At 57.3% G+C, this 47,575-nt stretch carries 36 protein-coding genes, 1 tRNA gene and 1 pseudogene (1 of these 38 running past the window's edge); 24 read left to right on the top strand and 14 right to left on the bottom strand.

The genetic code is table 11. From position 1 onward, the window contains the following. The 3 genes and pseudogenes from H7K56_RS22255 to H7K56_RS22245 form a co-directional block, all read left to right on the top strand. A pseudogene (locus H7K56_RS22255) lies at positions 1-520 on the top strand (flagellin); the annotation flags it as partial. Between the two features lie 170 nt (positions 521-690). After that, on the top strand, positions 691-4,200 hold the full coding sequence (locus tag H7K56_RS22250; RefSeq protein WP_150361551.1) for a glycosyltransferase: 3,510 nt from the start codon (positions 691-693) through the stop codon (positions 4,198-4,200). A gap of 180 nt (positions 4,201-4,380) precedes the next feature. Next, complete coding sequence (locus tag H7K56_RS22245; protein WP_021509895.1) at positions 4,381-5,532, top strand: DegT/DnrJ/EryC1/StrS family aminotransferase; 1,152 nt, start codon at positions 4,381-4,383, stop codon at positions 5,530-5,532. Between the two features lie 32 nt (positions 5,533-5,564). Here the strand turns inward: H7K56_RS22245 and rfbD are convergent, their stop codons facing one another. The 3 genes from rfbD to rfbA are packed head-to-tail and all read right to left on the bottom strand — an operon-like array spanning position 5,565 to position 7,847. Then, complete coding sequence (gene rfbD, locus H7K56_RS22240; protein ID WP_150361549.1) at positions 5,565-6,446, bottom strand: dTDP-4-dehydrorhamnose reductase; 882 nt, start codon at positions 6,444-6,446, stop codon at positions 5,565-5,567. Beyond that, complete coding sequence (gene rfbC, locus H7K56_RS22235) at positions 6,431-6,979, bottom strand: dTDP-4-dehydrorhamnose 3,5-epimerase (protein WP_021509897.1); 549 nt, start codon at positions 6,977-6,979, stop codon at positions 6,431-6,433. Before rfbC ends, rfbD begins: the two co-directional genes overlap by 16 nt. 1 nt (position 6,980) lies before the next feature. Continuing rightward, a complete protein-coding gene (rfbA, locus tag H7K56_RS22230) occupies positions 6,981-7,847 on the bottom strand; it encodes a glucose-1-phosphate thymidylyltransferase RfbA (protein WP_150361562.1) in 867 nt (288 codons plus the stop codon). 320 nt (positions 7,848-8,167) lie between these two features. On the opposite strand from rfbA, the gene H7K56_RS22225 reads away from it, so the two are divergent. The 8 genes from H7K56_RS22225 (at position 8,168) to H7K56_RS22190 (ending at position 15,536) form a co-directional block, all read left to right on the top strand. Then, the gene (locus H7K56_RS22225) at positions 8,168-9,136 is read left to right on the top strand and encodes an HNH endonuclease signature motif containing protein (RefSeq protein ID WP_150057836.1); all 969 of its coding nucleotides are present in this window, start codon (positions 8,168-8,170) and stop codon (positions 9,134-9,136) included. 143 nt (positions 9,137-9,279) lie between these two features. Continuing rightward, positions 9,280-10,002 (top strand): RNA polymerase sigma factor FliA, encoded by a 723-nt coding sequence (locus tag H7K56_RS22220; RefSeq protein ID WP_021509900.1) that lies wholly within the window; start codon positions 9,280-9,282, stop codon positions 10,000-10,002. A gap of 49 nt (positions 10,003-10,051) precedes the next feature. Continuing rightward, positions 10,052-10,555 carry a flagella biosynthesis regulatory protein FliZ gene (gene fliZ / locus H7K56_RS22215; protein ID WP_031280184.1) on the top strand — a complete coding sequence of 168 codons (504 nt, stop codon included), beginning with the start codon at positions 10,052-10,054 and terminating at the stop codon, positions 10,553-10,555. Positions 10,556-10,686: 131 nt separating this feature from the next. Beyond that, positions 10,687-11,673, top strand: a complete 987-nt coding sequence (locus H7K56_RS22210; protein WP_150361548.1) for a D-cysteine desulfhydrase — start codon at positions 10,687-10,689, stop codon at positions 11,671-11,673. Between the two features lie 150 nt (positions 11,674-11,823). After that, on the top strand, positions 11,824-12,624 hold the full coding sequence (gene tcyJ, locus H7K56_RS22205) for a cystine ABC transporter substrate-binding protein (RefSeq protein ID WP_021509903.1): 801 nt from the start codon (positions 11,824-11,826) through the stop codon (positions 12,622-12,624). Further along, complete coding sequence (tcyL, locus tag H7K56_RS22200) at positions 12,624-13,292, top strand: cystine ABC transporter permease (protein WP_058757420.1); 669 nt, start codon at positions 12,624-12,626, stop codon at positions 13,290-13,292. The genes tcyJ and tcyL overlap by 1 nt, the downstream gene beginning before the upstream one ends. Beyond that, entirely contained in the window at positions 13,289-14,041 is a 753-nt protein-coding gene (gene tcyN / locus H7K56_RS22195) for an L-cystine ABC transporter ATP-binding protein TcyN (protein WP_058780700.1), read from the top strand. Before tcyL ends, tcyN begins: the two co-directional genes overlap by 4 nt. Positions 14,042-14,453: 412 nt before the next feature. Continuing rightward, entirely contained in the window at positions 14,454-15,536 is a 1,083-nt protein-coding gene (locus tag H7K56_RS22190) for an acyltransferase family protein (RefSeq protein WP_058774543.1), read from the top strand. A 155-nt stretch (positions 15,537-15,691) separates the two neighbouring features. On the opposite strand, the gene putA is transcribed toward H7K56_RS22190, so the two are convergent. Beyond that, complete coding sequence (gene putA, locus H7K56_RS22185) at positions 15,692-19,636, bottom strand: trifunctional transcriptional regulator/proline dehydrogenase/L-glutamate gamma-semialdehyde dehydrogenase (RefSeq protein ID WP_150361560.1); 3,945 nt, start codon at positions 19,634-19,636, stop codon at positions 15,692-15,694. Positions 19,637-20,081: 445 nt separating this feature from the next. On the opposite strand from putA, the gene putP reads away from it, so the two are divergent. The 7 genes from putP (at position 20,082) to H7K56_RS22150 (ending at position 27,909) form a co-directional block, all read left to right on the top strand. Next, positions 20,082-21,566, top strand: a complete 1,485-nt coding sequence (putP, locus tag H7K56_RS22180) for a sodium/proline symporter PutP (RefSeq protein WP_150361546.1) — start codon at positions 20,082-20,084, stop codon at positions 21,564-21,566. A gap of 254 nt (positions 21,567-21,820) precedes the next feature. Continuing rightward, entirely contained in the window at positions 21,821-22,654 is an 834-nt protein-coding gene (gene efeU / locus H7K56_RS22175) for an iron uptake transporter permease EfeU (RefSeq protein ID WP_021509909.1), read from the top strand. A gap of 51 nt (positions 22,655-22,705) precedes the next feature. Next, positions 22,706-23,824, top strand: a complete 1,119-nt coding sequence (efeO, locus tag H7K56_RS22170) for an iron uptake system protein EfeO (protein WP_150361545.1) — start codon at positions 22,706-22,708, stop codon at positions 23,822-23,824. Between the two features lie 2 nt (positions 23,825-23,826). Next, positions 23,827-25,107 (top strand): iron uptake transporter deferrochelatase/peroxidase subunit, encoded by a 1,281-nt coding sequence (gene efeB, locus H7K56_RS22165; RefSeq protein ID WP_150361543.1) that lies wholly within the window; start codon positions 23,827-23,829, stop codon positions 25,105-25,107. 574 nt (positions 25,108-25,681) lie between these two features. Next, the gene (gene phoH, locus H7K56_RS22160) at positions 25,682-26,470 is read left to right on the top strand and encodes a phosphate starvation-inducible protein PhoH (protein ID WP_150361542.1); all 789 of its coding nucleotides are present in this window, start codon (positions 25,682-25,684) and stop codon (positions 26,468-26,470) included. Positions 26,471-26,567: 97 nt separating this feature from the next. Continuing rightward, positions 26,568-27,572, top strand: a complete 1,005-nt coding sequence (locus tag H7K56_RS22155; RefSeq protein ID WP_170264767.1) for an XdhC family protein — start codon at positions 26,568-26,570, stop codon at positions 27,570-27,572. A gap of 199 nt (positions 27,573-27,771) precedes the next feature. Next, entirely contained in the window at positions 27,772-27,909 is a 138-nt protein-coding gene (locus H7K56_RS22150; RefSeq protein ID WP_021509915.1) for a hypothetical protein, read from the top strand. 161 nt (positions 27,910-28,070) lie between these two features. Here the strand turns inward: H7K56_RS22150 and hxlB are convergent, their stop codons facing one another. Together hxlB and H7K56_RS22140 are read right to left on the bottom strand one after the other, a co-directional pair. Next, the gene (hxlB, locus tag H7K56_RS22145; protein WP_150361540.1) at positions 28,071-28,631 is read right to left on the bottom strand and encodes a 6-phospho-3-hexuloisomerase; all 561 of its coding nucleotides are present in this window, start codon (positions 28,629-28,631) and stop codon (positions 28,071-28,073) included. A gap of 802 nt (positions 28,632-29,433) precedes the next feature. Further along, a tRNA-Ser gene (locus H7K56_RS22140) sits at positions 29,434-29,521 on the bottom strand. Between the two features lie 245 nt (positions 29,522-29,766). Here H7K56_RS22140 and phoA point away from each other — a divergent pair. After that, positions 29,767-31,173: an alkaline phosphatase gene (phoA, locus tag H7K56_RS22135; RefSeq protein WP_150361538.1), complete on the top strand. Its 1,407-nt coding sequence runs from the start codon at positions 29,767-29,769 to the stop codon at positions 31,171-31,173. 5 nt (positions 31,174-31,178) lie between these two features. Here the strand turns inward: phoA and H7K56_RS22130 are convergent, their stop codons facing one another. Continuing rightward, positions 31,179-32,303 (bottom strand): YbfB/YjiJ family MFS transporter, encoded by a 1,125-nt coding sequence (locus H7K56_RS22130; RefSeq protein ID WP_233210693.1) that lies wholly within the window; start codon positions 32,301-32,303, stop codon positions 31,179-31,181. Between the two features lie 137 nt (positions 32,304-32,440). Between H7K56_RS22130 and H7K56_RS22125 the strand changes: the two genes are divergently transcribed. Further along, entirely contained in the window at positions 32,441-33,235 is a 795-nt protein-coding gene (locus H7K56_RS22125; RefSeq protein WP_104093200.1) for a helix-turn-helix transcriptional regulator, read from the top strand. A gap of 38 nt (positions 33,236-33,273) precedes the next feature. On the opposite strand, the gene gap is transcribed toward H7K56_RS22125, so the two are convergent. The 5 genes from gap to H7K56_RS22100 all read right to left on the bottom strand — a co-directional run bounded on the left by gap (position 33,274) and on the right by H7K56_RS22100 (position 39,896). Next, complete coding sequence (gap, locus tag H7K56_RS22120; protein WP_150361536.1) at positions 33,274-34,284, bottom strand: type I glyceraldehyde-3-phosphate dehydrogenase; 1,011 nt, start codon at positions 34,282-34,284, stop codon at positions 33,274-33,276. 77 nt (positions 34,285-34,361) lie between these two features. Next, positions 34,362-35,342: a GlxA family transcriptional regulator gene (locus H7K56_RS22115; RefSeq protein WP_150361535.1), complete on the bottom strand. Its 981-nt coding sequence runs from the start codon at positions 35,340-35,342 to the stop codon at positions 34,362-34,364. A 348-nt stretch (positions 35,343-35,690) separates the two neighbouring features. After that, positions 35,691-35,942, bottom strand: a complete 252-nt coding sequence (locus tag H7K56_RS22110) for a YmdA family protein (RefSeq protein ID WP_150361533.1) — start codon at positions 35,940-35,942, stop codon at positions 35,691-35,693. Between the two features lie 247 nt (positions 35,943-36,189). After that, the gene (locus tag H7K56_RS22105; protein ID WP_150361531.1) at positions 36,190-38,583 is read right to left on the bottom strand and encodes a glycoside hydrolase family 31 protein; all 2,394 of its coding nucleotides are present in this window, start codon (positions 38,581-38,583) and stop codon (positions 36,190-36,192) included. Positions 38,584-38,594: 11 nt separating this feature from the next. Beyond that, entirely contained in the window at positions 38,595-39,896 is a 1,302-nt protein-coding gene (locus tag H7K56_RS22100; protein WP_150361529.1) for an MFS transporter, read from the bottom strand. Between the two features lie 364 nt (positions 39,897-40,260). Here H7K56_RS22100 and uxuA point away from each other — a divergent pair, with 364 nt between their 5' ends. The 4 genes from uxuA to uxuR all read left to right on the top strand — a co-directional run bounded on the left by uxuA (position 40,261) and on the right by uxuR (position 45,251). Further along, positions 40,261-41,439: a mannonate dehydratase gene (uxuA, locus tag H7K56_RS22095; protein WP_150361527.1), complete on the top strand. Its 1,179-nt coding sequence runs from the start codon at positions 40,261-40,263 to the stop codon at positions 41,437-41,439. Between the two features lie 64 nt (positions 41,440-41,503). After that, the gene (locus H7K56_RS22090) at positions 41,504-42,985 is read left to right on the top strand and encodes a fructuronate reductase (protein ID WP_150361525.1); all 1,482 of its coding nucleotides are present in this window, start codon (positions 41,504-41,506) and stop codon (positions 42,983-42,985) included. Continuing rightward, positions 42,982-44,400, top strand: coding sequence for a glucuronate isomerase (uxaC, locus tag H7K56_RS22085; protein WP_150361523.1), 1,419 nt, complete (start codon positions 42,982-42,984; stop codon positions 44,398-44,400). The genes H7K56_RS22090 and uxaC overlap by 4 nt, the downstream gene beginning before the upstream one ends. Before the next feature lie 74 nt (positions 44,401-44,474). Further along, entirely contained in the window at positions 44,475-45,251 is a 777-nt protein-coding gene (gene uxuR, locus H7K56_RS22080) for a Uxu operon transcriptional regulator (RefSeq protein WP_031280188.1), read from the top strand. Between the two features lie 427 nt (positions 45,252-45,678). On the opposite strand, the gene H7K56_RS22075 is transcribed toward uxuR, so the two are convergent. Together H7K56_RS22075 and ychF are read right to left on the bottom strand one after the other, a co-directional pair. Then, positions 45,679-46,293 (bottom strand): Fic/DOC family protein, encoded by a 615-nt coding sequence (locus tag H7K56_RS22075; RefSeq protein ID WP_150361522.1) that lies wholly within the window; start codon positions 46,291-46,293, stop codon positions 45,679-45,681. A gap of 398 nt (positions 46,294-46,691) precedes the next feature. Further along, positions 46,692-47,575 carry the 3' portion of a redox-regulated ATPase YchF gene (gene ychF, locus H7K56_RS22070; RefSeq protein ID WP_150361520.1) on the bottom strand. Its footprint extends 208 nt past the window's final position, so the window shows 884 of its 1,092 coding nt (coding positions 209-1,092); its start codon lies beyond the right edge, outside the window — the gene reads right to left on this strand; the stop codon is at positions 46,692-46,694.

Raw genomic sequence — 47,575 nt, 5'->3', positions numbered from 1 at the left:
CACCGGTTCCGGCTCTACCGACTACAGCTTCCAGGTGGGTTCAAAAGATGGCGAAACCATCGCCATCACCATCAGCGCCAGCGATGGTTACAACCTGGCGAAAGCGGGCACCAGCGGCACCGCACTGAATACCCGTGCGATGGCTTCCGGCGATACCGTTAACGGTACCGCGCGCTCTACTGAAGCAGTGGGCTTTGACGTGCTGAAAGGCGCAGTCACCGGCGGCGCGTCTGGCGCAGCGTCCGGCACCACGCCACTGGCAGACATCGATGCGGCCATCAAATCTGTTGACTCACAGCGCAGCCTGCTGGGTGCGTCTCAGAACCGTTTTGAGTCTACCATCACCAACCTGAACAACACCGTGAACAACCTGTCAGCTGCGCGCAGCCGTATTCAGGATTCTGACTACGCGACAGAAGTGTAGAACATGTCGCGCGCGCAGATCCTGCAGCAGGCAGGTTCTTCTGTGCTGGCGCAGGCCAACCAGGTGCCACAGACCATGCTGTCTCTGCTGCGTTAATTCTTTCTTACGCAGATCAGGCCCCCAACTGGGGGCCTTTTTTATGGGCGGGATTAACCGCTTTTTTACTGGATAATGGCGCGATTGTTTCCGGGCACGCCGCGTATTCTGAGCTGAAAGAGACGTCACACAGACGTGAGTTATCGCCGAGGCTGAGGATACAACCGACAATGAACGCGAACGCACTGGTAAGCATAATCATCCCTGCTTATAAAGCCACCTGGTTTGAACTGGCGCTGAAAAGTGCATTAGCACAGGATTACCCTCATTGTGAAATCATCATTGGCGATGATTGTCCTGATGCAAAAATCGAGGATATTGTCAGTGCGTATCAGGTAAACAGTAAATTTCCCATCTATTACCAGCATCATCATCCCGCATTAGGCGAAATCGCCAACCTCAGTCAGGCAATACGTCGCGCCAAAGGCGAATACGTAAAATTCCTTTATGATGATGTACTTCTGCCGCAGGCCGTGTCGCAATTAGTCGCGGCGCTGTCGCAGGTGCCGCAAGCGGTGATGGCGACAGCCAGACGTAATCGCATTGATTCCGTCGGTAAAGCGATGGCAGACGAGATTTACAGCGTATCGCCGGTATTAGAAGACACGATTTTTCATGGTCAGGATATGGCCCGCTGGCAGGCTGATTTCCTGAACAACTTTATCGGTGAACCCAGTGCCGTTTTAGTGCGCAGCGCGGCGCTGCGCAAGCTGGTGGACGAACCGCGCGAGCTGCATGCGTTGATCGATGAAGGGCTACCGTTCATTGCCGATCTGGTGATTTACCTGCGCTTGCTACGTCATGGTCATCTGGTCTATTTACCGCAGGTGCTGGCGCAGATTCGTATCTCGCGTGAGCAAACCAGTCAGGAAGCGCGCCTCGATGGCAATATAGCCAGTCAGTCTCACCAGCGCTTTCCGGAAGAGATCAAAAAACTGGGCTGGTATGATGAGCAGCTGCCGCAGGGCTGGATCCGTCACGCCACGCTGCGCAGCCAGCAGGACTTCCAGCCGTTTGACCTGACAACGGCGCTGCAGAATGCGCGGGTAGAGAGCCATTTTGCCGAGTGGTTCCGTCAACGCACACTGCGGCCCATCGAACAACAGCTGATTGCACAGCATCTTGCCAGTCAGCCGGTCGCACGTATTGCCGTGGTGATTGATGTGCGCGACGCGACTGAGACCGAGTGGCTGCTGACACAGGCCAGCCTGGATGTCGCTGTGGCCGGCCTGAGCCTGCAGCCGGTGGTGCTGGCGGCACCGTATCAATCGTTTATTCCGGCCTCTGTGCAGCGTATTGATGTGCGCGACAATCAGGTAGTTGCTGCGCTCAACACGCTGACCGAAGAGGGACATTTCGACTGGCTGATAGTATTACGGGCCGGCAGTCAGCTGTATACCTCAGGTTTGCAGGCGCTGGGAACGGTGCTGCCGGAGGTCGGTCATTGCCAGTTGATTTATGCCGATGAGGTGTATCCGGTCAATGGCCGTCCGGTTGGCGCATCCTTCCGCCCTGACTTTAATCTTGACCTGCTGCTCAGTAACCCATCGAGAATGGCCTGCCACTGGCTGTTCCGCCGCGAATTTTTGCAACAGACTGGCGGGTTTGCCACGCACTGGCCGGGCTGTTTTGAACTGGACGTGATTCTGCGCACCATCGAAAGCCAGCCTTTTAACGTGATTGGGCATCTGGCTGAGCCGTTAGTGCAGACCGCCTCATTACGACAGCCGGTGGATGAAGAGCGCGCCCTCATCCGCACCCACCTGCAGCACCGCGGCTACGCACAGGCCGATGTCAGCCTGAGTCCACACAATGTGTATCAGCTGCATTATGGTCACCCGCAGTCGGCCCCGGTTTCCATCATCGTCCTGGTGAGTAATCACCTGGCGAATCTGGTGAGTTGCGTCACCTCGCTGATGGAAAAAACCGCCTCACAGAATTATGAATTGCTCCTGGTTTCTGCTCAGGGCGGAAGTGCCGCCCAGGACGAATGGCTGCGCGGTATCGCTGAGATCGACCCGGCACGCATTCGCACATTGCAGATTGAGGGCGGTTTTCATCGCGCCAGAATGGTCAATGCCGCCGCCGCTGTGGCCAGAGGCGATTACCTGCTGCTGCTGAGTAGCGATTTAGCCATGCTTGATAACAGCTGGCTGGAAAACCTGCTTAACCATGCACAACGTCCGGAAGTCGCTATTGTTGGCGCCCGGCAAATCTACGCAAATGGTCAGGTACGCCACGCCGGTTATGTGCTGGGGATTAACGGCCTGGTAGGTGAGCCGTTCTATGGTGAGAGCCATGAAACCGCGGGACACATGGCGCGTTTGCAAGCCGACCAGAACTACAGCGCGGTGTCAGGCGATCTGATGATGGTGCGTACCGAGGTGTTCCGCGCCGTTGAGGGTCTGGATGAGACGCTGCAGCATTTCGACGATGTCGACTTCTGTCTGCGCGTGCGCGAAGCCGGGTTGATGACGGTCTGGACACCGTACGTGCGTATGCTGCGGCAGGTTAATCCTGAACTGACGGTCGACACGCAGAGTCGAAGCCAGGAGGAAGATCGTCAGCTGCAGAAATGGCAGGCCATCGTGACCCAGGATCCGGCGTATAACCCCAACCTGACGCTCAATAACATCAACTTTAGCGTGTCCTCCGACAGCGAACTGACATGGCGTCCGCTTTCGTGGCGGCCATTGCCGGTGGTTATGCCTTTCATGGCTGATTTTGCCGGTTGTGGTTACTATCGCATCATCAAGCCCTATGAGGCGATGCGTGATGCCGGCCTGGTGGATGGCAAACTCTCCTCTACGCTGATTAACGTTGCCGAGCTCAATCGCTTCGCGCCCGATAGCCTGATTTTCCAGCGCCGGATTGACGCGGAGTTTCATGAATGGCTGGAGAAAGTCAGTAAGCATACGCAGGCGTTTAAAATTTACGAGCTCGACGACTACCTGCCGAATATTCCGCTCAAAAACCATCATCGCTCACAGTTTGGCAACGATGTTAAAAAACTGATGCGGCGCAGCCTGAGTTATATGGATCGCTTTGTCGTATCCACCGAACCCTTAGCCGAAGCGTTCGCGGATATGCACCACGATATTGTGGTGCGTAAAAACCGTCTTTCGCATGACTGGTGGGGCAAGCTGCAGTCGCTGCGCAATCAGGGGAAAAAACCACGCGTTGGCTGGGCCGGGGGCTCCAGTCATACCGGCGATCTGGAAATGATTGTCGATGTGGTGCGCCATTTTGCTAATGACGTGGAATGGGTTTTTTTTGGCATGTGCCCGCCAAAGCTGCGGCCTTTTATTCATGAATATCACCACGGCGTAGAAATTGAGCGTTATCCGGCCAAACTGGCTTCGCTTAATCTCGACCTCGCGTTAGCGCCTGTCGAAGATAACTTTTTCAACACCTGTAAAAGTAATCTGCGCCTGATGGAATATGGTGCCTGCGGCATTCCGGTGATTTGCAGTGATGTGGCGTGTTATCGCGGTGATTTAACCGTTACGCGCGTGAAGAACCGCCACAAAGACTGGGTGGACGCCATCAATATGCATCTGCTGGACCCCGCGGCGAGTGCCCAAATGGGCGCCAGGCTGCAACAGGAAATTCGCCAGGACTGGATGCTGGAAGGCGAGAACCTGCAAAGCTGGTCACAAGCCTGGACGCTGAAGCGTTAATTTTTGACCTGCTGCACTGCAGCAGGTCAATGCAGTTTCAATCTGGATAACACCACACTCTGCGGTCATTCACCGCCTCATCGCTGGCTGAGGCGGAAACCTGTTCTGCAGGGAATGACCCGGCTGATAACCTTCAAGGGTGGGTTGGTGTGAAAAGGCACTCTGCTGAGGTGAACGATTATGAATAATAAACCTGTGTATGTAACCAGCCCACTTATGCCACCGCTGGAAGAGTTCATGCCTTACCTTGAACAGATCTGGCAGAATAAAGTCCTGACCAACGGCGGGCCCTTCCATCAGCAACTTGAACAGGAGCTGGCACGCTATTTAGGTGTTGAGCATCTCTGCTTATTTACCAACGGCACGCTGGCGTTGCTGACTGCGCTGCAGGCGCTGCGTATTACCGGTGAAGTCATCACTACACCTTATTCTTTTGTCGCCACCTCGCATTCTCTGTTGTGGAATGGGTTAACCCCGGTGTTTGTCGATATCGACCCGATAAGCTGTAATATCGATGCCTCCAAAATAGAGCAGGCCATTACACCGCAAACCACAGCCATTATGCCGGTGCACTGCTACGGCAATCCGTGCGACGTGGAGAATATTCAGCGCATCGCTGACCTGTACGGGCTGAAAGTCATTTACGATGCGGCTCACGCCTTTGGCGTCCGTAAAAACGGCAACAGCATATTGAATTATGGTGACTTGTCGATTTTAAGTTTTCACGCAACGAAGGTTTTCAATACCATTGAAGGTGGCGCAATTATTTGCCCGGATGCTAAAACCAAAAAGCGCATCGATTACCTGAAGAATTTTGGCTTTGCAGATGAAACCACCATTGTGGCGACCGGCATTAACGGCAAGATGAACGAGGTGCAATCGGCCTTTGGCCTGCTGCAGTTAAAGCACATCGACCAGGCATTAGCGGAGCGGGCGCGTATTCAGGCGCACTATTATGATTTGCTCGCGGAAATCGATGGCATTACGCTGCCACATATTCCGGCTGATGTTGAATGGAACTACTCTTATCTGCCGGTGATGGTAACGGAAGATTTTCCGCTGAGTCGTGATGAGCTTTATGCTCATCTGCGTGAGCACAACATTATTGCCCGTCGTTATTTCTATCCGCTGATCACCAGTTTCCCGATGTATCGTGGATTACCTAGCGCTGATGAAGCGGCCTTACCGATTGCACAACAAATGTCTCAGCGCGTGTTATGTTTGCCGGTCTATCCTGGCTTAGCATTGGCCGAAGTTGACAATATTGTGCAAATCATTCACCGCCTGGCTGAGCAAAAGCTAACGAGCCGCGCGTTACCTCTGGTGGGATAATAACAAGGCGTCTGAGACGCCTTGTTTTATATTTATTGCAGGGCGGTGATGTCAGGAACAGGCTGAACGGTGGCTGAATCACCGGTTAAGCAGGCGGATTGCACGCGGTTTTGCCAGTCCGATGCCTCAACCCCCAGCGCCGCTATCCGCACGGTATTCAGTACGCTGTTTGCCGGCCTTGCCGCAGCCATCGGATATTGCGCGCTGCCAATCCCTTTCACCAGCACATCCCGCTGCGCGGCCACAAAAATCGCCTGGGCGAATTCGCACCAGCTTACCGCCACATCGCCACAGTAGTGATAAACACCAGCGGCTTCCGCGCAGGATGCCAGGGTGATAATCGCCTGTGCCAGATCGCCGGCATAGGTCGGGCAGCCGGACTGATCGTTCACCACGCTAATTTCGCTGCGGGTTTCTGCCAGCCGCAGCATGGTTTTAACAAAGTTTGCACCGTACTCACTGAACACCCACGAGGTGCGAATCACTACGACGTCCGGCAGCACGGAGAATACGCGTTTCTCACCCTCCCATTTGCTCAGGCCGTAGAAATTAATCGGGCAGGGCAGATCGCTTTCGGTATAAGGCGTTTTTTTACTGCCATCAAACACGTAATCGGTGGAGAGATGAATCAAGCGGGCGCCCTGCTGGTGAGCGGCGATGGCGAGATTTTCCGGGCCGATGGCGTTGACCTTCATGGCGCGGATACGGTCGGTTTCAGCCTTATCGACCGCGGTATATGCGGCGGCATTGATGATCACATCGGGACGGAATTTCTTCACCACCCGTTCCACCGCCGGGCGGTCGGTAATATCTAACTCGGCAGAGCCACAGGCCAGCAGGATCCACTCTGCCGGCACCCGATCCAGTAAACAACGGCCAAGCTGGCCATAAGCACCGGTTAACAAAACGCGCATTGCACTAACTCCTGCAGGGAGAGTCCTTGTTGATCTTTTACCGATAGCAGAGGCGTCGCTACCGGCCATTGCACCGCAATTTCAGCGTCATTCCACATCAGGCAGGCTTCATCCTGTGGGTTGTAGTAATCAGTACATTTGTATTCGAAGTCAGCGACCTCGGAGAGCACCACAAAACCGTGTGCCAGACCCGGTGGGATCCACAGCTGGGTTTTGTTCTCTTCAGACAGCTCCAGCCCGGTCCATTGGCCAAAGGTGGGCGAATCCGCACGGATATCGACGGCAACGTCAAACACCGCGCCGCGTACCACGCGCACCAGTTTGCCTTGCGGCTGGGTTTTCTGAAAATGCAGCCCGCGCAGCACGTTACGCGCCGAACGGGAGTAGTTGTCCTGCACAAAATCCAGGTCGATATCCAGCAGTTGCTGATAACGCCGCTTCTCAAAGGTTTCGAGGAAGAAGCCGCGGGCATCGCCAAACACTTTAGGCTGGATAATTTTTACATCAGCAATTTTCGTGGTGATGACCTCCATCTCACTCCTCCACCAGCATCTTCAGATAGTGACCATACTGCGTTTTGCCGAGATAGGCGGCGCGCTTCAGCAGCGATTCGCTGCCGATCCAGCGCTTGCGCCAGGCGATCTCTTCCAGACAGGCAATTTTGAAGCCCTGGCGCTTTTCAATGGTATGAATGAAGTGTGACGCTTCGAGTAAGCTCTCGTGGGTACCGGTGTCGAGCCAGGCAAAGCCACGTCCCAGCACTTCGACGTTGAGCAACCCATCGTCGAGATACATCTGATTGAGGGTGGTAATTTCCAGCTCGCCGCGGGGAGAAGGGCGAACTTCCCGCGCCATGGCGCAGACGTTTTTATCGTAAAAATAGAGGCCGGTGACGGCATAGTTCGATTTTGGCTGTGGCGGTTTTTCTTCAATGGACAGCGCGCGGAATTGCTTATCAAACTCCACCACGCCGAAGCGCTCGGGATCCATCACCTGATAGCCAAATACCGTAGCGCCCTGCGGCCGCGCGACCACGTCTTCGAGCTTTTTACCAAAGCTTTGCCCAAAGAAAATGTTATCGCCCAGCACTAATGCGCAGCGCTCACCGGCAATAAAAGACTCACCGATGATAAACGCCTGCGCCAGGCCATCGGGCGATGGCTGCACCGCGAACTGCAGATTGACGCCGAAATGGCTGCCGTCGCCCAGCAAACGCTGGAATCCCGCCAGATCTTCAGCGGTAGTAATCAGCAGGATGTCACGAATGCCTGCCAGCATCAGCACCGAAAGTGGATAGTAAATCATCGGTTTGTCATAAACCGGTAACAGCTGCTTCGATACGCCGCAGGTTACAGGATGCAGGCGGGAACCTGTCCCGCCCGCCAGCACTATACCTTTCATCATTGCCTTCCTTATTACGCGTCTCTGCTCTCCACAGAGTCATGCTGTGAGCATACGAGCGCGCAGGAATAATTGATGGCGCGAATAACCGATAAAAAAGCGGGCATTGCCGGGGATAAGCGGAAGGAGAGAAAAGCAGCGCGTGGGCATTCCTGCTGAGCTAAATCAAATTGGGCTCTTGTGCGGCAGACGATTTCCCCTTGCGCATCATAACCTCAAAAAAGTAACCATCCTGTTACAGCCTGGGTCAGAACTGCCGATAACCCTCTTCAGAATCATTCCAATTTTTACGCTCTATTTTTCCTGTTTCTGGGGTGTCTATGCGCTTCAATTATGACTTGTTACCGGGTGAGCAACTGACCTTCGATGAGATCGCGCTGCGCTATGCGCAGCAGCATCCTGATGAGAAGGAGCTCACCGCCCGCGGGTTGCTCAGCCCGTCAACCAGCTACCGCAATCTGGTGATCCGCGCGCTGTTTGCGCAGGAGGAGCTGAACAGTCCGCTGGAGGATCTGCTGTTCGTCTCCGACGATAACGAGCGCAAAAACTACCTGCGCCGCTTCGAGCATTACCTTAAAAACCAGCAGGCGTTTCTCTATTTTCGTCGTAATGATGAAGCGCGTAAAAGCGGACGCTGGAAAGTGATCGGCGAAACCCGGGTCTACGCGATGCTCGATCCCCGCTCGGCGGAAGCGCAAAACCTGCTCAACAGCCGCGGTTTCAAGCTGGTGCTGATGCGTCAGACCGAAGAGGATGAGTACTGGCAGCTGTTTGATCCGCAGGCGCATCCCTGTTTCCCGCTGTCGCGCAAGATCCAGTTTTTAGTGGTGCTCAGCACGCCACAGCAGAAAATGCCCAGCGCGGTAATGCCGGGTACTGAAGTGGGGCGGCGCGTCAAGGCGAAAGTGTTCCAGCGCGCCAGCCAGGCGGAGTTCAGCGCGGCGGTGAAGGCGCGCTATGGTGGCTGCATTATTACCGGCACGCGCTTAACCGAGCGCCACAGCTGGCCGTGGGTGGAAGCCTGCCATATCGACACCCAGGAGAATGAAGAGGGCTTCCTGGCGGATAACAGCGTCGACAACGGCCTGTTCCTGCGCAGCGACCTGCAGCGGCTGTTTATCAACAAAATGATTAGCATTGACGCAGAAACCGGTCAGGTGCTGTTTAATTCCGCGCTGGAATGCGACGAGTCCATTAGCCCTTTTTATCAGGCGCTTGAGGGCAAAACCTGTGCGCTGTGGGATGCCGTCCCGCCTGGCACAAGGCAGCGGCTGCGTAATCTGCGCTGAACCTGCGCACAATGGCGGTGCGATCCACCGCCATCCATAACAAATTTGAAATAACCTCGCTTTTGCCTGCCTATTCTGCCAATCGAAACCGCTACAGAATTGGATAATCATGCCGATAACTTTATTAACGCAGGGTAGTCAACGTGAACGATCTCTATACCGCCGATGGCGTGATGGATAAACATTCGCTCTGGCAGCGCTACGTTCCTCTGGTGCGGCATGAAGCGCTGCGCCTGCAGGTGCGTTTGCCAGCCAGCGTTGAGCTTGACGATCTGCTGCAGGCCGGTGGTATTGGCTTACTGAATGCCGTGGAGCGCTATGACGCGCTGCAGGGCACCGCCTTTACCACCTACGCCGTGCAGCGTATCCGGGGCGCAATGCTGGATGAGCTGCGCAGCCGCGACTGGGCACCACGCAGCGTACGTCGTAATGCGCGCGAGGTGGCCGGCGCCATGCATCAGGTAGAGCAAGCGTTGGGGCGCGCGGCTACCGAGCAGGAAGTGGCTGAGCGGTTGAATGTTTCGCTGGAAGAGTACCGGCAGATTCTGCTGGATACCAATAACAGCCAGCTTTTCTCGTACGACGAGTATCGGGAAGAACACGGCGACAGTGCGGAACTGGTCACGGAGGGGCATGAGGAAGCCAACCCGTTGCATCAGTTAATGGAAGGAAACCTGCGTGAACGCGTGATTGAAGCGATTGAGGCGTTGCCTGAACGCGAAAAATTGGTGCTCACACTGTACTACCAGGAAGAACTGAACCTGAAAGAGATTGGCGCGGTGCTGGAAGTGGGGGAATCCCGCGTCAGCCAGTTGCACAGTCAGGCGATCAAACGCCTGCGGGCCCGTTTGACGGGAGCGCGCTAACAGACTCAGTTCCTGGGGAACCAAAAATAAAAAAACCGGGGACTCAGCAATGGGAGCCAAAGTTAAAGCCAGACCGTTAAGTCGCTACCTTAAAGACTACAAACACAGCCAAAGCAACTGTTCACACTGTGGCAAAGTTTTAGACCGTATGGCGTTAGTGTTCCGCGGCCAGATCATCAATAAAGAGGCCATCGCACGCATGGACCAGATGATTGACGATCAGGTATGGATGAAACTCCAGCCGGAACTGACGGCGCTGTGCCGTTTCTGCAGCGATATTTTTTGTAATACCCATCCGAATTACTTCGATATCATGGCGTTCAAACAATATCTGTTTGAGCAGACCGAGATGAGTCACAGTACCATTCGTGAATATGTGGTGCGTCTGCGTCGTCTTGATGACATGCTGAAAGCGAAAAATTTCCCGGCAGAAAGGTTACGGGGCAACAGCTGGCATGAGTGTCTGCAAAACGATCTGCCCGATGCGGGCAACAATAACTACCGTATTGCACTGCGCAAATATGACCAGTTCTTAGGCTGGCAGCGCGGCTAAGGGTGATTCAACCCCGGTTACTGGTGAGCATGCCAGCAACCGGGGCGCGTCGCGATCAATTCCGGATGCGACTTTTCTCATCTTCTGCAACACTGTAGGGATAACTGCACATTGCCCGAATGGAGGCTGCATTGTCCTTACATCTTCTGCACCAGTTTCCCCGTCTTGAACTGCTTGGCGCACCGACGCCATTAGAGCATTTGCCACGCCTGTCTGATTACCTCGGACGCGATATCTTTATTAAACGTGATGACGTCACGCCGGTGGCGCTGGGCGGTAACAAGCTGCGTAAACTGGAGTTTCTCGCTGCCGATGCGCTGCGGGAAGGCGCCGATGTGCTGCTGACCGCTGGTGCGATCCAGTCCAACCACGTGCGCCAGACGGCAGCCGTGGCGGCGCGTCTGGGCCTGAAGTGCGTGGCGCTGCTGGAGAACCCGATTGGCACCGACGCCGCCAACTACCTGAGCAACGGCAACCGCCTGCTGCTGGACCTGATGGATGTCGAGGTCGTGATGGTTGATGCGCTGCACAATCCGCCGCAGCAGCTGGCAGAGCAGGCAGAACGGCTGGAAGCGCAGGGCTTCCGGCCTTACATTGTGCCGGTGGGCGGCTCGAATGCGCTTGGCGCGCTCGGCTACGTCGAATGCGCGCAGGAGATCGCCCATCAAAGCGAAGACGTGGTGGATTTCGCTGCGGTGGTGGTGGCGTCGGGCAGTGCCGGGACGCATGCCGGGCTGGCGGTCGGTCTGGAACAGCTGCTGCCGAATAGCGAGCTGGTGGGCGTGACGGTGTCGCGCAAGGTCGAGGCGCAGCTGCCGGTGGTGGAGCGCATTCGCAGCGCGCTGGCACAGCAGCTGGAGCTGGAAGTGCGTGCGCCGGTAACCCTGTGGGATGACTATTTTGCGCCGCGCTACGGCGAACCCAATGACGAAGGCATGGAAGCAGTGCGCCTGCTGGCGCGGCTGGAGGGCATTATGCTCGACCCGGTCTACACCGGCAAAGCGATGGCGGGTCTGATCGATGGCATCAGCCAGAACCGTTTCCGCCGGGAAGGGCCGCTGCTGTTTGTGCATACCGGCGGCGCACCGGCGTTATTTGCTTATCATCCTTCGGTATGAGACAGCAGCAAAAAAAGGTTTATAATCCAGCGGTTATTACAAAGAGCACATGCCGGAGCGGCACCCTTTATTGCGAGATAAAGCGCGCCGCGCCCAAAATGTGCGTTAATCAACCATAAGCACACAACACATCACAATAATGGGGTAAACATGGCTTTCTCTCCGATTCGTCGCCAGCTGGTGATGGGAATGATGGCGGTCGCACTGGTGGCGGGCGTGAACGTAAAAAGCTTTGCGGCAGAAGATTTGCTGGCGCAGGTCAAGAGCAAAGGTGAGCTGCGCGTCGGGCTGGAAGGCACCTATCCGCCGTTCAGCTTCCAGGATGAAAACGGCAAGCTGACCGGTTTTGAAGTCGAGTTTGCCCAGGAACTGGCAAAACACCTCGGCGTGAAAGCGGATCTCAAACCGACCAAATGGGACGGTATGCTGGCCTCGCTGGATTCCAAACGTATTGACGTGGTGATCAACCAGGTGACCATCTCCGACGAGCGCAAGAAGAAGTATGACTTCTCCACGCCGTACACTATCTCCGGCGTGCAGGCGCTGACGCTGAAGAAGAACGCGGGCTCCATCACCAAACCGGAAGATCTGTCCGGCAAGAAAGTCGGCGTGGGTCTCGGTTCTAACTATGAGCAGTGGCTGCGCGACAACGTCAAAGGCGTCGATATCCGTACCTATGACGATGACCCAACCAAATATCAGGATCTGCGTTCAGGCCGCGTTGATGCCATTCTGGTTGACCGCTTAGCCGCGCTGGATCTGGTGAAAAAAACCGGCAATACCATGGCGGTGGCGGGCCCGGCGTTCTCCCGTCTGGAAGCGGGCGTGGCGCTGCGCAAAGGCAATGAATCGCTGCTGAAAGCGATTGATGGTGCCATCGCCGACATGCAGAAAGATGGCTCGCTGAGCAAGCTGTCTGAGAAGTGGTTCGGCGCGGACGTCACGAAATAATGCAGGAAAGTTTACAGCTGGTGCTGGATTCAGCACCTTTTCTGCTGAAGGGCGCGCTGTTCACGCTGCAGCTGAGTATCGGCGGGATGTTCTTCGGCCTGATACTCGGCTTCGTGCTGGCGCTGATGCGCCTGTCACGCTTCTGGCCGGTCAACTGGCTGGCGCGTTTCTATGTGTCGATCTTTCGCGGCACGCCGCTGATCGCCCAGCTGTTTATGATCTACTACGGTCTACCGCAGTTTGGCATTGAGCTCGACCCGATTCCGTCGGCGATGATTGGTTTGTCGCTCAACACCGCGGCCTATGCCTCGGAATCGCTGCGTGGCGCGATTGCGGCTATTGAGCGCGGTCAGTGGGAAGCGGCCGCCAGCATCGGCATGACGCCGTGGCAGACGCTGCGTCGCGTTATTCTGCCGCAGGCGGCGCGCACCGCGCTGCCGCCGCTCGGTAACAGCTTTATCAGCCTGGTGAAAGATACCTCGCTGGCGGCCACCATTCAGGTGCCGGAGCTGTTCCGGCAGGCGCAGCTGATCACCTCGCGCACGCTGGAAGTGTTCACCATGTATCTGGCGGCTTCGCTGATTTACTGGGTGATGGCTACGGTGCTGTCGGCGCTGCAAAACCGGCTGGAAGCGCACGTCAATCGTCAGGATCGGGAGGCAAGATGAGTGCAATTGAAGTCCGTCAGCTGGTGAAACAGTTTCACGGCCAGACGGTGCTGCACGGTATCGATCTCGATGTCGCGCCCGGCGAAGTGGTGGCGATCATCGGTCCGAGCGGTTCGGGCAAAACCACGCTGCTGCGCAGTATTAATCTGCTGGAAGTGCCGGAAAGCGGCCTGGTCAAAGTCGGTGACATCAGCATCGACGCCAGCCTCGGCCTGCACAAGCAGAAGGATAAAGTGCGGCAACTGCGCCAGCAGGTCGGCTTTGTGTTCCAGAACTTCAATCTGTTCCCGCACCGTTCGGTGCTGGAGAACATCATTGAAGGGCCGGTGATCGTCAAAGGCGAAGCGAAGGCGGAAGCCATTGCGCGCGCACGCACGCTGCTGGAGAAGGTCGGTCTGCACGGTAAGGAAGAGAGTTTCCCGCGCCGGCTTTCCGGCGGTCAGCAGCAGCGCGTCGCAATTGCCCGGGCGCTGGCGATGCGTCCGCAGGTGATTCTGTTCGATGAGCCAACCTCGGCGCTGGATCCTGAACTGGTGGGCGAGGTGCTTAGCACCATCCGCGCGCTGGCGCAGGAGAAACGCACTATGGTGATCGTTACGCATGAGATGAGCTTCGCGCGTGACGTCGCCGATCGCGCCATCTTTATGGATCAGGGGCGTATTGTGGAGCAGGGCCCGGCGAAAGCGCTGTTCAGTAATCCGCAGCAGGCACGCACCCGGCAATTTCTCGACAAGTTTCTCAATCAATAATCTCTCCGGGCCGGTTCGCTGGCCCGAATTATTTCCCCGCTAGCAAAATATTAAATGCCGCGCTTACCTTTTTGACGCATTATTAAATTTATTTTCCGGCGATATAATTAATGCTGGTTTACTCCGCTGCGGAATGTTCTTAATTTCCGTGCGGCAATACGTGCGCGGCGCACCGTCAAATTATGTCATGAATGCTTAAATAACAGTCGTTCACGGGCGAAAATCCGGGCGGTCAGTTTATCTCTGGTACTGTAAAGTATTGTTATATCAGGACCAGCGAAAAAGTTTTAGGAGTTTCGCTAGAGTCAGTCCCTGCTGCTTGTTGAATAATCGTTGAATAACCATAAAGGGTTCACTGCCTGATTCTTCATTCTTCTCCTTTAAGACCTACACCGCAGCAGGAGTCAAAAATATGAATAACGCCAGGAAAGAAGATATTGCATGGGTGAATACCCTGAAAGGGGTGTGCATATTGCTGGTGGTGCTGTATCACACCGTATTACCGGGCTTTGAAGGCACGGTTAAATATCTCAGCGCCGGCTGGATCCCGGCGGAAATATGGGTGCAGTTTAATACGGTGTTATCACCGCTGCGTATGCCCGCCTTTTTCTTCGTCTCCGGCCTGCTTGCCACCAACGGCATTCTCAACCGGCCGTGGAAACAGGTATTTACCAGCCGCATTACCAATCTGTTCTATCTCTACGTGCTGTGGGGCTTTATTCAGTGGTGGTCGATTGTCGGCATTTCGACTGAAATCACCGGCCAGCGTATCTCGCAGAATCTCAACGCGGCTTACGCCGGTTCGCTGCTGGAGTTCCTTAAGCTGACCTTCCTGGCGATGAGCACCTCGTGGTACCTGTACGGTCTGGCGATCTACTTCCTGTGCGCCAAAATCTTCCGTCAGCACAAAGTGGCGCTGCTGGTGGCGGCGGTGGTGCTGAATTATCTGGCGGTGGAGAAGATCATTCCCTACTGGGGACCGCAGAGCGTGGCACAGTATTTCCTGTTCTTCCTGCTGGGCGCGTTCTGGAGCCCGCTGATGTTGCGCCTGAGTCAGCTGCGCCGCGAGAACCTTCTGCCGTGGGCCGCGCTGGCCGCGCTGTCCGGCCTGCACGTGATTTTTGGTCTCGATAAGAGCCTGTTCATGTGCATCATCGCGGTGCTGGTGAGCGTGGCGGCATGCCGCTGGCTCAACGCGCACTTCAGCATGCGTTACTTCAACTGGATTGGCCGCAACACGCTGCAGATCTACGTTATCCACCGCATTTTTATTGAGTTCTTCGGCATGTCGGCGATTCTGTTTGCGCAGCGCCATCATCTGTTTGAGCAGGCGTGGTTTGCGCTGCTGTGGGCGTGCTTCTATCCGCTGGCAATTGTCGGCATCTGTTCGCTGTGTTCGGTGGCGGTGTGGTCGCTGACCAACCGCGGGCTGGGGCAGTCGCTGTTTGTGTTCCCGACGCTGATTGGTTTGAAACGCAGTAAGTCGGTGGCGTGATGTTCGCTGGTAAGTTTTAAAGTGGTACAAAAACGAGGGCACGTTTCGTAGCAGCGCGATTCATCGCACAATGAATGGCGCCGCTACGGCCTTGTTGCAACTTGCGGTGTCCTTCACCGATCTCCATTACGCCATCCATGGCGATTCTGCTTTACTTAACCAATGGTCATCAGGCTGGCGTTGCCGCCGGCGGCCGCGGTATTGACGCTCAGCGAGCGCTCAATCAGCAGACGTTCCAGTAGCAGATTGGTCTCGCCGCGGGCAAAGCCCTGCACTGACACAATCGCGCCTTCGCGGGCGGCAATCTGTTCGCACAGGCTGCGCAGTTGATCGGCATCGCCGTGATAGATCACCGCATCAAACTCCGCCGCCAGCACATCTTTCGCCAGCGTGATGCGCGCCTGCACCGCGGCCGGCAGCGACTGGCGCAGCGTCCGGTGCAGCTCGTCATCCTGCCACAGTGCCTGGCTACCGACGCTGGTGACCGCCGCCAGCTGAATCAGCGCATCCTGCTGGTTATCTGCGATACACAGCACCCGATCGCGCGGCAGCAGCGTAAAGGTGTTGCGCTCACCGGTCGGGCCCGGCAGCAGTCGCACGGTCCCGGCCTGGCTCAGCGCATCGTAACGCTGACACAGCGCCAGCAGCTCCGGCTTATCCTGTGCCCAGCTCTGCAATGCCTGATGCGCGCTCAGCAGCGAGGTGCGCACGCTGCTGTCCACCGGACGTTCGGCATCCTGACGATCAAAGGTGATGCGCAGGGCGCCGTCCGGACGATGGGCCAGCAGGCGGTAAAGATAGAGCGGACCGCCGGCTTTCGGACCGGTGCCCGACAGGCCTTCGCCGCCGAACGGCTGTACGCCGACCACCGCGCCGACCATGTTACGGTTAACGTACAGGTTGCCGACTTTCGCCCCGGCCGTCACCTGCGCAATGGTTTCATCGATACGGGTATGCACGCCAAGCGTCAGGCCATAGCCCGAGGCGTTGATCTGCTCAATCAGCTGCGGCAGGTTGTTGCGCGCAAAGCGCACCACGTGCAGCACCGGACCGAACACCTCTTTATCCAGATCGCTGACATGATCGAGCTCTATCAGCGTCGGTTTGATAAAGGTGCCGCTGTGCCACTCTTTGCTATCCTGCGGATGCTCCTGCACCGCCTGATACACGGTAAAGCCTTTATTGCGCATCGCCTGGATATGACGCTCGATGTTGGCTTTGGCTTCAGCGTCGATCACCGGACCGACGTCGGTCGACAGACGCTCCGGATTGCCCATGCGGCATTCGGCCATGGCACCACGCAGCATCTTCAGCGTGTGGTCAGCCACATCGTCCTGGATGCACAGCAGACGCAGCGCCGAGCAGCGCTGACCGGCGCTGTCAAACGCGGATGCCACGATATCCACCACCACCTGTTCGGTGAGCGCTGAAGAGTCGACGATCATGGCGTTCATGCCGCCGGTCTCGGCGATCAGTGGCGTCGGGCGACCCTGCGGATCGAGGCGGCCAGCCAGGTTGCGCTGGAGCAGGGTGGCGACTGCGGTTGAGCCGGTGAACATCACGCCGCGCACCCGCTCGTCGCCGGTCAGCTGCGCACCCACCGTTTCGCCCTGACCGGGCAGCAGTTGCAGCACGCCGGCCGGTACGCCGGCATCCAGCATGATCTGCACCGCCTGCGCGGCAATCAGCGGCGTCTGCTCGGCGGGTTTTGCCAGCACGCTGTTGCCGGCCGCCAGGGCGGCGGCAATCTGGCCGGTGAAGATCGCCAGCGGGAAGTTCCACGGGCTGATGCACACTACCGGACCGAGCGGGCGATGGGTTTCGTTATCGAAATCGTCGCGCACCATACCGGCGTAGTAGTAGAGGAAGTCGACCGCTTCACGCACTTCGGCGATGGCGTTGTTGTAGGTTTTACCTGCCTCACGCACCAGCAAACCAATCAGCTGCTGCATCTGATCTTCCATCGTCTGGGCGGCACGTTCGAGGATCGCGGCGCGCTCCTGCGGCGGCGTGGCGAACCAGATCGGTCCGGCATTCACCGCGGCATCCAGCGCACAGGAGACCTCTTCAGGGGTGGCTTCCCGCACGCTACCGACGATATCCGCCGGCGTGGCCGGGTTGATCACCGCGCGGCTGCTGCCGCTACCCAGCTCGCCATCAATGATCGGCTGAGCCTGCCACGGCTGGCTGGCGCTGGAGAGCAGGGCGCTGGAGAGCGACGCCAGGCGGTGTTCGTTGGCCAGATCCAGACCGGCAGAGTTAACACGCTTGTCGCCATACAGATCGCGCGGCAGCGGAATCTTCGGATGCGGCAGGCCAATTGCGCCCTCTGCGACGCCCATTTTCTCCACCGCAGCCACCGGGTCGGCCACCAGCTCGTCAATCGGCAGCGTGTTATCAGCGATGCGGTTGACGAACGAGGTATTGGCGCCGTTTTCCAGCAGGCGACGCACCAGGTAGGCCAGCAGCGTTTCGTGGGTACCGACCGGCGCATAAATCCGGCACGGCCGGTTCAGCTTGCCATCGGCCACTTTGCCCACTACCTGCTCGTACAGCGGTTCGCCCATGCCGTGCAGGCACTGGAACTCGTACTGGCCAGGATAGTAGTTGTTGCCCGCCAGCTGGTAGATCGCCGCCAGCGTGTGGGCGTTGTGGGTGGCGAACTGCGGATAAATCAGGTTAGGCACCGCCAGCAGCTTGCGTGCGCAGGCGAGGTAGGAGATGTCGGTGTACACCTTGCGGGTGTAAACCGGATAGCCTTCAAGGCCTTCCATCTGCGCGCGCTTGATTTCACTATCCCAGTAAGCGCCTTTCACCAGACGGATCATCAGACGACGGCGGCTGCGCTGCGCCAGATCCACCAGCGCGTCAATCACAAACGGACAGCGCTTCTGATAAGCCTGAATCACGAAACCGATGCCGTTCCAGCCTTCCAGCTCCGGCTCAAAACAGAGTTTTTCCAGCAGATCGAGCGACAGCTCCAGGCGATCGGCTTCTTCGGCATCGATGTTGATGCCGATGTCATACGAGCGCGCCAGCAGCGTCAGTGATTTCAGGATCGGGTAAAGCTCTTCCATCACCCGCTCATACTGCGCGCGGCTGTAGCGCGGATGCAGCGCCGACAGCTTGATAGAAATGCCCGGACCTTCATAAATGCCGCGCCCGTTGGAGGCTTTACCAATGGCGTGGATCGCCTGCTGATAGGAGATCAGATAGGCTTTGGCATCGCTGGCGGTGAGTGCCGCTTCGCCCAGCATGTCATACGAGTAGCGGAAGCCTTTCTCTTCCAGCTTGCGCGCGTTGGCCAGCGCCTCGGCGATGGTTTCGCCGGTGACAAACTGTTCGCCCATCAGGCGCATCGCCATATCCACGCCTTTGCGGATCAGCGGTTCGCCGCTCTTGCCGATGATGCGGTTCAGCGATTTAGACAGGTTGGCTTCATTGTGCGTGGAGACCAGACGACCGGTAAACAGCAGGCCCCAGGTGGCGGCGTTGACGAACATCGACGGGCTGCGGCCCAGATGGGACTGCCAGTTGCCGTTGCTGATTTTATCGCGGATCAGCGCATCGCGGGTGGGCTTGTCAGGAATACGCAGCAGCGCTTCCGCCAGACACATCAGCGCCACGCCTTCCTGAGACGAGAGCGAGAACTCCTGCAGCAGGCTTTGCACCATGCCGGCGCGTCCGGTTGCCCCTTTTTGGTGCCGTAGCTTGTCCGCCAGGCTGTATGCCAGCTGGTGGGTTTTCTCTGCCAGCGGGGCAGGGAGACGCGCCTGCTCCAGCAGCATCGGCACCGCATCGGTCTCCGGACGACGCCACGCGGCGGTGATGGCCGAGCGGCTGACCGACTGCGGCAAAATGTGTTCGGCGAAGTCGAGGAAAGGCTGGAAGCTCTCTTCCGGCACACGCTCATCGTCTGCGGCATCATTCAGCTGCAGCGGGATCTCCGCCAGCGTTTCTCCCGCTTCCAGCTGGCCGAGATAGTTAAAAATTGCCTGCTTGATCAGCCAGTGCGGCGTGCGGTCAATCTTTTGCGCCGCCAGTTTAATGCGATCGCGGGTGGCTTCATCCAGCTTCACCCCCATGGTGGTGGTTCCCATGATTTCCTCGTCCTCAAAGTGTGAATCAACTTCAGCGTGGGCTGCACTATCACTCATGTTGCAACTTTGTGCAACCGTGTTAAATGTGACCTCGGTTGCACGTTTTTAACCGGCTTTTTTGTTAACGCAGCAAAAGCGGCACAGAACTTGCTGCAAGAATCTCGCCAGAGTTGCAACCCACCGCAACGGGACGCATCCTGGCTGACATCAGGTGCAACTTAAAATGTGAACAGGCGCAACCTGTGAGCATGAAAAATGCAAAGTCAGGTGAAACCCAGGTAACAGCTGTGTTAAATGCATTGTGCGCGTCGCACCTTTGCGGCAGGATACCGCGCCTTATGAGAAATCGCTTTCTCTGGATGCGGTAAAGCCCTGACGTTATCCCGTTCCGGTAACGCAGGAAAAAGATTTCTCTTAAGAGATCAAATAATAAGTGGAGAGACAGATGACAGTAAGTACACCGATGCTGGTGACATTTATCATTTACATCCTCGGGATGGTGTTGATTGGTTTTATCGCGTACCGCTCAACCAAAAACTTTGACGACTATATTCTGGGCGGTCGCAGCCTGGGCAGCGTGGTGACCGCGCTGTCGGCCGGGGCCTCGGACATGAGCGGCTGGCTGCTGATGGGACTGCCGGGCGCGATTTTTCTCTTCGGGATCTCTGAGAGCTGGATTGCCATCGGCCTGACGATTGGCGCGTGGCTGAACTGGAAAATTGTTGCGGGTCGCCTGCGTGTGCAGACCGAGCATCACAATAACGCCTTAACCCTGCCAGACTTTTTCACCAGCCGCTTCGAAGACCACAGCAAAATTTTGCGCGTCATCTCGGCACTGGTCATCCTGATCTTCTTCACCATTTACTGTGCCTCGGGCGTGGTGGCGGGTGCGCGCCTGTTTGAAAGCACCTTCGGCATGAGTTATGAAACCGCACTGTGGGCTGGCGCGGCAGCAACCATTCTATATACGCTGGTGGGCGGTTTCCTGGCGGTGAGCTGGACCGATACCGTGCAGGCCAGCCTGATGATTTTTGCCCTGATCCTGACGCCGGTGATTGTGATTATCGCCGTCGGTGGCCTGGATGATTCGCTGGCCGTGATTGAAGCGAAAAGCCTGGAAAACCTCGATATGCTGAAGGGCCTGAACTTCGTGGCGGTGATTTCACTGCTCGGCTGGGGCCTTGGCTACTTCGGCCAGCCGCATATTCTGGCGCGCTTCATGGCGGCAGACTCGCACCGTTCTATTCGTACCGCACGCCGCATCGGCATGGCCTGGATGATCCTGTGCCTGGCCGGTGCCGTCGCGGTGGGCTTCTTCGGCATCGCCTATTTCCAGAACCATCCGGATCAGGCGGCGGGCGTGAGCGAAAACGGCGAGCGCGTGTTTATCGAGCTGGCGCGCATTCTGTTCAACCCGTGGATCGCCGGTATTCTGCTGTCGGCCATTCTGGCGGCGGTGATGTCGACCCTGAGCTGTCAGCTGCTGGTGTGCTCGAGCGCGCTGACCGAAGACCTGTATAAAGGTTTCCTGCGTAAAAATGCCAGCCAGAAAGAGCTGGTGTGGGTTGGCCGTTTGATGGTGCTGGTGATTGCGCTGGTGTCGATTGCGCTGGCCTCCAACCCGGAGAACCGCGTGCTCGGCCTGGTGAGCTACGCCTGGGCAGGCTTTGGTGCTGCATTCGGTCCGGTGGTGCTGTTCGGCGTGTGCTGGAAGCGCATGACGCGCAACGGCGCGCTGGCCGGCATGATTATCGGTGCCGCCACGGTGCTGATCTGGAAGCAGTACGCCTGGCTCAATCTGTATGAAATCATCCCGGGCTTCCTGTTCGCCAGCATCGCGATTGTCGTGGTGAGCCTGGCCGGTCGCGAACCGTCGGCTGAAGCGCAGCAGCGTTTTATTGCTGCCGAAGCGGAATACAACACCAAATAACGGTGTTGGCCTGAGTAAAGCGGGGAGCGCGAGTGCCGTGCTCCCCGCACTGTTAGTGTCATGTTCTCTGCGCGCTTTATCGCCTAATCTGTCACTCCGCCCTGACTTTTCCGCATCGCTACCTGACCCGCAAAAGCAAAATTAATTTCGCGCGGTGACTTGTATTTTCATCCGCGATAATGATAATCGATATCGTTCGCACTTTACGTATTTTTACCTAAGGTTTACCCTCCTTAACATTCAAGAGGTTGGTGATGTTCGTCCCTTTTCTCATTATGCTGCGCGAAGGTCTTGAGGCAGCGCTCATCGTCAGCCTGATTGCCAGCTATCTCAAACGCACCCAGCGCAGCCAGTGGTTCCCCGCGATGTGGGCCGGCGTGTTTATCGCTGCGGCGCTGTGCCTCGCGCTCGGTATTTTCATCAACGAAACCACCGGTGAGTTCCCGCAGAAACAGCAGGAACTGTTTGAGGGCATCGTGGCGGTAATTGCCGTGGTGATCCTCACCTCAATGGTGTTCTGGATGCGCAAGGTGTCGCGCAATATCAAAGCTACGCTGGAAAAATCCGTCGATCAGGCGCTGCAGAAGCCGGGCGGCAGCGGGTTGCCGCTGGTGCTGATGGTGTTTCTCGCCGTGGCGCGGGAAGGGCTGGAGTCGGTGTTCTTTCTGCTGGCGGCCTTCACCCAGGATGTCGGTTATGCGCCGCCGATTGGCGCGGTGCTGGGTCTGGCGACCGCCATCGTGCTGGGCATGCTGATTTACTACGGCGGCGTGCGTCTTAACATGGCGCACTTCTTCCGCTGGACCAGCCTGTTCATCCTGCTGGTGGCGGCCGGACTGGCAGCGGGGGCGATCCGCGCCTTCCACGAGGCGGGACTGTGGAACCACTTCCAGGCCACCGCGTTTGACTTCAGCAACACGCTCTCTACCCATTCGATCTTCGGCACGCTGCTGGAAGGCATTCTGGGTTATCAGGAAGCGCCGAGCGTCAGCGAAGTCGCGGTATGGCTGATTTACCTGATCCCGGCGCTGCTGCTGTTTTTCTTCCCGGCGCGTCCGGCACCCAGCGCCGCACGGTCGGTGCGCTAAATTTTCGCAGGCGCGCGTGCGCCTGTACCTTCATGTAACAGGGATATGACTATGACGATTCGCTTCCGCCGTAAGGCGCTGTTGCTCTCCATGCTGGCGCTGTCCGGTGCCGCTTCTGCCGCTGCCGTACCGCAGGTCACGGTGACGGTCACTGACAAGCAGTGCGAGCCGATGTCGCTCAACGTGCAGGCCGGTAAAACCCAGTTCATCATCAAAAACAACAGCCAGAAAGCGCTGGAGTGGGAAATCCTCAAAGGCGTGATGGTGGTGGAAGAGCGCGAAAACATCGCGCCCGGCTTCAGCCAGAAGCTCACCGCCAACCTGGAAGCGGGTGAATATGACATGACCTGCGGTCTGCTCACCAATCCGAAAGGCAAGCTGGTGGTCAGCGGTGACAGCCAAACCGCCAGCAGCGGCAAGCCAGATGTGCTGCAGCTGGTCGGGCCGATTGCTGATTACAAAGTCTACGTGATGGCAGAAGTGAGCGCGCTGGTGGCCGGCACCAAAGCCTTTACCGACGCGGTAAAAGCCGGTGACGTGGAAAAAGCCAAAGCGCTGTATGCGCCGACGCGTGTGCACTATGAGCGCATCGAGCCGATTGCCGAACTGTTCTCTGATCTCGACGGCAGTATTGACGCGCGTGAAGATGACTTCGAGAAAAAAGCGGAAGATCCGAAATTTACCGGCTTCCACCGGCTGGAAAAACTGCTGTTCGCCGACAACACCACCAAAGGCGCGGACGCGTTCGCTGACCAGCTGTATAAGGATGTGCAGGATCTGCAAACCCGCGTCAGCGAGCTGGCCTTCCCGCCAGCGAAAGTGGTCGGTGGCGCGGCAGGCCTGATTGAAGAGGTAGCGTCCAGCAAAATCTCCGGTGAGGAAGATCGTTACAGCCGTACCGATCTGTCCGATTTTCAGGCCAACATCGACGGCGCACAGAAAATCGTTGATCTGCTGCGTCCTCTGCTGCAAAAAGCCAATCCGCAGCTGCTGGCGAAAGTGGACGCGAACTTTAAGAAGGTGGATGGCATTCTCAGCAAATACCGCACCAAAGACGGTTTTGCCTCCTATGAAAAGCTGACCACCAGCGACCGTAATGCGCTGAAAGGGCCCATCACCACGCTGGCGGAAGATCTCTCCCTGTTGCGCGGCACTTTAGGTCTTGATTAATCATGAGTAAAAAAAATGACGCGGCGCAACCGTCGCGTCGTCGTCTGTTACAGGGATTGGGCATGCTGGGTGGCGCGGCGGCACTGGGCGGCGGCTGTCCGTTCCATGCCGCCAGCGCGGCAGAGAGTTTCTCACCCGGCACGGTTGCACCCGACGCGCGCCAGCAGGCGCAACCGTTTTATGGCGCTCATCAGGCCGGCATTCTGACGCCGCAGCAGGCATCTATGATGCTGGTGGCGTTTGATGTGCTGGCCAGTGATAAAGCCGAACTGGAACGCCTGCTGCGGCTGCTGACGCAGCGCTTTGCCTTTCTCACCCAAGGCGGACCGGCGCCGGCGGTGCCCAATCCGCAGCTGCCGCCGCTCGACTCCGGCATCCTGGGTGCGGACATTGCGCCCGATAACCTGACCCTGACGCTGTCGGTGGGGCATTCACTGTTCGACGAGCGCTTCGGGCTGGCCGCGCATAAGCCCAGCCAGCTGCAGACGATGACACGCTTTCCCAACGATTCGCTCGACGCCGCACAGTGTCATGGCGACCTGCTGATTCAGATCTGCGCCAATACCCAGGATACGGTGATTCACGCGCTGCGCGATATCATCAAGCACACGCCGGATCTGCTGGCGGTGCGCTGGCGGCGCGACGGCTTTATCGCCGATCACGCTGCACGCAGCAAAGGGCGCGAAACGCCGATCAATCTGCTGGGTTTCAAGGATGGCACCGCCAATCCGGATACGCATAATGCGCAGTTGATGGACCAGCTGCTGTGGGTGACACCAGAACAGCAGGAACCGGCGTGGACACACGGCGGCAGCTATCAGGCGGTACGCATCATCCGTTTTCACGTTGAAATGTGGGACCGCACGCCGCTGGGCGAGCAGCAAACCATTTTTGGTCGTGAGAAGTTGTCCGGCGCGCCGCTGGGGATGCAGCACGAGCACGACGTGCCGGATTACGCCCGCGATCCGGACGGCGAGATCATCGCGCTGGATGCGCATATCCGGCTCGCCAATCCGCGCACGCCGCAAACCGACAGCAGCCTGATGCTGCGGCGCGGCTACAGCTATTCCTCGGGCATTACCGGGGCAGGGCAGCTGGATATGGGGCTGCTGTTCGTCTGTTATCAGCACGATTTAAGCAAAGGCTTTATTACCGTGCAGAAACGGCTGAACGGCGAAGCGCTGGAAGAATATATTCGTCCCATCGGCGGCGGATACTTTTTTGTTTTGCCCGGCGTGGCGGACAAAAATCATTATCTGGGGCAGCCGTTGCTCGAAGCCTGATTAATTAATGTACAGCGCTTGTCCGCCGTTCGCGGTGCCAGGCGCTGCTGTTAAGCCCGCCTTAAATTTCTCCTGTCTCGCTGTGATGTCCGAATTTTCTGAAACAGTTTGTTAAGTGCTGAATTACCTATCTCACTGAATATTATTAGTAATTTAATTTAAGCGCACCGGACTAAGGCTGCACCACGCGGGTTTTCTTTGCCGTAAAGTAAAAATAGTGTTGCAAATCGGCGGAAATATGATGAACTTTAGTCATAGCGTCGTCAGTTGTGTGGCTAAGTCCACTGGAGTTCGCGCATGGCCCGGTCCTTATACGGACAGTTAAATACACTTCAGCTAGCGCAGTACGCTGCGGAAGATTGCCTCCCGCGTGAGAATCCTCTTCACTTTTCTTTTATCGCCTTCGAATTCTTTTCCGATGTTTACCGGTGCGCGGCAGCGTTTCGGCGTTGTTGCACACTTTTCTCACTGGCTCGATACGGCTTACAAGGAAGCCAACAAAACCTCTAAAGCGTTCAAATCATCGCCGCGGGTGATCCGCCGCGATAAATGAAACCAACTGTAAGGTGCCACTATGGGAAGACAGAAAGCAGTGATCAAAGCGCGTCGTGAAGCCCGCCGAGTGCTTCGCAGTGACTCTCGCAGTCATCGTCAGCGTGAAGAAGAATCGGTCACTTCGCTGGTGCAGATGGGTGGGCTGGATGCAATTGGCATGGCGCGCGATGTGCGTGACCGGTCACCAATTGAGGCCAGAAACGATGCTCAGGCGCACTATCTTAACGCCATAGAAACGAAACAGCTGATATTCGCGACCGGTGAAGCCGGCTGCGGTAAAACCTGGATCAGCGCTGCGAAAGCAGCCGAGGCCCTGATCAATAAGGACATCGAAAGGATCATTGTGACGCGCCCGGTTTTACAGGCGGATGAAGATCTCGGTTTCCTGCCAGGAGACATCTCCGAGAAATTTGCCCCCTATTTCCGACCGGTTTACGACGTTCTGGTTAAACGTCTCGGCGCTTCCTTTATGCAGTACTGCCTGCGACCCGAAATCGCCAAGGTAGAGATCGCGCCCTTCGCTTATATGCGCGGACGTACCTTTGAGAATGCGGTGGTGATTCTGGATGAGGCGCAAAACGTCACCGCTGCGCAGATGAAGATGTTCCTGACCCGCCTGGGCGAAAACGTCACCGTGATTGTCAACGGTGATGTCACCCAGTGCGACCTGCCCGCCAGCGTCAAATCTGGCCTTGCCGATGCGCTGGCGCGCTTCGAAGAGGATGAGATGATTGGCGTGGTGCGTTTCGGTAAAGAGGACTGCGTTCGCTCGGCACTGTGCCAGCGCACGCTGCATGCTTACAGTTAACCTTGTAAAAATAGCTAACCTCAACCCGGCTGCGGCCGGGTTTTTCATTGCTATGATTACGGGACGAAAAGGGCGGAAACGATGAGCGGAGAAAGTCATGCACTCTCTTGATGTGCAGGTGGTAAGGATGGCGCAGCAGTGGGCGGAAGCGCAGCCGGTGTGGCTGTGTACCGTGCTCAGTACGTACGGCTCATCGCCGCGCCCGCCTGGCGCGATGATGGTGATTCGCGTCGATGGGCGCTACAGCGGTTCCCTTTCCGGCGGCTGCGTCGAGGAGAATTTTATCACCCGCGTTCAGCAGCAGGCGTTCTCTGCCGCCAGTCAACTGGTGCGCTACGGTGAGGGGGGCGACACGCCTGATCGCGCGCTGCCGTGCGGCGGCGTACTGGATATTCTGGTCGAACGGTTGCCTGCCGGTGCCGCCACGCTGCGCTATTTACAGCAGCTGGAGGATGCGCTGACCGGCGCGCGTGCTATCACCAAACGCCTGACGCTGCCGCAGCCGTGTCACGCGCTCGAACCGGCGCCCTATACCCGTCGCACCCGCACCCAGGTCACTGATGGTGAAATCGTTCTGACCCTGAGTGCCGCGCCGCGCCTGATCCTTGCCGGACTCTCCAGCGTCGCCGTGTACTGTGCCAACTTCGCGCTGGCGCTGGGATTCGAAACCATCGTCTGTGAACACCGTGAAGAGGTGCTGAGCAATATGGCGGCCGAACTGGCGCCGGACGTCAAACTGGTGCAGCAGTTTCCGGCGGTGTATCTGGAACGCGAGGGCTGCCATGCCGCCACGGCGATCCTCTCGCTGACCCATGATGCGCGTATTGACGATCTCACCATGATGGAAGCGGTCAATCTGCCGGCATTTTATCTCGGTGCGATGGGCTCGCAGCGCAACAGCGCAAAACGCAAAGCGCGCCTGAGCGCGATTGCGGAGCTGACGCCGGCGCAGTTGCAGCGCATTCACGCACCGGTTGGGCTGGATATCGGCAGCAAAACCCCGGCGGAGATCGCGCTGGCAATCATGGCGGATATTGTGCGTCACAAAAATGGGTTAGCGGCAACGGATGCGCTTAGCCCGGTGCACGCAGCGTCTGAATGATCACATCACTCATCCCACGAAAAACCCGGATGCACCAGGACGCCAGCAGACGGGCAAACGGCTATGCCAAATTTTCGCGCCGCAAATAATCAATAAGCTGTGCTTTATGTTTCATGATGTGATCAACGCTTGCGCTTTACCGGTAACATCTTATCTTCAGAGAAGCGCGTACAAACACCTGAACTGAGAAGGGGTATTTATGGCTAAGCGTCATTGGATTAAATCAATTGAAATTACAGCAATTATTGTCTTCGCGCTGGTGATCGCCTGGCTGGCCGTCACGGGCATCCTGTCATCAACCGGCCTCGATCATGCGTGGCCTTATCCACATCAATAACTGAGTCCGACACCAGGGAAATCAATTACGCTTAAATATAAACAGAATAAATTATCTAACCTGCACACCCGTGTCAGCGGCGATACCGTATCACCACACAGGGTTTCGGTGTCAGATTTGCCGCGTATAAATCAGCGACGTTCGGGAAACACGTTATGCTGTTATTCGAAGTCCGCATGGCGGCTGAACATGCTCTCGCTGGTTTCACCGCACTGATGCATGATTTCAAGCACCATGGCGTCACAGGTGATGAAGCAAAGCTGCTCAAAGGCCGAGCCCATTGGCTGCGAGAATCGTCCGGCGCTGCGTGCGTTATCGGTTTTAACGTTGCCGGGTAACACCAACACGCATTTGGCCAGTCTGCCGATGCCTGAATCTGCTTTCAGGGTAATCAGCGCCACATCGACACCGCGCTCAACGGCGTTCAGCGCCAGCGCTTTCAGGCTCGCGGTTTCGCCACTGCCAGAACCAATAATCAACAAATCGCCAGGTCTGGAGTGGGGTGACGAGATTTCACCCACCATGCTGACAGAGAAACCCAGATGCAACAGACGGTTAGCGAACGCGCGGATAGCAATGCCGCTGCGCCCGGCGCCCTGCAGGAAAATGTGTTTCGCGCTGCGAATTTGTGCAATCAATGCCTGCGCCTGGCTCTCGTCTATCTGCCGGGCGTTGTGCGCGAGTTCGGTAAGAATATGGGATACGTTTGACTGAACGGCCATGTTAACGCTCTCCCGTCAGGCAATGGTTCGTCCGTCTCATTAAGCAGCGAAAAGAATGGCCGGAACATGGCTGGTGCTTTTTCAGTCTGGTCATAGTGCATTCCCTCTTAATTCAGCGACATCATCAGTGGATGAAAAGGATACCCTGCAGAATTTCCGGTAAGAGTACACGGTCCGCTGCCCACGCGATATTGCAGCGAAAGGGGATCTTTCGATTATGCGTCCTGTGGCACAAAAGCGTTCGGAGAACAGACAAATAAAAATGCCCGGCTGTTAACCGGGCACTTTTATATGAATGATGGCAGTGAGGGGGGGATTGATGTCACTCAGCACATTCCTGTGCCTCGCCCTTTGGGTGGCTTGCAGCCATGCAAAACGGCTATCCTGCCGTTTTGTCGCTTCGCTCACCCTGCGGGCAGCGTCGCAGGCTCCGCTGTCCAACTGGCATGCGCCAGTTGTCGAACCCCCCATCGGGGATTCTCATCCCCCCCACGTCTGGAGAATATAAATGAAAAAAGCCCGTACTTGCGTACAGGCTCTTCTCTGAATGATGGCGGTGAGGGGGGGATTGATGTCACTCGGCACATTCCTGTGCCTCGCCCTCCGGGTGGCTTGCAGCCATGCAAAACGGCTATCCTGCCGTTTTGTCACTTCGCTCACCCTGCGGGCAGCGTCGCATGCTCCGCTGTCCAACTGGCATGCGCCAGTTGTCGAACCTCCAATCGGGGATTCTCATCCCCCCACGCCTGGAGAATATAAATGAAAAAAGCCCGTACTTGCGTACAGGCTCTTCTCTGAATGATGGCGGTGAGGGGGGGATTCGAACCCCCGATACGTTGCCGTATACACACTTTCCAGGCGTGCTCCTTCAGCCACTCGGACACCTCACCACATTTTTTTTGTTAACCGCACTGGGTCAACGGGGCGCTACTATAGGGAGTTCAGCGATAAGGGTCAAGGGCTATTTTCTCCTTTTTTTCTATTCGCTTAACCTCTGCGCAGATTGCCTTAAGCCTCTCCACTTTGCCGCTTTTGTCATCAAAACATTCCTTAACTGACACAAAAGTGTCACCGCACTGTCGCAGACTTGTCGTCGGAAACATTTGGTTATATCTACGGATAAGGATGCTGATAAATGAAACGCTTACCTCTTTTCACGCTCTCTCTGCTGGCTTCACTCACCACCACGTCCGCGCTGGCAGAGATCGCCAGCTATCAACGCGCCGCCACCGGCGATATCACCCAGCACGGCGGCGCGCGTCGCCTGAGCGGCGACCAGACCGAGGCGCTGAAAGCCTCATTGAGCAATAGCACGGCGAAGAATGTCATCCTGCTGATTGGCGATGGCATGGGCGATTCCGAAATCACCGCGGCACGCAATCAGGCAATGGGGGCCGGCGGCTTCTTTCCCGGTATTGATGCGCTGCCGCTCACCGGCCAGTACACCCATTACTCGCTGGACAAGAAAACGCATAAGCCAAACTACGTAACGGATTCTGCCGCGTCGGCCACCGCCTGGGCCACCGGCACGAAAACCTATAACGGCGCGATTGGTGTCGATGTCAACGGCACAGATCAGGTTACGCTGCTTGAGCTGGCCAAAGCAGCCGGTAAAGCCACCGGCAACGTCTCGACCGCAGAACTGCAGGATGCCACGCCGGCCGCGCTGATGGCGCACGTCACCTCGCGCAAATGCTACGGCCCGGAAAAAACCACTGAGCTGTGTCCGGGTAACGCGCTGGAGCAGGGCGGGAAAGGATCGATCAGCGAGCAGCTGCTGCAAACCCGTCCCGACGTCACGCTGGGCGGCGGTGCCAAATCTTTCGCTGAGCGGGCTAAAGCGGGTGATTTTCAGGGCAAAACCCTGCGCGAGCAGGCCGAAGTACGGGGATTCCAGCTGGTCGATAATCTCGCCGCGCTGAATGCGGTACAGCAGGCGAATCAACAGACGCCACTGCTGGGGCTGTTCTCGGAGGGCAACATGCCGGTGCGCTGGCAGGGGCCGAAAGCCAGCTATCACGGTAATCTGGATAAACCGGTGGTGACCTGTGAGGTCAACAAAGATCGTCCGGCATCAATGTCAACCCTGGCGCAGATGACGCAAAAAGCCATCGACCTGCTCAGCCACAACGACAACGGCTTCTTCCTGCAGGTGGAGGGCGCGTCGATTGATAAGCAGGATCACGCTGCTAACCCGTGCGGTCAGATTGGTGAAACCGTCGATTTAGATGAGGCGGTGCAGGTAGCGCTGGCGTATGCGCGCGAGCACGGCGATACGCTGGTGGTGGTCACCGCCGATCACGCGCACAGCAGCCAGATCGTCGAAAACGGTACCAAAGCGCCGGGTCTGACTCAGGCGCTCAACACCAAAGATGGCGCGGTGATGACCATCAGCTACGGTAACTCGGAAGAGGATTCCCAGGAGCACACCGGCACCCAGTTGCGCATCGCGGCCTATGGTCCGCACGCGGCGAATGTGGTCGGCCTGACCGATCAGACCGACCTGTTCTTCACGCTGAAGCAGGCGATGGCACTGAAGTAAGCGCGTCAGTGCGGGCGGATGCGGAGCACCAGCAGTCCGCCCAGCACCAGTCCGCCAGCGGCCAGCAGCAGCGCGGGGTGCAGTGAAGCAAAAATCTGCACGCTGGCAGCGGAGATCAGCGGCCCGATTAGCTGGCCAGTGGCATAGCCTGACGTCAATATCGCCACGGTTTTTGCCACGCTGATATTGGAGACGGCGCGCGCCAGCTGCATCGACAGCTGCATAATCGAAAGAAACCCCAGCCCGACCATCACCGTTGAGATCAGCAGCCCGTTCACGCCCGGGATGAGCACGCCGCTGGCCACGCCCAGCCCCTGCAGGATCATAATCCACGCCAGGCTGAGGCGCGTATTCAGGCGCGCTGAAAACAGCATAATTAGCACCACACCAGCCACTGCGCAAAGTCCAAACAGCGGCCAGAAAAGCGCTGCCAGCTGACCCTGAGCAAACAGGCTATGCGCCATTTGTGACAGAAACGTCGCGGGCAAAATGTAGCCGAAACCGGCCAGCGTATAGGCCAGCCATAGCCGTTTCACCTCGTGACCCGGAGCCGCCGACGCACTTTCCCGCTGCCGGGCTGGGAGCGACGCGGGCAGCGCGCGCCACACCAGCAGCACGCCAGCCAGCGCTACCACGCCGTAGAGTTGCCAGGCACGATCGTCATTCAGGTCTAACCGGGTGATAAGCCACGCCAGCACGCCGCTCAGGGTGATGCCGGCTCCCGGGCCGGCAAATACCGCGGCGGACATGCGCGGGGCCTGCTGCTGTGCCAGCACCATCTGCGTCCAGGAGGTGACGATAATCAGGGCCCAGGCACCACCGATACCCGCCACCATACGGAACAGGCACTGCAGCACCCAGGCATGACTAAAGCCGGAGAGCAGAGTCACCAGCGCGGTGGCCAGCAAACCGGCCTTCAGGTAGCGCGCGTGATGGGCGGTGATCCGGCTCACGTGCAGTGCGCCCAGCAGGTAGCCGATGTAATTCATCGCCGCCAGCACGCCAGCGCTGGATAGCGTCAGGTGACCGTTGGCGATCATCAGCGGGATCTGCGGCGTGAGTGAAAAGCGGCCGATACCCATTACCACAATCAGGGTCACCATGCCGGTGAGCATGGTGATCAGGCTCACTCGGGGGTGCCGGACTGCTTGCCGTCCGGCGGAAACTGAATCTGCTGACATACTTTGCTTTACTCCGCTGAGATACCTTACTCTGTCCGGTGATAGTAAATGTCAATCAGTCAGTTAAAAATGGGGTGGTTTATCCTATGACTACAGGTCATACCCAGGCCGTAAAATCGCGTGGTGAAGATGTGAAAAACTTCCTTACCCGCCATCGCGCGCGTATTGATCCGCAGATCTATGGCTTCAGCCGGCAAAACCGACGCGTCAGCGGACTGCGGCGCGAAGAAGTGGCACAGCTGGCGGCGGTCAGCGTCAGCTGGTACACCTGGCTCGAGCAGGGTCGCGACATCAGTATTTCGCCCGCCGCGCTGCAGCGCATCGGCAAAGTGCTACAACTCTCGGTCACCGAGCAGGAGTATCTTGAAGCGCTGGTGTTTGGTAATGCGCATTCGCAACCCTTCAGCCATGAATTGCCGCCTGAGGTGAGGGCGATGGTGGATGCGCTGGACCCGCATCCGGCATTTGTGCGCCGCGCCAACATGGATATTGTCTACTGGAATCCGGCAGCGCAGTCGCTGATTGTCGACTGGGCGGCCCTGCCACCGGCGGATCGCAACTCGCTCAAGCTGATGTTCATCAGTGAAGCCTACCAGCAGCGCATTCATGGCTGGGAAGAGGCGGCGCGCCATACGCTGTCGGCGTTTCGCGCCGGTTATGCCGCCAGCAATCAGGCGCAGGAATTCGAGGTGGTGATCGAAGATTTGCTGGCGCGCAGCGCCGGGTTTCGCACGCTGTGGAATGACCATGATGTGGGGAAAATTGGCGCGGGCAATAAAACCCTGATTGATGTCGAAGGCAGGATGCAGACATATACCTTTACCTCACTGCAAATTGAGCAGGCACCGGGAATGCATCTGATCTTCTATCTGGCGCATTAGCGCGGCGTGCGCAGGTCGGGCGCACGCCGCCGGGGAGATTACAGACCGCGCTGTGCCATCAGGCGCGCGAGGTCAACCAGACGGTTGGAGAAGCCCCATTCGTTATCGTACCAGGCAAGGATCTTCACCAGGTTGCCACCAATCACCAGCGTGGATAAGCCGTCGATGATCGATGAGCGCGCATCGCCCTGATAATCGCTGGAAACCAGCGGCTCATCGCTGTAGCCGAGGATACCCTGCAGCGGGCCCACAGCAGCAGCGGCTTTAAAGGCGTCATTCACCTCTTCGGCCGTCACGTCGCGTTTCAGCGTCACCGTCAGATCCACCACCGAGACCACTGGTACCGGCACGCGCAGCGAGTAACCGGTTAAGCGGCCTTCCAGTTCCGGAATCACCCGGCCAAGCGCTTTAGCTGCGCCGCTGGAGTAGGGCACAATCGACAGCGCCGCCGCACGCGCGCCGCGCAGATCTTTCTCTGGCTGGTCATGCAGCGCCTGGCTGTTGGTATAGGCATGGGTGGTGTTCATCAGACCGTGCTCAATACCAAACGCCTGATGCAGCACCTGCGCGGCCGGTGCCAGGCCGTTGGTGGTACAGCTGCCGTTACTCACCACAAAGTGCTGCTGCGGATCGTAGCGCTGGTCGTTGACGCCCATCACAATCGTCAAATCATCATTTTTGCCCGGCGCAGAGATGATCACGCGTTTGGCGCCGCCGTGCGTGATATGCACCGCGGCTTTGTCACGCTCGGTAAAAAAGCCGGTGGCTTCGATGACGATATCCACGCCCACGTCACGCCAGCGAATATTGGCCGGATCGCGCTCGCTGAACACCCGCACAGGTTTGCCATCAATGCGCAGCTCGCCGTCGCCAGCGCTGACTTCGGCCGGCAACCGACCCAGCAGAGAGTCGTGCTTCAGCAGATGCGCCAGCGTTTTGCTGTCGGTGAGATCGTTAATCGCCACAATATCGATGTCGCTGCTGCCGAGCGCGGCGCGGAATACGTTACGTCCGATACGGCCAAAACCGTTAATGCCTACCTTGATCATGACTGACTCCTTAGTGAAGTTACTGCAGTCACTGTAGGCCTGGTGTGCACTGGCGTAAACGACAAAAAAGGATCACTTTACGCCATTTTGCGGCTGTGAAAGCGCTGGCGATATTCGTTGGGCGTGAGATGCAGCTGGCGCTCGAAGCTGCGCCGCAGGTTGATGCTGCTGCCAAAGCCGGTGGCGATGGCAATGCGTTCCAGCGTCTCGCGCGTCTGCTCCAGCCGCTCGCGCGCCGCCGCCAGCCGCGCTTCTGCCACATAGCGCGCCGGTGAAACGCCGGTTTCGCGGCTGAACACGCGGGTAAAGTTACGTGGGCTCATCGCCACCTGGGCCGCCAGGTTCTCTACCGACAGGTCTTCCGCCAGATGGGCGGCGATCCAGCTCTGCAGCTGAGCAATCGGCCCCGACTCGCTGACGGACTGCAGGTGAAAGCGGCTGAACTGCATCTGGCCGCCGGGACGACGCAGATACATCACCATATCCTGCGCGATGTCGCGCGCCACGCTGAAACCAAAATCTCCCTCTACCAGCGCCAGCGTCAGATCGAAGCCGGAGCTGACGCCGCCAGAGGTCCAGATTGGGCCATCCTGGATATACAGCGGGCCGCCTTCAACCTGCACGCGCGGATAGCTGGCCTGCAGCGTGTCCAGCAGACGCCAGTGGCTGGTGGCGCGCCGGCCATCCAGCAATCCCGCCTCCGCCAGCAGCATCGCCGCACCGCAAATCGACACCACGCGGCGCGCCTGTGGGGCAGCCAGCTTAATCCAGTCCACCACCATGTTGCGTTCTTCGGGGTTATCACCGCGGCCGGTAATCATGATGGTGTCCCAGCGTTCGCGCGGATCGAGTTCAGCCAGTTTGAGGTCGGCGAGCAGATTGAGGCCGGACTGGCCGTGGATCACCTGGTGCGGCTGCGTGGTCGCAATGCTGATACGATAGCGTGCGCCAGCGACGCCCACCGGCAGGTGCAGGTTGGCGTGCATCAGGATGTCGGCGATACCCGCCGCTTCGAACAGCATGCCGCCGTCCGGGACAATAATCAGAAAGGTTTTCATGGCGTAAAATGTACCTGCGCCACGAAAGAAGTCAATGTGCGATGGGCGATCAGGCGCGCGAGCTGAATACCCGGCCGCGGCCATCAGACGGGGCATTTCCGGCGGCACCGTACAGGCGCTATTTTTATATAAAATCATGAAGTCGCAAATGATGCTTATATCCCTCATCATGCAGTTAAAAATATCTGCAGACTGAAGCGTTGGATGCCAGATTAATCAGATGCCTGTTATTTTGGAAGTGAAATGCCTGGATGGGTTAAGAGAAACTCTATTTTATAAAGCATTCCTTTGCCAGGCAGTGATAATGACTACGATAATGAGCAGCTGAGTAAATCAGACTTAAAACCATCAATTATATTCAACCTGCAGAAAAGTCAAACCACGCTCCCGGGTAATGCGCGCGGTGCCCAGCGCGTAAGGTAATTCACGCGCGGCACCATTAACCTGCAGGGTTTCGCTCTTTTTAATCCCTTCGCGCGTGCAGTTCAGCGAGACGCTGCGCGTCACGGCATAATCACAGGAGGGTTCAACGATCGCGCCGACGAACGTGATTTGACCGTCGGCGGCAAGGGTGGCGTGGCTGGCAAGTAAAGCTATCATCGGTAACAGCAATCTTTTCATCACAGAGGCCCTTTGAGAAGTCGGGAATTATCCGGTTATATGTCGTCTTAATGACTAATAGCGCGCCAAAGTTGAATATTGCTTAAACCGGATAGATTTATTAGCGGGATAACGTCGGGATAGAAAACGGGCAGATATCGTGGTGGTGTAAGCTGCTGAGGGAGAGAAAAGCGGGCTGTGGTGAAGTTAAGCAGGCGCACCCGACATCGGTGCGCTCCTGCTTTTATCAGCTGCGGGAAATCTGAGCCAGCGTCACGTCGGCTGGCGCAGCGTCTGCGGCGACACCGTCGATAAACAGCGCACGCTGTTCACTGGCGGGCAGGGTAATCTGCAACGTTTGCCATGCCGGCTGATAATCACCCTTGCGCCGCAACGTAAGGTGAATGGCTGTGGCTTCGCAGCGCATTTCCCACTGCAGCCACAGCGCATTGCCCTGCTGATAGCCCCAGGACTCGCCATCATCTTCGAACAGTTCACCGTGGCTAACGCCTTTGCCCTGCAACGGGTAAAGCTGCAGCGTGCGACGATCGTCTGCGGCGGCCTCGACGTGAGCAATTCGCTCGCTGAGTGGCAGTGCCGCACCTGCGCGCACCAGCAGCGGCTGCGTTTCCAGGGGCGCAGGTAAGGTGATCCACTGACCCCCGCTATACCACTGCTGCGTGGCGAAATCATACCAGCCTGTCTGGTTGTCGGGCAGCCACAGGCGGCGTTCACGCTGGCCGGGTTCCACTACGCTGGCGACCAGCAGATCGCGGCCGAGCAGGAATTCATCACACTCAGCAAAGGTCTGGGCATCATGTTCATGATCGAGGAACGTCGGACGTAGCATCGGTTCATCGTCCGCATGCGCCTGCCACAGCAGCGTGTAAAGATACGGCAGCAGGCGATAGCGCAGCGCAATGGCCGCCCGAATCGCGGGTGTGACCGAAGGATACATCCACGGCTCATTCACGGTGTGATCGTCATTCCATGAATGAATGGTGAAGCGCGGATGCATGACGCCATTCTGCACCCAGCGCATAAACAGCTCTGCGTCGGGTTTATCCCCCGAGAAGCCGCCGACGTCGTGACCGACGTTATACAAGCCGGACAGGCTCATGCCGAGGCCCATGCGAATGTTGTAGCGCAGCGAGGTCCAGTTGGTGCGGTTATCGCCGCTCCAGGTTTGAACGTAGCGCTGCATCCCGGCGCAGCCGGAGCGCGAAATCAGGAACGGTCGCTGTTGGGGGGCAAAGCGCTGTTGCGCTTCCATCGAGGCGCGCATCATCAGCAGCGGCATCACCGGGCGAATGTGCTTGATGGCAATCGGCGTACCGAAGCCGTGGCAGCGCGCTTCACCGTCCCAGACTTCATACTCGTTGTTATCATTCCAGGTGGCGTCGATGCCTTTTTCCAGCAGCTGACGGGTGACGTTCTCCTGCCACCAGGCCACCGTTTGCGGATGGGTGAAATCGAGATGCGATCCTTCATCATCCCAGAACACCGAGCGCTCTGGCACATCCTCTTCCGAATCGCGGATAAACAGTCCCTGAGCTGCGACTTCTTCATAGCGCGGGTGATCCTGCAGCAGGCAGGGTTTGATGTTGGCCGCCAGGCGCAGCCCGGCATCGTGAAACGCCTCGCTCATCGCTTCCGGCTGCGGCACTTTGTCGTAGTTCCAGTTGAACACATAACGCTTGTTATTGATGGAGGTATAGCCCGAGGAGAGCTGGAAGGAGTCGCACGGAATAGCGTGCTCTTCGCACAGGCGGATGAAGTTCATCAGCTGATTTTGCGCATCCGGCGCATCGGTATAATGCATGGTCGAGCCGCTGTAGCCCAGACTCCATTTGGGGCCGAACAGCGTTTTGCCGGTCAGGCGTACGAAGGTTTTGGTGATATCCAGCACCCGCTTACCGACAAACAGGTAGTAATCGATATCGCCACTCTCCGCCTGCCAGCGGCGATACGGCTGGTGATAGTTATCCAGCTCGTTACCCAGATCGAACCAGCTGGTGCTGAGGTTATCGTAGAACAGGCCAAAGCTGACGTCGTTACGCCGCGTGAGGGTGAAGGGCACATGTTTGTACAGCGGATCGGTGGAGGAGGCGTTGTAACCCATAGCATCCAGATTACGCATCTCAAAGCGTTTGCCGTTGCGTTGCAGATCGCCAGTTTTTTCGCCCAGACCGTAGTAGCGGTCGTCCGCCATGCGGCGCTGATAGTGCGCCACGCCGTCGCCGTGTGCGTTGATCTGATAGGCGCTGGTGGGGCGATCGCCGGTCAGCAGTTGCCAGTCGCCTGCGGCATCACGGTACTGCCACTCCAGCGCCAGCGGCTGACGCACTATCACGCGCAGCGTGTCGGTACTGATGGTCAGACAATTGGCTTCTTCCTCCAGCGTAAAACCGGGCAGGCTAAACCCGGCCAGGCTGTCGCGCGGACGCCCTTCCCATGGAACATCCTGTTCCGGCGCAATGCTCCAGGTGCGGTCCAGACTGTAGTTGCCGTGGCGCTTGATCACCACGCGGAACAGACCTTTTTCCAGCACGTACAGGCACAGATGGTGTTTGCCATCGACGTTAAGCACCACATGGTGACGATCAGAATGGGCTAAAGACCAGTTTTTTAAGGTTTTCATCGTTACCTACTTCATTGGGTCGCTGAACGACGCTCAGCAATAAACGCAATCAGGAAGACTGCACCGATCAGGTCAAAAAAGCCCATGGCGACAAACAGCGGGTTAAAGCCGATTTTGTCAGCCGTCACGCCAATCACCAGCGAAAACAGGAAGCTGGAGATCCAGGCAAACGAGCCGCGCATGCCATTCACCGTGGCCATCTGGCCCTTATCAAATTTTTCCACCACCAGCGCACTCAACATGCAGGAAATGATCTGATGACCAAAACCGCCAATCGAGATCAGGGCAATCGCGACGTAGGGGTCTTTGGTCATCGCCACCAGTGCCAGCGACAGCATCAGAAAGGCGCCGGTGACCGAGCTGGCGACAACGGAATTTACCAGCCTGAAGCCAAACAGCCGGGTATAGATGCGCGTCAGGTAGCCGCTGGCTGCACTGCCGAGATCCGCCGCGAGGAACGGCAGCCAGGCGAACATGGCAATCTGTTTCAGGTCCATTCCCAGGTCTTTTGCCAGATAGAGCGGTACCCAGAAGCTCAGCACGCCCCATGCCGGTTCAGCCATAAAAGCGGGAATGGCGATACCGTAAAAACGCTTGTTTCTGGAGACGGTTTTCAGGGCTTTGAAAAAGGGCAGTTTGACCGCCGGTGGCTCATTATCCTGACGAATAAAGGCCAGCTCATCGCTGCTGAGATTCGGGTTACGTTCCGGATCGCGATACAACAGCCACCACAGCACCACCCAGCCCAGAGCCAGACAGCCGGTAAACAGGAATGCGCCCTGCCAGCCGAACGAGGCGTGGGCAAAGTAGATGATGGGAGGCGCCAGCATGGCGCCAATCGAGAAGCCGACGCCGGCCCAGCCGGCCGCGATCGGACGCTCTTTTTTCGGGAACCATTCACCAATCACTTTGGCGTTAGCCGGCGTGGCGGCCGCTTCAGCTCCGCCCATGACAAAGCGCAAAATGGCCAGGTGCAACCAGCTGGCGGCGCCGGCATGTAACAGACAGGCCAGCGCCCAGATGGTGGCGCAGATGAAGAAGCCGAGTTTGAGGCCAATGACGTCAATCAGCCAGCCGCAGATCGGTTGAAAGAAGGTATAAGCCAGCTGAAAAGCGCCGACTATCCATGAATATTGTTCTGTGGTGATGCCGAGACTGGTTTTCAGCTCGGGGGCCAGAATACCTAACGAGTTACGGGTAATGTAGTTAACGGTGACACCGGCGAGAAAAAGCACCAGCACCCACCAGCGCAGATGACGGATGACGCGTTTCGTGCCGGTTGCGGCAATCCCTGGGTTCAAACTGCGGTTCATCGGATTCTCCATTCATTATTAACAGCATGTGTGAGCAACGTCTGTGACTGCCTGGCCGGAGGTGGAGTTCATACCGGCCAGCGCATAACCCCTGGCCCTTGATTGCCGGGCGTGGCGTGATGCGTCCTGTTCTAACTATCCGCCGGGAGTGAACCACAGTTAGGCCAGGTGGTCGCCAGCCTGATGTGGTATTTGTGATCTGGTTAACCAAAATCATTTATCAGGTTGACTTCCGCCGGTGAAAGGCCGAATTTGACGCTGCGCAGCCACTTTTTATGACTCATAAAGCGCTTCGCTTGTAATATTGGTCAACCAAAATGGAAGGGCTTTGAGGATGATGCTCAGGCCCGCAGGAGAAAACGACATGAAGCAGACCTGGCGCTGGTATGGCCCTGACGATCCCGTTTCACTCGCCGATGCCCGACAGGCGGGCGCTACCGGCATTGTGACTGCCCTGCATCACATCCCGAACTGCGAGGTGTGGCCGGTGGAGGAGATTTTGCAGCGCAAAGCGATGATTGAAGCGGCCGGGCTGGTCTGGTCGGTGGTAGAGAGTGTGCCGATCCATGAGGAGCTCAAAACCGGCGGCGGGCAGTGCCAAAAGTGGATCAGCAACTATCAGCAGTCGCTGCGCAATCTGGCGCAGTGCGGCATCCACACCGTGTGCTACAACTTCATGCCGATTCTGGACTGGACGCGCACCGACCTGGCGTTCGAGCTGCCGGATGGCGCGAAAGCGCTGCGCTTCGATCAGATTGAATTTGCGGTATTCGAGCTGCATATCCTGCAGCGTCAGGGCGCAGAAAATGATTACAGCGCTGACGAGATAGCCCAGGCCGCTGCGCGCTTCGCCAGCATGAGCGAAGAGCACAAGCTGCGGCTAACGCGTAACATCATCGCCGGATTACCCGGCGCGGAAGAGGGCTATACGCTGGCGCAGTTTCGTGCTCAGCTGGCGCGCTATGACGGCATCGACAAAGCCCGGCTGCGCGAGCACTTTGCCACGTTTTTGCGCGGCATCATCCCGGTTGCTGAAGAGGTCGGTATTCGCATGGCGGTACATCCGGACGATCCGCCGCGCCCGATCCTCGGCCTGCCGCGTATCGTCTCCAATGCCGACGACCTGCAGTGGATGATCGACACCATCGACAGCCCGGCCAACGGCTTCACGATGTGTACCGGTTCGTACGGCGTACTGGCGGAAAATGATTTAGCCGGCATGGTGAAACGTTTTGGGCCGCGCATCTATTTTGCCCATCTGCGCTCAACCCGGCGTGAAGCCAACCCCAAAACTTTCCACGAAGCCGCGCACCTTGGCGGCGATGTCGATATGTTTGCGGTGATCAAAGCGATTGCCGAAGAGGAGCAGCGCCGTCGTAATGCGGGGCAGGAAGACCTGATCCCGATGCGGCCCGACCACGGGCATCAGATGCTGGACGATCTGCACAAGAAAACCAACCCGGGTTATTCCGCGATTGGCCGGCTGAAAGGTCTGGCTGAGATTCGTGGCGTTGAGCTGGCGATACACCGCGCCTTTTTCTGACGCCGGTCGCCCTGTACCGCTTGCCCGGCGGACGCGCAGTCACGCCGGACACTGAGGAGTTCACATGCAACACAACCTTGCCGACGCCAGCATTAAGGTGGCGCGGCCCGCATGGCAGCAGCAGCGGCTGGTGCCGCGCATCGTGCACATCGGCTGCGGCGCGTTTCATCGCGCGCATCAGGCGCTCTATCAGCACCATCTGCTGGAGATAAGCGACAGCGACTGGGGCATTTGCGAGGTCAACCTGATGTCGGCCAGCGGCAGACAGCTGGTGGAACAATTGCGCGCGCAGAATTTGCTCTACAGCGTCACCGAGCAAGGCGCGACGCGTCATGACGTCAAAATCATTGGTTCCGTACACTCCGCGCTGCACCCGGCGCTGGACGGTTGTGACGGCATTCTTAACGCGCTTTCCCGCGCGGAAACCGCCATCGTCTCGCTGACGGTAACCGAAAAAGGCTATTGCACTCATGGCGCAACTGGCGAACTGGATAGCACCCATCCGCTGATCGTGCACGATCTGGCCCATCCCCGGCAGCCGAAATCCGCCATTGGCTTTATCGTTGAGGCGCTGCGCTTGCGGCGTGAAGCCGGGTTAGCGCCTTTTACCGTGCTGTCATGCGACAATCTGCGTGATAACGGCCACGTCGCGCGGGCTGCGGTCATCGGTCTGGCACAACGGCAGGATGCGGCGCTGGCGGCATGGATTGACCAACAGGTTACATTTCCCTGCACCATGGTTGACCGCATCGTGCCGGCCGTGACGGAAGAGACGCAGCGCGAGATTACCGGGTTGCTGGGCATCGCCGATCCCTGCGGTGTCGCCTGCGAACCGTTTCGTCAGTGGGTGATTGAAGATAACTTCTTGGCGGGACGTCCCGACTGGCAGCGCGTTGGTGCGCAATTTGTTCCGGATGTCGCCCCCTACGAGTTGATGAAACTGCGTCTGCTGAATGGCACGCACTCGTTTCTGGCGTATCTTGGCTACCTCGGCGGTTGTGAAACTATCGCTGATACCATGCAGCTGCCCGCTTACCGTCAGGCCGCGCTGTCGCTGATGCTGACTGAACAGCGTGCCACGCTGACGATGCCGGCAGGCAGCGATCTGAACGCGTATGCGCATCAACTGCTTGAGCGCTTCAGTAATCCGTCGCTGCGCCATCGCACGGCGCAAATTGCCAGCGATGGCAGTCAGAAACTGCCACAGCGCATGCTGGATTCGCTGCGCTATCATCTGCATCACGGCAGCGACTGCCGGCATCTGCTGCTCGGCATCGCGGGCTGGATGCGATATATCCTCGGCGAAGACGAAAAGGGCGAGCGCTACCCGGTGGCTGATCCGCTGGTCGCTAAGTTTGAGCGGATTAATCAGCAGTTCCCTTCAGGTCCCGCCCGCGTGCAGGCGCTGCTGGGCATTAACGAGATCTTTGCGGACGACTTACCCGCCAATCCGGCCTTTGTTGCCGCCCTGCAACACACCTATGACCGCCTGTGCCAGCAGGGTGCCAGAGCCGCGGTTGCATCCCTCAATCCGGAGGCCAAATGAAGCGTTTTATGGATGACGATTTTCTGTTGCACAGCGAGGTGGCGCGTCGCCTGTATCACGACGTGGCGGCGCAGATGCCGATCTATGATTACCACTGCCATCTCAATCCGCAGGAGATTGCAGAAGACCGACAGTTTGCCAACCTCGGGCAAATCTGGCTGGAGGGCGATCACTACAAATGGCGCGCACTGCGCGCGGCGGGTGTAGAGGAATCATTGATCACCGGTAACACCACCAGCGATTACGATAAATATCTGGCCTGGGCGCAGACCGTGCCAAAAACGCTCGGCAATCCGCTCTATCACTGGACGCATCTGGAGCTGCGCCGGCCGTTTGGTATCACAGACACGCTGTTTGGACCAGAAACCGCACCACGCATCTGGCATGAGTGTGCGGAGAAGCTGGCCACGCCTGAATTTTCCGCGCGCGGCATCATGCGCCAGATGAACGTGCGTATGGTGGGCACCACTGACGATCCGATCGACTCCCTGCAGTACCATCGTCAGATAGCTGAAGACAGCAGCTTTGATATTGAGGTGGCACCGAGCTGGCGTCCGGACCGGGTGTTCAAGATTGAACTGGAAGGATTCACCGATTACCTGACCCGGCTGGAAGCCGCCGCAGATGTCAGTATCGATAGCTTTGATGCGCTGCGTGTGGCGTTACTGCGCCGACTGGACCACTTTTCCGCCCATGGCTGCCGTGCCGCCGACCACGGCATTGAAACGCTGCGCTATGCTGCGGTGCCAGCCGACAGCGTGCTGGATGGCATTCTCGCCAGACGCCGCAGCAATGCGGCGCTGAGCGAGCTGGAGATTGCGCAGTTCAGTACCGCTGTGCTGGTGTGGCTGGGCGCGGAGTATGCCCGCCGTGGCTGGGCGATGCAATTACATATCGGTGCGATCCGCAATAACAGCACGCGCATGTTCCGTCAGCTCGGCCCGGACAGCGGTTTCGACTCCATCGGCGATCATCTTGTTGCCTGGCCGCTGGCGCGCCTGCTGGACGCGATGGACACCAATGACCAGCTGCCAAAAACCATTCTTTACTGCCTCAATCCGCGTGACAACGAAGTGCTGGCTACCATGGCGGGTAACTTTCAGGGCGCAGGGATGGCGGGCAAGATGCAGTTCGGCTCTGGCTGGTGGTTCAACGATCAGCGTGACGGGATGCTGCGGCAACTGGAGCAGCTGGCGCAGATGGGGCTGCTCAGTCAGTTCGTTGGCATGCTGACCGATTCGCGCAGTTTTCTTTCTTATACGCGGCACGAATACTTCCGCCGCATTCTGTGCAATCTGTTTGGCGAGTGGGTGCGTGACGGCATCGTGCCGCACGATGAAGCCGCGCTGGGCGCGATGTTGCAGGATATCTGCTTCCATAACGCCCGACGCTACTTCAGCCTTAACCCACGGTGAAAATCACGCCCTGTGTTATAGTGCAGGGTAGAAAATTTGGCGGCCTAATGTCTGAACCAGCAGAAAAGAGCGTTATGAAACCACAAGCTTCAGCACAGCGACCCTATCAGGAAGTGGGCGAGATGCTTCGCAACATGATCACGCAGAAACAGTACGCAATTGGCGAGCGGTTGCCGCCGGAGCGTGAACTGGCGATGCTGCTAAACGTCACGCGCACGCTGGTGCGTGAGGCGCTGATTATGCTAGAGCTGGAAGGGTTAATTGAAGTGCGGCGTGGCGCAGGCATTTATGTGATCAATGACACGCCGGCACCGCGTGCCGCTGCGCAAACCGCCTGCAATGCGGCCGGTCCGTTTGAGATGCTGCAGGCCCGCCAGCTGCTGGAGAGTAATATCGCCGAATTCGCTGCGTTACAGGCGACGCGTGAAGACATTATCAAAATGCGCCAGGCGCTGGCGCTGGAAGAACGCGAGCTGGCGTCAGGCGCAGTGAATGACAGCGAAAACGGCGACCGCAATTTCCACCTGGCGATTGCCGAAGCCACGCACAACAGCATGCTGGTGGAGCTGTTCAAACAATCCTGGCAGTGGCGGGAAGACAACGTGATGTGGAGCCAGCTGCATCGGCATCTGATCAATACCAACTACCGCAAAAAGTGGCTCGACGATCATAAAAAGATCCTCGCCGCCTTAATTAAGAAAGACGCGCGCGCCGCGAAACAGGCGATGTGGCAACACCTGGAAAACGTCAAGCAGCTGCTGCTGGAGTTTTCTGATGTGGACGACATTGATTTCGACGGCTACCTGTTTGAGTCATGGCCGCTGTATGCCACTAACGGATCGGATAATTAGCCTGGCGTAGCTGCTTCAGTAATCATTCGCGCGGCCGCGTTGCTGCCATTCAGTCAATGAAACCGCAATTCGCACAATAGCCGTAGCGGCGCGATTCATCGCCTTGCGTGGGGTTTATTTACCGGGCTCATGAGATTGTTTGAAGCCTGATGGGACATCAGCTTGCCGAGCCAGAAGGGAACGTGATGTTGGTTCAAAGCTTTGATATACTCTTGAGGCTATGGTGTCTTACGCAACTGCACTGATGTAGAGAGGGCTTAATGACCAACAACAGAAAAAAAGCGCACTCAGGTTATGCTAAACCTTCTCGCTCCGATATCATTCGTTCAGTAGCAACGTCAACGGCTGTTGAAACCGGCCAGTCCTCAGCTAGCGTCGAGGCCTCACTTGAAGCCGCGCGTAAAAAATTCGCGCATCTTCGCCTGGCTTAGTGCCTTCTCAATGCCCGACTGGCCCAGTATTTCATTGGTGCGTAGTCCATTGACATACCAGCATGAATAGCCGAAAAATACTGGGTTTTATTCTGCTCCCAGCTTTGATAATCCAGCGGTTTGTATCCTCCCTGAACCGCCATGACATCAGCTAACAGCCGCAACAAACGTCCGTTTCCTTCTCTAAAGGGATGTATAAGTATCAGCTCGACATGCGTAACGGCGATAGCGATGATGAGTTCTTCTTCGTCCATGTCGTTACAGGGCGTGTAATGCGCAAGATACTTGTTGTATTCGTTCAGTAGTTTTGGCAATTGTGCTGAGGGCGCAAACATAAAATCACCCTTGCTAATATTGACCGTTCTCTCTTGTCCAGCCCATTCGTAGGTGTTACCCAGCCAGCGGCGATGCCAGCTTTTTAGTAGCGCGACGTTGAGTTTTCCTTCGGGAAAGTTTTCCTCAAAAACTGACTGGTAGAGTTGTTCTAACAGAACAAGTTCTGCCTCATTCATCTCAGTGGAATCGGTGAGCCTAAGCTTATTGGCCATGACCTGCTCGCCTGAGTCTTTTTCAAACTTACCTTCACTGCCAGCAACATGGTATCGGCTCATGAGTGCGCTCTGTAATAATGACAAACAAAGCGTAAGTATATTTAGGTCCATCAGGTTTATCAGCCAATCCTGCCTCGAAACCTTTCGTTCATCAGGATAAGTTAAATTGCTGTATATCCAGGGAGTACCGTTGGTTTCAGTGAGCCAGGCTGTACTTCAATAGCATCAGCCTGGTTGCCCGTTTCGATTAAACAGGTACTGTGGTTCGGTAAGGGGAGCTATAAGTAGCGCCGCAGCCGAGATTTTGACCAGCCGCCGTAAAGAGTGGGATGTGACTGGCGCTGGCAATTTATCCCCGCCCGTAAAAAGCATGTAATAAAAAATCCACGCAATGGCGTGGATTTTATTTTTTGCGGGTTCATGAGATAAGTGGAACCTCATGACACCCTGGAAGCCAATCAGACGTTAAACAGGAAGTTCATCACATCGCCATCTTTCACGATGTACTCTTTACCTTCTGAACGCATTTTGCCGGCTTCTTTCGCGCCCTGTTCACCTTTGTATGTGATGAAATCTTCGAATGCGATGGTCTGAGCGCGGATAAAGCCTTTTTCGAAGTCGGTGTGGATTTTACCGGCTGCCTGCGGTGCGGTGGCGCCAACCGGGATGGTCCAGGCACGCACTTCTTTCACGCCTGCGGTGAAGTAAGTCTGCAGGTTGAGCAGGGCGTAACCAGCGCGGATCACGCGGTTGAGGCCCGGCTCTTCCAGGCCCAGTTCAGCCATGAATTCGTCGCGCTCTTCATCTTCCAGTTCGGCGATGTCCGATTCCACTGCCGCACAGACCGGCACCACCACTGAGCCTTCGGCTTCAGCAATCGCGCGCACCTGGTCGAGATACGGGTTGTTCTCGAAACCGTCTTCATTGACGTTGGCGATGTACATGGTCGGCTTCAGTGTCAGGAAGCTGAGATAGCGGATCGCTGCTTTCTCATCGGCGTCCAGCGCCAGCGAGCGCAGCATACCGGCGTTTTCCAGATGCGGCAGGCACTTCTCCAGCGCGCCCAGTTCCGCCTTAGCATCTTTGTCGCCGCCTTTGGCTTTCTTCTGACAGCGCTGAATGGCACGTTCGCAGGTGTCGAGATCCGACAGCGCCAGCTCGGTGTTGATGACATCAATATCTTCCGCCGGGTTTACTTTACCGGAGACGTGGATGATGTTGTCGTTTTCAAAGCAGCGTACCACGTGGCCAATAGCTTCTGTTTCACGGATGTTGGTCAGGAACTGGTTGCCCAGGCCTTCACCTTTCGACGCGCCTTTTACCAGACCGGCGATGTCCACGA

The organism is Pantoea dispersa, assembly GCF_014155765.1.
Taxonomy (GTDB): Bacteria; Pseudomonadota; Gammaproteobacteria; order Enterobacterales; family Enterobacteriaceae; genus Pantoea; species Pantoea dispersa.
This window is presented reverse-complemented; position numbering and strand designations above follow the sequence as displayed.

Coding starts and splice junctions, on each gene's coding strand:
- H7K56_RS22250 (WP_150361551.1), top strand. CDS start 691: ATGAACGCGAACGCACTGGTAAGCATAATCATCCCTGCTTATAAAGCC.
- H7K56_RS22245 (WP_021509895.1), top strand. CDS start 4,381: ATGAATAATAAACCTGTGTATGTAACCAGCCCACTTATGCCACCGCTG.
- rfbD (WP_150361549.1), bottom strand. CDS start 6,446: ATGCGCGTTTTGTTAACCGGTGCTTATGGCCAGCTTGGCCGTTGTTTA.
- rfbC (WP_021509897.1), bottom strand. CDS start 6,979: ATGGAGGTCATCACCACGAAAATTGCTGATGTAAAAATTATCCAGCCT.
- rfbA (WP_150361562.1), bottom strand. CDS start 7,847: ATGAAAGGTATAGTGCTGGCGGGCGGGACAGGTTCCCGCCTGCATCCT.
- H7K56_RS22225 (WP_150057836.1), top strand. CDS start 8,168: ATGCGCTTCAATTATGACTTGTTACCGGGTGAGCAACTGACCTTCGAT.
- fliZ (WP_031280184.1), top strand. CDS start 10,052: ATGGGAGCCAAAGTTAAAGCCAGACCGTTAAGTCGCTACCTTAAAGAC.
- tcyJ (WP_021509903.1), top strand. CDS start 11,824: ATGGCTTTCTCTCCGATTCGTCGCCAGCTGGTGATGGGAATGATGGCG.
- tcyL (WP_058757420.1), top strand. CDS start 12,624: ATGCAGGAAAGTTTACAGCTGGTGCTGGATTCAGCACCTTTTCTGCTG.
- tcyN (WP_058780700.1), top strand. CDS start 13,289: ATGAGTGCAATTGAAGTCCGTCAGCTGGTGAAACAGTTTCACGGCCAG.
- H7K56_RS22190 (WP_058774543.1), top strand. CDS start 14,454: ATGAATAACGCCAGGAAAGAAGATATTGCATGGGTGAATACCCTGAAA.
- putA (WP_150361560.1), bottom strand. CDS start 19,636: ATGGGAACCACCACCATGGGGGTGAAGCTGGATGAAGCCACCCGCGAT.
- putP (WP_150361546.1), top strand. CDS start 20,082: ATGACAGTAAGTACACCGATGCTGGTGACATTTATCATTTACATCCTC.
- efeU (WP_021509909.1), top strand. CDS start 21,821: ATGTTCGTCCCTTTTCTCATTATGCTGCGCGAAGGTCTTGAGGCAGCG.
- efeO (WP_150361545.1), top strand. CDS start 22,706: ATGACGATTCGCTTCCGCCGTAAGGCGCTGTTGCTCTCCATGCTGGCG.
- efeB (WP_150361543.1), top strand. CDS start 23,827: ATGAGTAAAAAAAATGACGCGGCGCAACCGTCGCGTCGTCGTCTGTTA.
- phoH (WP_150361542.1), top strand. CDS start 25,682: ATGGGAAGACAGAAAGCAGTGATCAAAGCGCGTCGTGAAGCCCGCCGA.
- H7K56_RS22155 (WP_170264767.1), top strand. CDS start 26,568: ATGCACTCTCTTGATGTGCAGGTGGTAAGGATGGCGCAGCAGTGGGCG.
- H7K56_RS22150 (WP_021509915.1), top strand. CDS start 27,772: ATGGCTAAGCGTCATTGGATTAAATCAATTGAAATTACAGCAATTATT.
- hxlB (WP_150361540.1), bottom strand. CDS start 28,631: ATGGCCGTTCAGTCAAACGTATCCCATATTCTTACCGAACTCGCGCAC.
- phoA (WP_150361538.1), top strand. CDS start 29,767: ATGAAACGCTTACCTCTTTTCACGCTCTCTCTGCTGGCTTCACTCACC.
- H7K56_RS22125 (WP_104093200.1), top strand. CDS start 32,441: ATGACTACAGGTCATACCCAGGCCGTAAAATCGCGTGGTGAAGATGTG.
- gap (WP_150361536.1), bottom strand. CDS start 34,284: ATGATCAAGGTAGGCATTAACGGTTTTGGCCGTATCGGACGTAACGTA.
- H7K56_RS22115 (WP_150361535.1), bottom strand. CDS start 35,342: ATGAAAACCTTTCTGATTATTGTCCCGGACGGCGGCATGCTGTTCGAA.
- H7K56_RS22110 (WP_150361533.1), bottom strand. CDS start 35,942: ATGATAGCTTTACTTGCCAGCCACGCCACCCTTGCCGCCGACGGTCAA.
- H7K56_RS22105 (WP_150361531.1), bottom strand. CDS start 38,583: ATGAAAACCTTAAAAAACTGGTCTTTAGCCCATTCTGATCGTCACCAT.
- H7K56_RS22100 (WP_150361529.1), bottom strand. CDS start 39,896: ATGAACCGCAGTTTGAACCCAGGGATTGCCGCAACCGGCACGAAACGC.
- uxuA (WP_150361527.1), top strand. CDS start 40,261: ATGAAGCAGACCTGGCGCTGGTATGGCCCTGACGATCCCGTTTCACTC.
- H7K56_RS22090 (WP_150361525.1), top strand. CDS start 41,504: ATGCAACACAACCTTGCCGACGCCAGCATTAAGGTGGCGCGGCCCGCA.
- uxaC (WP_150361523.1), top strand. CDS start 42,982: ATGAAGCGTTTTATGGATGACGATTTTCTGTTGCACAGCGAGGTGGCG.
- uxuR (WP_031280188.1), top strand. CDS start 44,475: ATGAAACCACAAGCTTCAGCACAGCGACCCTATCAGGAAGTGGGCGAG.
- H7K56_RS22075 (WP_150361522.1), bottom strand. CDS start 46,293: ATGAGCCGATACCATGTTGCTGGCAGTGAAGGTAAGTTTGAAAAAGAC.